The organism is Enterobacter cloacae complex sp. IR5450 (assembly GCF_049238665.1).
Lineage (GTDB): Bacteria > Pseudomonadota > Gammaproteobacteria > Enterobacterales > Enterobacteriaceae > Enterobacter > Enterobacter hormaechei_C.
The window spans coordinates 57,672-115,342 of record NZ_JBMKIC010000001.1 but is presented as its reverse complement, the minus strand read 5'-3'; the positions used below and the strand labels follow the sequence as shown (position 1 = coordinate 115,342).

53 protein-coding genes (2 of these 53 cut by a window edge) are annotated in these 57,671 nt (G+C 54.3%); 20 read left to right on the top strand and 33 right to left on the bottom strand.

The features are described 5' to 3' along the window. From lpxC to mutT, 4 genes are all read left to right on the top strand, one after another. On the top strand, window positions 1–298 hold the 3' end of the coding sequence (gene lpxC / locus ACOTYB_RS00520) for a UDP-3-O-acyl-N-acetylglucosamine deacetylase (RefSeq protein ID WP_003856337.1). Its footprint begins 620 nt before the window's first position; 298 of the gene's 918 nt are visible here — the last part of the coding sequence; its start codon lies beyond the left edge, outside the window; the stop codon is at window positions 296–298. A gap of 280 nt (window positions 299–578) precedes the next feature. Continuing rightward, entirely contained in the window at window positions 579–1,082 is a 504-nt protein-coding gene (gene secM / locus ACOTYB_RS00515; RefSeq protein ID WP_032628081.1) for a secA translation cis-regulator SecM, read from the top strand. A 58-nt stretch (window positions 1,083–1,140) separates the two neighbouring features. Beyond that, a complete protein-coding gene (gene secA, locus ACOTYB_RS00510) occupies window positions 1,141–3,846 on the top strand; it encodes a preprotein translocase subunit SecA (RefSeq protein WP_220153570.1) in 2,706 nt (901 codons plus the stop codon). A gap of 57 nt (window positions 3,847–3,903) precedes the next feature. Beyond that, a complete protein-coding gene (gene mutT / locus ACOTYB_RS00505; protein ID WP_003856333.1) occupies window positions 3,904–4,296 on the top strand; it encodes an 8-oxo-dGTP diphosphatase MutT in 393 nt (130 codons plus the stop codon). A gap of 34 nt (window positions 4,297–4,330) precedes the next feature. Here the strand turns inward: mutT and yacG are convergent, their stop codons facing one another. From yacG to coaE, 3 genes are read right to left on the bottom strand one after another with little or no spacing between them, the layout of a single operon-like run. Then, window positions 4,331–4,525 (bottom strand): DNA gyrase inhibitor YacG, encoded by a 195-nt coding sequence (yacG, locus tag ACOTYB_RS00500; protein ID WP_003856332.1) that lies wholly within the window; start codon window positions 4,523–4,525, stop codon window positions 4,331–4,333. Between the two features lie 9 nt (window positions 4,526–4,534). After that, entirely contained in the window at window positions 4,535–5,278 is a 744-nt protein-coding gene (gene zapD, locus ACOTYB_RS00495) for a cell division protein ZapD (RefSeq protein ID WP_003856329.1), read from the bottom strand. Next, window positions 5,278–5,898, bottom strand: a complete 621-nt coding sequence (gene coaE / locus ACOTYB_RS00490; RefSeq protein ID WP_003856328.1) for a dephospho-CoA kinase — start codon at window positions 5,896–5,898, stop codon at window positions 5,278–5,280. The genes zapD and coaE overlap by 1 nt, the downstream gene beginning before the upstream one ends. Window positions 5,899–6,126: 228 nt before the next feature. Between coaE and ACOTYB_RS00485 the strand changes: the two genes are divergently transcribed. Beyond that, window positions 6,127–7,170 carry a GMP reductase gene (locus ACOTYB_RS00485; protein ID WP_003856327.1) on the top strand — a complete coding sequence of 348 codons (1,044 nt, stop codon included), beginning with the start codon at window positions 6,127–6,129 and terminating at the stop codon, window positions 7,168–7,170. 33 nt (window positions 7,171–7,203) lie between these two features. On the opposite strand, the gene hofC is transcribed toward ACOTYB_RS00485, so the two are convergent. From hofC to nadC, 4 genes are all read right to left on the bottom strand, one after another. Continuing rightward, window positions 7,204–8,388, bottom strand: a complete 1,185-nt coding sequence (gene hofC, locus ACOTYB_RS00480) for a protein transport protein HofC (RefSeq protein ID WP_050871270.1) — start codon at window positions 8,386–8,388, stop codon at window positions 7,204–7,206. Further along, window positions 8,378–9,757: a type II secretion system protein GspE gene (gene gspE / locus ACOTYB_RS00475; RefSeq protein WP_220316737.1), complete on the bottom strand. Its 1,380-nt coding sequence runs from the start codon at window positions 9,755–9,757 to the stop codon at window positions 8,378–8,380. The genes hofC and gspE overlap by 11 nt, the downstream gene beginning before the upstream one ends. A 12-nt stretch (window positions 9,758–9,769) precedes the next feature. Continuing rightward, complete coding sequence (gene ppdD / locus ACOTYB_RS00470) at window positions 9,770–10,207, bottom strand: prepilin peptidase-dependent pilin (protein ID WP_023315399.1); 438 nt, start codon at window positions 10,205–10,207, stop codon at window positions 9,770–9,772. A 173-nt stretch (window positions 10,208–10,380) separates the two neighbouring features. Further along, complete coding sequence (gene nadC / locus ACOTYB_RS00465; RefSeq protein WP_022650401.1) at window positions 10,381–11,274, bottom strand: carboxylating nicotinate-nucleotide diphosphorylase; 894 nt, start codon at window positions 11,272–11,274, stop codon at window positions 10,381–10,383. Between the two features lie 87 nt (window positions 11,275–11,361). Between nadC and ampD the strand changes: the two genes are divergently transcribed. Both ampD and ampE read left to right on the top strand, forming a co-directional pair. Beyond that, entirely contained in the window at window positions 11,362–11,925 is a 564-nt protein-coding gene (gene ampD / locus ACOTYB_RS00460) for a 1,6-anhydro-N-acetylmuramyl-L-alanine amidase AmpD (protein ID WP_003856321.1), read from the top strand. After that, on the top strand, window positions 11,922–12,776 hold the full coding sequence (gene ampE / locus ACOTYB_RS00455) for a beta-lactamase regulator AmpE (RefSeq protein WP_022650402.1): 855 nt from the start codon (window positions 11,922–11,924) through the stop codon (window positions 12,774–12,776). Before ampD ends, ampE begins: the two co-directional genes overlap by 4 nt. An 18-nt stretch (window positions 12,777–12,794) precedes the next feature. On the opposite strand, the gene ACOTYB_RS00450 is transcribed toward ampE, so the two are convergent. The 3 genes from ACOTYB_RS00450 to aroP all read right to left on the bottom strand — a co-directional run bounded on the left by ACOTYB_RS00450 (window position 12,795) and on the right by aroP (window position 16,688). Next, the gene (locus ACOTYB_RS00450; protein WP_220153575.1) at window positions 12,795–13,745 is read right to left on the bottom strand and encodes a family 43 glycosylhydrolase; all 951 of its coding nucleotides are present in this window, start codon (window positions 13,743–13,745) and stop codon (window positions 12,795–12,797) included. Window positions 13,746–13,755: 10 nt separating this feature from the next. Further along, on the bottom strand, window positions 13,756–15,153 hold the full coding sequence (locus ACOTYB_RS00445; RefSeq protein ID WP_023315402.1) for a glycoside-pentoside-hexuronide (GPH):cation symporter: 1,398 nt from the start codon (window positions 15,151–15,153) through the stop codon (window positions 13,756–13,758). 164 nt (window positions 15,154–15,317) lie between these two features. Next, complete coding sequence (gene aroP / locus ACOTYB_RS00440; protein ID WP_003856317.1) at window positions 15,318–16,688, bottom strand: aromatic amino acid transporter AroP; 1,371 nt, start codon at window positions 16,686–16,688, stop codon at window positions 15,318–15,320. 537 nt (window positions 16,689–17,225) lie between these two features. Here aroP and pdhR point away from each other — a divergent pair. The 4 genes from pdhR to lpdA all read left to right on the top strand — a co-directional run bounded on the left by pdhR (window position 17,226) and on the right by lpdA (window position 24,290). Next, entirely contained in the window at window positions 17,226–17,990 is a 765-nt protein-coding gene (gene pdhR / locus ACOTYB_RS00435; RefSeq protein WP_023315403.1) for a pyruvate dehydrogenase complex transcriptional repressor PdhR, read from the top strand. A gap of 123 nt (window positions 17,991–18,113) precedes the next feature. Continuing rightward, the gene (aceE, locus tag ACOTYB_RS00430; RefSeq protein WP_003856315.1) at window positions 18,114–20,777 is read left to right on the top strand and encodes a pyruvate dehydrogenase (acetyl-transferring), homodimeric type; all 2,664 of its coding nucleotides are present in this window, start codon (window positions 18,114–18,116) and stop codon (window positions 20,775–20,777) included. 14 nt (window positions 20,778–20,791) lie between these two features. Next, window positions 20,792–22,690: a pyruvate dehydrogenase complex dihydrolipoyllysine-residue acetyltransferase gene (gene aceF, locus ACOTYB_RS00425; protein WP_023315404.1), complete on the top strand. Its 1,899-nt coding sequence runs from the start codon at window positions 20,792–20,794 to the stop codon at window positions 22,688–22,690. Between the two features lie 175 nt (window positions 22,691–22,865). Beyond that, window positions 22,866–24,290 carry a dihydrolipoyl dehydrogenase gene (gene lpdA / locus ACOTYB_RS00420; RefSeq protein ID WP_003856313.1) on the top strand — a complete coding sequence of 475 codons (1,425 nt, stop codon included), beginning with the start codon at window positions 22,866–22,868 and terminating at the stop codon, window positions 24,288–24,290. A 52-nt stretch (window positions 24,291–24,342) separates the two neighbouring features. On the opposite strand, the gene ACOTYB_RS00415 is transcribed toward lpdA, so the two are convergent. Together ACOTYB_RS00415 and ACOTYB_RS00410 are read right to left on the bottom strand one after the other, a co-directional pair. After that, window positions 24,343–25,134 (bottom strand): DUF2950 family protein, encoded by a 792-nt coding sequence (locus ACOTYB_RS00415; RefSeq protein WP_003856312.1) that lies wholly within the window; start codon window positions 25,132–25,134, stop codon window positions 24,343–24,345. A gap of 10 nt (window positions 25,135–25,144) precedes the next feature. Next, window positions 25,145–26,641 (bottom strand): DUF3300 domain-containing protein, encoded by a 1,497-nt coding sequence (locus ACOTYB_RS00410; RefSeq protein WP_045346599.1) that lies wholly within the window; start codon window positions 26,639–26,641, stop codon window positions 25,145–25,147. Between the two features lie 452 nt (window positions 26,642–27,093). On the opposite strand from ACOTYB_RS00410, the gene acnB reads away from it, so the two are divergent. Together acnB and yacL are read left to right on the top strand one after the other, a co-directional pair. Continuing rightward, complete coding sequence (gene acnB / locus ACOTYB_RS00405) at window positions 27,094–29,691, top strand: bifunctional aconitate hydratase 2/2-methylisocitrate dehydratase (protein ID WP_220153579.1); 2,598 nt, start codon at window positions 27,094–27,096, stop codon at window positions 29,689–29,691. Window positions 29,692–29,881: 190 nt separating this feature from the next. Beyond that, window positions 29,882–30,244, top strand: coding sequence for a protein YacL (gene yacL / locus ACOTYB_RS00400; RefSeq protein ID WP_003856309.1), 363 nt, complete (start codon window positions 29,882–29,884; stop codon window positions 30,242–30,244). 31 nt (window positions 30,245–30,275) lie between these two features. Here yacL and speD read toward each other — a convergent pair whose 3' ends face one another. The 3 genes from speD to ACOTYB_RS00385 form a co-directional block, all read right to left on the bottom strand. Further along, window positions 30,276–31,070, bottom strand: coding sequence for an adenosylmethionine decarboxylase (speD, locus tag ACOTYB_RS00395; RefSeq protein ID WP_003856308.1), 795 nt, complete (start codon window positions 31,068–31,070; stop codon window positions 30,276–30,278). Next, a complete protein-coding gene (gene speE, locus ACOTYB_RS00390) occupies window positions 31,071–31,940 on the bottom strand; it encodes a polyamine aminopropyltransferase (protein WP_003856307.1) in 870 nt (289 codons plus the stop codon). A gap of 101 nt (window positions 31,941–32,041) precedes the next feature. Beyond that, window positions 32,042–32,389: a YacC family pilotin-like protein gene (locus tag ACOTYB_RS00385; RefSeq protein WP_003856306.1), complete on the bottom strand. Its 348-nt coding sequence runs from the start codon at window positions 32,387–32,389 to the stop codon at window positions 32,042–32,044. Window positions 32,390–32,534: 145 nt separating this feature from the next. On the opposite strand from ACOTYB_RS00385, the gene cueO reads away from it, so the two are divergent. Further along, window positions 32,535–34,094: a multicopper oxidase CueO gene (cueO, locus tag ACOTYB_RS00380; RefSeq protein ID WP_220153580.1), complete on the top strand. Its 1,560-nt coding sequence runs from the start codon at window positions 32,535–32,537 to the stop codon at window positions 34,092–34,094. Window positions 34,095–34,180: 86 nt separating this feature from the next. On the opposite strand, the gene ACOTYB_RS00375 is transcribed toward cueO, so the two are convergent. After that, window positions 34,181–36,571 (bottom strand): glucose/quinate/shikimate family membrane-bound PQQ-dependent dehydrogenase, encoded by a 2,391-nt coding sequence (locus ACOTYB_RS00375; RefSeq protein ID WP_003856304.1) that lies wholly within the window; start codon window positions 36,569–36,571, stop codon window positions 34,181–34,183. Window positions 36,572–36,777: 206 nt separating this feature from the next. On the opposite strand from ACOTYB_RS00375, the gene hpt reads away from it, so the two are divergent. Then, complete coding sequence (gene hpt / locus ACOTYB_RS00370; RefSeq protein WP_003856303.1) at window positions 36,778–37,314, top strand: hypoxanthine phosphoribosyltransferase; 537 nt, start codon at window positions 36,778–36,780, stop codon at window positions 37,312–37,314. A gap of 64 nt (window positions 37,315–37,378) precedes the next feature. Here the strand turns inward: hpt and can are convergent, their stop codons facing one another. Continuing rightward, window positions 37,379–38,041, bottom strand: coding sequence for a carbonate dehydratase (gene can, locus ACOTYB_RS00365; protein WP_003856301.1), 663 nt, complete (start codon window positions 38,039–38,041; stop codon window positions 37,379–37,381). A 107-nt stretch (window positions 38,042–38,148) separates the two neighbouring features. Here can and ACOTYB_RS00360 point away from each other — a divergent pair, with 107 nt between their 5' ends. From ACOTYB_RS00360 to ACOTYB_RS00345, 4 genes are all read left to right on the top strand, one after another. Continuing rightward, window positions 38,149–39,075 carry an ABC transporter ATP-binding protein gene (locus ACOTYB_RS00360; RefSeq protein WP_003856300.1) on the top strand — a complete coding sequence of 309 codons (927 nt, stop codon included), beginning with the start codon at window positions 38,149–38,151 and terminating at the stop codon, window positions 39,073–39,075. Further along, on the top strand, window positions 39,072–39,842 hold the full coding sequence (locus ACOTYB_RS00355) for an ABC transporter permease (protein WP_003856297.1): 771 nt from the start codon (window positions 39,072–39,074) through the stop codon (window positions 39,840–39,842). The genes ACOTYB_RS00360 and ACOTYB_RS00355 overlap by 4 nt, the downstream gene beginning before the upstream one ends. A gap of 112 nt (window positions 39,843–39,954) precedes the next feature. After that, window positions 39,955–40,395: a PTS sugar transporter subunit IIA gene (locus ACOTYB_RS00350; RefSeq protein ID WP_003856295.1), complete on the top strand. Its 441-nt coding sequence runs from the start codon at window positions 39,955–39,957 to the stop codon at window positions 40,393–40,395. A 63-nt stretch (window positions 40,396–40,458) separates the two neighbouring features. Beyond that, window positions 40,459–41,706: a polysaccharide deacetylase family protein gene (locus ACOTYB_RS00345; RefSeq protein WP_003856293.1), complete on the top strand. Its 1,248-nt coding sequence runs from the start codon at window positions 40,459–40,461 to the stop codon at window positions 41,704–41,706. A 1-nt stretch (window position 41,707) separates the two neighbouring features. On the opposite strand, the gene ACOTYB_RS00340 is transcribed toward ACOTYB_RS00345, so the two are convergent. The 16 genes from ACOTYB_RS00340 to thpR form a co-directional block, all read right to left on the bottom strand. Then, window positions 41,708–42,781 (bottom strand): fimbrial protein StkG, encoded by a 1,074-nt coding sequence (locus tag ACOTYB_RS00340; RefSeq protein ID WP_045336089.1) that lies wholly within the window; start codon window positions 42,779–42,781, stop codon window positions 41,708–41,710. A gap of 11 nt (window positions 42,782–42,792) precedes the next feature. Next, window positions 42,793–43,401, bottom strand: a complete 609-nt coding sequence (locus ACOTYB_RS00335; RefSeq protein WP_022650406.1) for a fimbrial-like protein — start codon at window positions 43,399–43,401, stop codon at window positions 42,793–42,795. A 14-nt stretch (window positions 43,402–43,415) separates the two neighbouring features. Then, entirely contained in the window at window positions 43,416–43,979 is a 564-nt protein-coding gene (locus tag ACOTYB_RS00330) for a fimbrial protein (protein ID WP_045330980.1), read from the bottom strand. Window positions 43,980–44,005: 26 nt separating this feature from the next. After that, the gene (locus ACOTYB_RS00325; protein WP_220153581.1) at window positions 44,006–44,578 is read right to left on the bottom strand and encodes a fimbrial protein; all 573 of its coding nucleotides are present in this window, start codon (window positions 44,576–44,578) and stop codon (window positions 44,006–44,008) included. A 28-nt stretch (window positions 44,579–44,606) separates the two neighbouring features. Then, window positions 44,607–47,198, bottom strand: coding sequence for an outer membrane usher protein (locus ACOTYB_RS00320; protein WP_058652475.1), 2,592 nt, complete (start codon window positions 47,196–47,198; stop codon window positions 44,607–44,609). A gap of 79 nt (window positions 47,199–47,277) precedes the next feature. After that, on the bottom strand, window positions 47,278–48,021 hold the full coding sequence (locus ACOTYB_RS00315) for a fimbrial chaperone (RefSeq protein WP_003856286.1): 744 nt from the start codon (window positions 48,019–48,021) through the stop codon (window positions 47,278–47,280). 80 nt (window positions 48,022–48,101) lie between these two features. Continuing rightward, window positions 48,102–48,710: a fimbrial protein gene (locus tag ACOTYB_RS00310; RefSeq protein WP_022650409.1), complete on the bottom strand. Its 609-nt coding sequence runs from the start codon at window positions 48,708–48,710 to the stop codon at window positions 48,102–48,104. Window positions 48,711–48,986: 276 nt separating this feature from the next. After that, window positions 48,987–49,367, bottom strand: coding sequence for an aspartate 1-decarboxylase (panD, locus tag ACOTYB_RS00305; protein WP_003856284.1), 381 nt, complete (start codon window positions 49,365–49,367; stop codon window positions 48,987–48,989). A gap of 31 nt (window positions 49,368–49,398) precedes the next feature. Further along, window positions 49,399–50,250 (bottom strand): pantoate--beta-alanine ligase, encoded by an 852-nt coding sequence (panC, locus tag ACOTYB_RS00300; protein WP_003856282.1) that lies wholly within the window; start codon window positions 50,248–50,250, stop codon window positions 49,399–49,401. 11 nt (window positions 50,251–50,261) lie between these two features. Beyond that, window positions 50,262–51,053, bottom strand: coding sequence for a 3-methyl-2-oxobutanoate hydroxymethyltransferase (gene panB / locus ACOTYB_RS00295; RefSeq protein WP_174402287.1), 792 nt, complete (start codon window positions 51,051–51,053; stop codon window positions 50,262–50,264). Window positions 51,054–51,176: 123 nt separating this feature from the next. After that, on the bottom strand, window positions 51,177–51,656 hold the full coding sequence (folK, locus tag ACOTYB_RS00290; RefSeq protein WP_023315424.1) for a 2-amino-4-hydroxy-6-hydroxymethyldihydropteridine diphosphokinase: 480 nt from the start codon (window positions 51,654–51,656) through the stop codon (window positions 51,177–51,179). After that, entirely contained in the window at window positions 51,653–53,050 is a 1,398-nt protein-coding gene (gene pcnB, locus ACOTYB_RS00285) for a polynucleotide adenylyltransferase PcnB (RefSeq protein ID WP_071785222.1), read from the bottom strand. The genes folK and pcnB overlap by 4 nt, the downstream gene beginning before the upstream one ends. 42 nt (window positions 53,051–53,092) lie before the next feature. Beyond that, window positions 53,093–53,983 (bottom strand): tRNA glutamyl-Q(34) synthetase GluQRS, encoded by an 891-nt coding sequence (gluQRS, locus tag ACOTYB_RS00280; RefSeq protein ID WP_023324171.1) that lies wholly within the window; start codon window positions 53,981–53,983, stop codon window positions 53,093–53,095. A 59-nt stretch (window positions 53,984–54,042) separates the two neighbouring features. Further along, the gene (gene dksA, locus ACOTYB_RS00275) at window positions 54,043–54,498 is read right to left on the bottom strand and encodes an RNA polymerase-binding protein DksA (RefSeq protein WP_001155232.1); all 456 of its coding nucleotides are present in this window, start codon (window positions 54,496–54,498) and stop codon (window positions 54,043–54,045) included. A 176-nt stretch (window positions 54,499–54,674) separates the two neighbouring features. Continuing rightward, complete coding sequence (gene sfsA / locus ACOTYB_RS00270) at window positions 54,675–55,379, bottom strand: DNA/RNA nuclease SfsA (protein WP_003856251.1); 705 nt, start codon at window positions 55,377–55,379, stop codon at window positions 54,675–54,677. Next, window positions 55,369–55,923: an RNA 2',3'-cyclic phosphodiesterase gene (gene thpR, locus ACOTYB_RS00265; RefSeq protein WP_003856249.1), complete on the bottom strand. Its 555-nt coding sequence runs from the start codon at window positions 55,921–55,923 to the stop codon at window positions 55,369–55,371. The genes sfsA and thpR overlap by 11 nt, the downstream gene beginning before the upstream one ends. A gap of 73 nt (window positions 55,924–55,996) precedes the next feature. Here thpR and hrpB point away from each other — a divergent pair, with 73 nt between their 5' ends. Then, window positions 55,997–57,671: the 5' portion of an ATP-dependent helicase HrpB gene (gene hrpB / locus ACOTYB_RS00260; RefSeq protein WP_220316740.1), read on the top strand. It continues 755 nt past the right edge of the window; the window shows 1,675 of its 2,430 coding nt (coding positions 1–1,675); its start codon is at window positions 55,997–55,999; its stop codon lies off the right edge, out of view.

Here is a 57,671-nt window from a genome sequence, read left to right as displayed (position 1 = left end):
CCTGGGCGGCAGCTTCGATTGTGCCATCGTTGTTGACGATTATCGCGTACTGAACGAAGACGGCCTGCGTTTTGAAGATGAATTTGTTCGTCACAAAATGCTGGACGCGATCGGCGACCTCTTCATGTGTGGTCACAACATCATTGGTGCCTTTACCGCGTTTAAATCCGGTCATGCACTGAACAACAAACTGTTGCAGGCCGTCCTGGCAAAACAGGAAGCCTGGGAATATGTGACCTTCGAAGACGAAGCTGAACTGCCGCTGGCGTTCAAAGCCCCGACTATGGTCCTGGCGTAACGGTTAAAGCCGTTTCGTAAGAAAAGCGACTGGTTCACATGGTACTCTCTCCGACCAGGGAAGCCAGTCGTTTTTATTTCTGCCCTTCTTTAATTTGTCCCTTTCACCCCTGGCCTGTGTCGGGTGCCGAATAACGGTGTGTTCGCTGCATTATTGACCGTTTTTACCTGCCGCAAGGTGTCATTCCTGCTGCCGTGTATTGGCTTTAGTGGTAATATCTGGGCGCTAAAAAAGAATAACTAAACTCAGCCTGCACTGGCGGGCGAACGTGGTGGAGCAAGTGAGCGGAATACTGACGCGCTGGCGACAATTTGGCAGACGTTACTTCTGGCCGCATCTCTTATTGGGGATGGTCGCGGCGAGTCTCGGCTTGCCTGTGCTCAGCAACAGCGCAGACGCGGCGACGCCAGCACGTTCCACGACGACTAAACACGATCTCACTACACGGGTTAACTTCACTAATCTCGCATGGCTTGAAGCCAGCCGTCGTCCCAATTTCTCCGTTGATTACTGGCAGCAGCACGCGATTCGCACGGTTATCCGCCATCTGTCGTTCGCGATGGCGCCGCAGACGATGCCTGTTGCGGAAGAAACGCTGCCGGTCCAGGCTCAGCATCTTGCCCTGCTCGATACGCTTAATGCGCTTCTGACGCAGGACAACCAGCCGCCAGTGACCGTGAATCAGACGGCGAAAACGGATTTTGTTTCCCCTGCATCCTTCTCTGTTTCGACATGGATTAGCCAGGTTCACGGCATCCGTGCCGGGCCTCAACGCCTCAGCTAAATTAACCTTTTTCAATACCTTAATTTATCTGCCCAACTGGGGCGTTTGAGAATTTATTATGCTAATCAAATTGTTAACCAAAGTTTTTGGTAGTCGTAACGATCGTACCCTGCGCCGCATGCGCAAAGCTGTGAACGTCATCAACGGTATGGAACCGGCGATGGAGAAGCTCACTGATGATGAGCTGAAAGCGAAAACCGCGGAGTTCCGCGCGCGTCTGGAGAAAGGTGAAACCTTAGAAAGCCTGATCCCGGAAGCCTTCGCCGTTGTACGTGAGGCCAGTAAACGCGTTTTCGGCATGCGTCACTTCGACGTACAGCTGCTCGGTGGTATGGTGCTTAACGAGCGCTGCATCGCGGAAATGCGTACCGGTGAAGGTAAAACCCTGACTGCAACGCTGCCGTCTTACCTGAATGCGCTGACGGGTAAGGGCGTTCACGTTGTTACCGTCAACGACTATCTGGCGCAGCGCGACGCCGAAAACAACCGTCCACTGTTCGAATTCCTCGGCATGACCGTGGGCATTAACATGTCCGGCCTGCCGGCACCTGCCAAGCGTGAAGCCTACAACGCGGACATCACTTACGGCACCAACAACGAATACGGCTTCGACTACCTGCGTGACAACATGGCGTTCAGCCCTGAAGAGCGCGTCCAGCGTAAACTGCACTATGCGCTGGTGGATGAGGTTGACTCCATTCTGATCGATGAAGCGCGTACCCCGCTGATCATCTCCGGCCCTGCCGAAGACAGCTCCGAGATGTACCGTAAAGTCGACAAAATCATTCCTCACCTGCTGCGTCAGGAGAAAGAAGACTCCGATACCTTCCAGGGTGAAGGTCACTTCTCCGTGGATGAAAAAGCGCGTCAGGTCAACCTGACCGAACGCGGCCTGGTGAAAATCGAAGAGCTGCTGGTTGCTGAAGGCATTATGGAAGAGGGCGAGTCTCTGTACTCCCCGAGCAACATCATGCTGATGCACCACGTAACGGCTGCACTGCGCGCGCACGCGCTGTTCACCCGCGACGTTGACTACATCGTTAAAGACGGGGAAGTCATCATCGTCGATGAACACACCGGCCGTACTATGCAGGGACGTCGCTGGTCCGATGGCCTGCACCAGGCCGTGGAAGCCAAAGAAGGCGTGGATATTCAGAACGAAAACCAGACGCTGGCATCCATCACCTTCCAGAACTACTTCCGTCTGTACGAGAAGCTGGCGGGGATGACCGGTACCGCAGATACCGAAGCGTTTGAGTTTAGCTCCATCTATAAGCTGGATACCGTGGTAGTACCTACCAACCGTCCGATGATCCGTAAGGATATGCCGGACCTGGTATACATGACTGAAGCGGAAAAAATTCAGGCGATCATCGAAGATATTCGCGAACGTACCGCGAAGGGCCAGCCGGTACTGGTGGGGACCATCTCCATCGAGAAGTCCGAAGTGGTGTCTAACGAGCTGACTAAAGCAGGCATCAAACACAACGTTCTGAACGCCAAGTTCCACGCTAAAGAAGCAGATATCGTTGCGCAGGCGGGTTACCCGGCAGCCGTAACCATCGCCACCAACATGGCGGGTCGTGGTACCGATATTATGCTCGGCGGTAGCTGGCAGGCTGAAGTGGCGGAGCTGGAAAACCCAACCCCAGAGCAAATCGCGCAGATCAAAGCCGACTGGCAAGTGCGTCACGACGCGGTGCTGGCATCCGGTGGTCTGCACATCATTGGTACCGAGCGTCACGAATCTCGTCGTATCGATAACCAGCTGCGCGGTCGTGCGGGTCGTCAGGGTGATGCCGGTTCTTCCCGCTTCTATCTGTCTATGGAAGATGCGCTGATGCGTATTTTCGCCTCTGACCGTGTGTCCGGCATGATGCGTAAACTGGGCATGAAACCTGGCGAAGCGATCGAGCACCCGTGGGTTACCAAAGCGATTGCCAACGCCCAGCGTAAAGTGGAAAGCCGCAACTTCGATATTCGTAAGCAGCTGCTGGAATATGATGACGTTGCCAACGACCAGCGTCGTGCGATCTACACCCAGCGTAACGAACTGCTGGACGTGTCCGACGTGAGCGAAACCATCAACAGCATTCGCGAAGATGTGTTCAAAGCCACTATCGACGCTCATATTCCACCGCAGTCTCTGGAAGAAATGTGGGATATCGAAGGCTTGCAGGAACGTCTGAAAAACGACTTCGATCTCGAACTGCCAATCAAAGAGTGGCTGGACAAAGAGCCTGAACTGCACGAAGAGACCCTGCGCGAGCGTATCTACGAAACCGCGCTGGACGTCTACAAGCGTAAGGAAGAAGTGGTTGGCGCAGAGATGATGCGTCACTTCGAGAAAGGCGTAATGTTGCAGACCCTGGACTCCCTATGGAAAGAGCACCTGGCGGCAATGGACTACCTGCGTCAGGGTATCCACCTGCGAGGTTATGCGCAGAAAGATCCGAAGCAGGAGTACAAGCGTGAATCCTTCTCCATGTTTGCTGCCATGCTGGAGTCGCTGAAGTATGAAGTTATCAGCACTCTGAGCAAAGTTCAGGTGCGTATGCCGGAAGAAGTGGAAGCGATGGAGCAGCAGCGTCGTGAAGAAGCTGAGCGTCTGGCACAGATGCAGCAGTTGAGCCATCAGACCGATGAGAGCGAAGCCGCAGCAGCAATCGCAGCGCAGACGGGCGATCGTAAAGTTGGTCGTAACGATCCGTGCCCATGCGGTTCCGGCAAAAAATACAAGGCGTGCCACGGCCGTCTGAGCTAAGAACATAACAAACTGAAAAGGCGCAGATATCTGCGCCTTTTTTATGGAAGTGACATGATGAAAACACTGCAAATTGCTGTCGGGATCATTCGCAACCCGCAAAACCAGATCTTCATTACCCAACGTGCCGCCGATGCGCACATGGCCAACAAATGGGAATTCCCCGGCGGGAAAATCGAATCAGGTGAAACGCCGGAGCAGGCGCTGGTGCGTGAGCTTCAGGAAGAGGTGGGGATCACCCCGCTTGGCGCAACGCTGTTCGATAAGCTGGAGTACCAGTTTCCGGATCGTCACATCACGCTGTGGTTCTGGCTGGTGGAAAGCTGGGAAGGTGAACCGTGGGGTAAAGAGGGGCAGCCGGGTAACTGGATTGAGCTTCAGGCCAGCGATGCGGAAAAATTCCCGCCCGCCAATGAGCCTGTGATACTCCGGCTGGTTGCACAACCGTAGGCCTGCTAAGCGAAGCGCCAGCAGGCTTTGAACGTTACTGCTGGTTTTCGCTCCAGTCATCGCTATCCGAGAGATCGCCTTCGCTCGGAATGCGTTTCTCTTCCGCCGCCCATTCGCCCAGGTCTATAAGCTGACAGCGCTTGCAGCAGAATGGGCGAAATGGACTCACTTCTCCCCAGACGACAGTTTTCCCACAGGTTGGGCAGTTTACGGTGGTTACGTCAGACATCGGCACTCCTTAACAACAGGCCAGTTCAAAATCGAGGCGTTCCGGCACGGTGCCATGTTCACTGTCCAGCGGCATAAAGCGGATCGCGAAACGGCTTTTATGTCCGGAAATTTGCGGGTAAAGCTGCTCGCTAAGAGACAGATTCAGGCGCAGAAGATCGGCGTCGTCGCCGTTATCCTGATAGAAACCATTGAGACTGGTTTGTTTGCGGAACGGGGCAGAGTTACGCACAAGATCGAGGATCAAGGATAACGTCTGATTCATCGGCTCCAGGCTGCCCAGCCAGCTGTTCACCTGGCGATCGCGCTGTTCCTGCGGCATGTGCAACCACATATGCAGCGTTGGCAGGTCAAAGCTACAGCAACCGCCCGGTATGCTCAGGCGCTGGCGCACCAGCGCAATCAGACGATCCTCTCGTAAAAACTGGCCAACGCGCGGCGCGGCCATCAGCGTCGTGCTGCTGTTTTTCAGCTGCTGGCGTAAAGCGTCAATACGACTTTGATCCACGCCCGGTACTTCGGCCCAGGCCTGTAATTTACGCTGCTGGCGCTCCAGCTCTTTCAACAGCTCAGTGCGGACGTCACCGCGTTCAATCACATCCAGCAGATCGCCCACGTTGCGGAAAAAATGCAGCGCGGTGGCGTGATCGTTGACAGGCAGATGTTGTGAAAGCTGTTGAATAAGAAATTCTATGCGTAGCCAGGTACGCATTTTTTCGTTAAGCGGGTGCTCAAAAAGGATATGAGTCGACATTATGGTTTTTCCTGTGCAACGGCCTGCGCGGCGAAGGTCAGATACTGCGCGTGCAGACGAGCAACATCCGATGCAATGGCATCTGGTGCGCCGTTATTATCAATAACATCATCCGCAACGGCGAGGCGCGCTTCGCGCGTGGCCTGTGCGGCAAGAATTTGTTCAGCATGTTCGCGTGAAACATGGTCACGCGCCATGGTTCTCTGGATTTGCGTTTCGCGGGAAACGTCAATCACCAGCGTTCTGTCTGCTTTATTCTGAAGCTGATTTTCCACCAGTAACGGGACGACCCACAACACATAGGGCGAACGGGCTGCGGCAATTTGACGCTGAGTTTCCTGGTGGATAATGGGGTGGAGCAGGGCATTAAGCCAGGCTTTTTCCGCTGGATCGGAAAATATGCACTCACGCAGCTGCCGACGATTCAGGGTGCCGTCAGCCTGTATCACACGGCGACCAAAATGCGCTTCGATGGCGTTTAAGGCGGGTGTATTGGGTTCTACCACATGACGGGCAATGATATCGGCGTCGATAATCGTGATGCCGAGACGAGCAAACGCGTGCGCAACGGTGCTTTTACCACTACCGATGCCGCCGGTTAATGCGACGATATACCCCATTAAATCAGATCCTGGGAATTATTCAGTTTTAAAATCAGTTGCTTAAAATTCAAACTTACAACAGCCAATGTTTAGCTCTCTTTACCCGCTTTTTACCAGGTAAATTTATAGGATTGTAGCGTAAAAAAAGAGAATTTCGCAGTCTTGCGGAGCAGGTATTAGTGCGTATGATAGCGTCACTGGAGTTGTGCTTTTAATATATTTGCCTCTAACCCCAGGAATCCGCACATGCGTATCGAAGAAGATCTGAAGTTAGGTTTCAAAGACGTTCTTATCCGCCCTAAACGCTCTACACTGAAAAGTCGCTCAGACGTTGAACTCGAACGTCAATTCACCTTTAAGCATTCCGGTCAGACGTGGTCTGGCGTGCCGATTATCGCGGCCAACATGGACACCGTCGGGACCTTCGAGATGGCGACCGCACTGGCGCAATTCGACATCCTTACTGCGGTACACAAACACTACAGCGCTGAAGAGTGGGATGCGTTTGTCGCCTCCGCCTCGGCTGAAGTGGTGAAGCATGTGATGGTCTCGACCGGTACGTCTGATGCAGATTTCGAGAAAACCAAACAGATCCTGAACGCCAATCCGGCGCTGAATTTTGTCTGCATTGACGTGGCAAATGGTTATTCCGAACATTTCGTCCAGTTCGTCAGCAAGGCGCGTGAAGCCTGGCCAACCAAAACCATCATCGCGGGCAACGTGGTGACCGGTGAAATGTGTGAAGAGCTGATCCTCTCCGGAGCCGACATTGTGAAAGTGGGCATTGGCCCGGGCTCCGTTTGCACCACGCGCGTGAAAACCGGTGTGGGTTATCCGCAGCTGTCTGCGGTAATTGAATGCGCTGACGCTGCGCACGGTCTGGGCGGCCAGATCATCAGCGACGGTGGCTGCACCATGCCAGGCGATGTCGCGAAAGCCTTCGGCGGCGGCGCGGATTTCGTGATGCTCGGCGGCATGCTGGCAGGCCACGAAGAGAGCGGCGGTACCGTGGTGGAAGAGAACGGCGAGAAATTCATGCTATTCTACGGAATGAGCTCTGAATCCGCGATGACCCGTCACGTGGGTGGTGTCGCGAAATACCGTGCGGCGGAAGGCAAAACCGTTAAGCTACCACTGCGTGGTCCGGTCGAAAACACGGCGCGCGATATCCTCGGCGGACTGCGTTCTGCCTGCACCTACGTTGGGGCTTCCCGCCTGAAAGAGCTGACTAAACGCACGACGTTTATCCGCGTTCAGGAGCAGGAAAACCGCGTTTTCAATAGCCTCTGACGGCTACGGCTGGCGCGCGTCCGTGCGCCAGCGTTACCCCGCGCTCATTGCATCCCCCAGATGGAAAATCGGCAGATACATTGCCACCACCAGCGTGCCAATAATCAGACCTGTCACGACCAGTAGCAAAGGCTCAAGAAGCGCCGCCAGATTGTCTGCCTGCTGAAATGTCTGTTCCGTATGATGGCGGGCCAGATTTATCAGCATGACATCCAGTGAACCCGACACTTCTCCGGTGCGAATGAGCTGAATACACAGTGGCGTAAAAACAGAGGCCTTCTGAAAGGAGGACCACACGGGCATCCCCTGTTCGATATCGCTGCGTATCTCACGGAGTTTCTCCTGCCAGTAGCCACACTCAACGGTCTCCTCCACACTCTCCAGTCCTTGTAAAAAGGCAATTCCGGCCTGCTGGGTTAATGACAGCACGGTAAAAATTTGCCCCAGTTTTTGCCCGCGCGTCAGCGTGCCCATCACCGGTACATGTAACAAGACATACTGCCAGCGCGGATGCCGCCGCAGCTTACAGGCGATGACAACCATTGCCACGAGCAGGGCCAAAAGGGTGAGGATATGCGCCTGAACTAAGGCCGCCAGCCCCATGACTGCCTGCGTGAGCAAAGGGAGCGGGGTGTTGAACGTTTTGTAGATTGCAGCAAACTCAGGCAAAACCAGCGTGACCATCGCCAGCACCACGAAAACGGCCAGCGTCAGGATGATCAGCGGATAGCGCAGCGCTTTCTTCACCTTTGCACTGAGTTGCTGCTGGGATTTTTGTTGCTGCGCAAGCTGACGGCAGCAGGCTTCGAGCTTACCCGTCAGTTCACCCGTCTTCACCATCGAGACATAAAGGGGGCTAAACACCTCTGGCCATTTCTTCATGGCCTCTGACAGAGCGAAACCTTCGCTCAGGTCATCAGCAAGACTGTGCAGCAGCGCCTGCCAGTGCTGCAAAGGATGCTGTTCCGCCAGCATGTGCAGGCTTTGGGACAGCGTGAGTCCGGCCTGTAGCAGCGTGGCGAGCTGGCGAAAAATATCGTAGCAGTGCTGCACTTGCCATCGGTGGTGCTGCTGGCAGCGTTTTAGCGCCAGCGGGTGCAGCTGTTTAAGCACCAGAGCCGTGTAAGCTGCGTTACGGTCGATGGCCCAGAGGGTGCCGGTTTGCACCTCCCCCTCGGTGGTCAGGGCACGCCAGCGCCAGAGCGAATTAGCAGCCATCTGGCATTCCCAGGACGCGCAACAACTCTTCGAGCGGAGTCAGCCCTTGCTCTACGGCCATGCAGCCATGCTCAAACAATGAGGTCATTCCCGCCTGACGAGCGCTGGACCCAATCACCTCCGTGCTTGCTCCGCTGGCGATGGCCTGCCGCAGCGTGTCGTCGATGACGAGCACTTCAAAAATGGCTACGCGACCATAAAAACCGTGGTAGCAGCGATCGCAGCCGGTGGGTTGCCAGCGAGGAAGCGGCCGGGGCCACAGCGTGCGGGGTAATTCGGTGTGGCGGCTGGCTTCCTGTCGGCAGTACGGGCATAAACGGCGCACCAGCCGTTGGGCAATCACCATCGAGAGCGCCGAAGAGATCATCCAGCGCGCGACGCCCATCTGTTGCAGCCGTACCAGCGTTTCAGTCGTCGAATTAGTATGGAGGGTGGACAGCACCAGATGCCCGGTTTGTGCCGCCTTAATGGCAATTTCTGCCGTTTCGCCGTCACGAATTTCACCTACCATAATGATGTCAGGATCCTGCCTGAGCAGGGCGCGCAGCACGCTCTGGAAGGTCAGCCCCGCACGCGGATTAATCTGCGTCTGGTTTAAGCCTGCAAGCGGGATTTCAACGGGATCTTCCACGCTGCAAATATTAACGTCAGGGGTATTTCGCGCCTGTAACGCGCTGTACAGCGTCACCGTTTTCCCGCTACCGGTCGGGCCGGTGACCAGAATCAACCCCTGAGGGCTGTTAAGCGCCCCGGCAAAACGGGCCTGCTGGTCTGCGCTCATCCCCAGCTGTTCAAGCTCCAGAGCCTGATGTACCTGGTGAAGCAGACGAAGCACGATTTTTTCTCCACCGCTACAGGGAAGGGTTGCGATACGAAAAGAGACGGGGACGCTTGCCAGCTCCACCGTAAACTGACCGTCCTGCGGCAGGCGGCGCTCCGCAATATCCAGTTGACCCAGCACCTTCAGGCGTGCGGCAAGCGTCGTCCCGAGGGCGGCAGAGATCGGCGGTTGAGGGTAGAGAACACCGTCGATTCGCAAACGGATCTGGTAACCGTGCTCCGTCGGTTCAATATGGATGTCAGAAGCCCGCTGGTTTACTGCCTGCTGCAAGGTTGTACTGAGCACGTCAGCGGCTGAGTTTGGCGCGATGCCCGGCAGGTGTGATGATGAGAGGGACTGAAGCCGTTTTTCCATCCGTTCAGCCGTCCAGCACTCAATATCAATACGTTTCTGCGTGGCGAAGCGTAACGCTTCCATCAGCTCAGAGGCAGGATTACCCACCACCGCAATGCTGATCATCTCGGTGTCGCTTGCGAGTAGCAGTGCGTGATGGCGCTGACAGAGCGTCATAAGCTGTTCGGTATTCATTGTCCACTCCTGTCAGTTGTTGTCGAAGCGGAAAACATCTTCACAGGCTTGTCTGAGCGCCGTGTCGGACGCAATTTTGCAGTCACGCGTCCAGCCCGTCATACCGTTACCGTCGCTCCAGATCGGTGTCATGAGCACTTCAAGTCCGTTAAGGCTTTCCTGCCCTGTTAACGATACGATCCCCTTCGCCACGCTCATCGCTGAAACGTAACGTGTGGTTGTCGGGGAGGGGATGCCATTGGTGCCTGCGTCGCAGCGATCCACACCACCACGATCCAGGGCGCAAAGCTCAATGGCGGTGCGGTAGGGGATGAACGTTTGCAGCATATCGGTGAGCGCCGCTTTTCGCAGGTAGTTCTGATAGGCCGGGACGCCAATCGCGCTCAGGATGGCAATAATGCCAATGACTACCATTAGCTCAATCAGGGTAAATCCTTGTTGTCTGTTCATGTCTGCTCCTTATGTTAAGTGGCGCTACTGTGGCAGTGACTGCGCGCAGAAACGAGGGGCAAAAGCGTGAACGTGAAGGGGCTTTCAGGGAAATGATTCAGTGTTGCAGAGAAGGACAGCGTAATTGCGAGCGGTTTCGTATTTCCCCTCTCCGGGCGGAGAGGGGGGATAATTTATTTGAAGCGCATCGAGAGGTCGAGGGCGCGGACGTGCTTGGTCAGGGCGCCTACGGAGATGTAATCGACGCCGGTTTCAGCAAATTCGCGGAGGGTGTCGAACGTCACGTTGCCGGACACCTCAAGCTGCGCCTGGCCGTTTGTGCGTTTGACCGCTTCACGCATCTGCTCCGTGTCGAAGTTATCGAGCATGATGATGTCAGCCCCCGCTTTAATGGCCTCGTCCAGCTCCTCCAGCGTTTCCACTTCCACTTCGACGGGCACATCCGGATGCAGCCAGAAGGCTTTTTCCACGGCCTGACGCACCGAGCCAGAGGCAATAATGTGGTTCTCTTTGATCAGGAAGGCATCGGATAGCCCCAGACGATGGTTGGCGCCGCCACCGCAGAGTACCGCGTATTTCAGCGCGGTGCGCAGGCCCGGCAGGGTTTTACGGGTATCCAGCAGCTGCGTGCGGGTGCCTGCCAGCAGGTCAACGTAGCGGCGTACTTCACTGGCAACGCCAGAGAGCGTTTGCACAAAATTGAGCGCGGTGCGTTCACCAGTCAGCAAGACGCGGGACGGGCCGTCCAGTTCGAACAGTGGCTGATTCGCCGTGACCGCATCGCCGTCCTCAACGTGCCATGTTACCTGCACCTCGTCGCCCGCCAGCTGGGTAAAGACCTCCTCAACCCAGCGTTTGCCGCAGAAAACCCCTGCTTCACGGGTGATAACCACCGCATGCGAGCGTGTCTCTTTTGGCAACAATTGGGCGGTAATATCGTTATCGGCGCTGACGTCACCGCCGAGGTCTTCTCTCAGGGCATGGGCAACGCTTGCCGGGATATCACTATTAATACGTTCCAGAAGCGCGTCACGTCGGTGGTCGGGGTTATAGCGGCGAGGCGGCATGATAAAACTCCAAATTGGTAACGAATCATAATATTGAAACATGCTACTCTGAACCGAGTAACAGCACCATAGATAAGGAGTTCCAGCATGTTGTTAGAAAACGGATGGCTGGTGGACGCGCGGCATGTACCGTCGCCGCACCACGACTGCCGCCCGGAGGATGAAAAGCCCACACTGCTGGTGGTTCACAATATTAGTCTCCCGCCGGGTGAGTTTGGCGGTCCGTGGATCGATGCGTTATTCACTGGAACGATAGATCCCGATGCCCACCCCTTCTTTGCTGAGATTGCGCATCTGCGCGTATCGGCGCACTGTCTGATCCGTCGTGATGGCGAAGTGGTTCAGTATGTTCCTTTTGATAAGCGTGCCTGGCATGCCGGCGTGTCGAAGTATCAGGGGCGCGAGCGGTGCAATGATTTCTCCATTGGAATTGAACTGGAAGGAACGGACACCACGCCTTACACCGATGCGCAATATGAGAAACTGGTTGCTGTAACGCAAACGTTAATCGGGCGCTATCCCGCCATTGCAGACAATATTACAGGGCACAGCGACATCGCCCCCGAAAGAAAAACCGACCCCGGCCCGGCGTTTGACTGGTCCCGGTTTCACGCCATGCTTACCACGTCGTCAGATAAGGAGATAACATGACGTTGTTTACCATGCTGCTGGTTATGATCGCTGAACGCCTGTTTAAGCTCGGCGAGCACTGGCATCTGGATCATCGGCTGGAGGTGTTATTCCGCCGCATCAGGCATTTTTCCATGCTGCGCACGCTGCTGATGGCGGCAGGCGTGATGGTGATTACGTTCCTGTTGCTGCGCTCGCTTTACGGCCTCTTTTTCAACGTGCCGCTGCTGGTGATGTGGATCCTGCTCGGCGTGTTGTGTATTGGCGCGGGCAAGGTGCGTTTGCACTATCACGCGTATCTGAAAGCCGCTTCCCGGGATGATGCCCACGCGCGCGGCGCGATGGCGAGCGAGTTGACGATGATCCACGGCGTACCGCCGGACTGCGATGAACGCGAGTTTCTGCGGGAGCTGCAAAACGCGCTGCTGTGGATTAACTTCCGTTACTACCTGGCGCCGCTGTTCTGGTTCGTGGTGGGCGGACCCTGGGGGCCGGTACTGCTGATGGGTTACGCGTTCCTGCGCGCCTGGCAGACCTGGCTTGCCCGCTATCTTACGCCGCATGAACGTCTACAGTCCGGCATTGATGCCATCCTGCACGTGCTCGACTGGCTTCCGGTGCGTCTGGTAGGCGTGGTCTATGCCCTCATCGGTCACGGTGAAAAGGCGCTGCCCGCGTGGTTTGTCTCCCTTGCTGACCGCCATACCTCGCAGTATCAGGTTTTAACCCGACTGGCACAGTTCTCGCTGGCCCGTGAGCCGCACACGGACAAAGTCGCAACGCCAAAGGCTGCCGTCTCGATGGCGAAGAAAACGTCGTTTGTGGTGGTGGTGATTGTGGCGCTGCTGACGATTTACGGCACGCTGGTTTAAGCCAGCGCGCCGAAGCCGTTACGGTGTATCTGCGGGCGGGATGCCGAATTCAGGCATCCCGTTTTCGTTCCAGCGGATGAGTTTCAGGCGAGTATGGCGATTGGGATCGTAAAGCGGATCGCCTTCAATTTCAGTGTAGTTTCGCGCGTGGTAGACCAGCACATCTTCGCCTTCCGGCGTCTGCGTAAAGCTGTTATGGCCTGGCCCATACTGACGGTTTTCGTAGCTGGTGACGAACACCGGGCGCGGGGATTTATGCCAGTTAGCCGGGTTTTGCGGATCGGCATTCAGGTCTGCCCACAGTAATCCCATGCAGTAGTTCTCGTCGGTGGCGCTGGCGGAATAGCTGATAAACAGCTTATCGCCATGGAACAGCACCGCCGGGCCTTCATTGACCCAGAACCCGCGGCACTCCCAGTCATATTCCGGTTTACTGAGCATCACCGGCTCGCCTTTCAGCGTCCACGGATTTTCCATTTCACACAGGTAAAGATTCGAGTTACCGGAAATATCCAGGGCTTTTTGCGCCCACAAATACCAGCGTTTACCCTGATGAACAAAGGTGGTGGCATCCAGCGCGAAGGTGTCAAACGGGGTTTTGATTTGCCCTTTTTCCACCCACGTACCGGTGAGCGGATCGCGATCTGCGCATTCAATGGCAAACATGCGATGCTGGAACATCCCGAGCTGATCGAGCGCCTGGGTATGCGTGGCGGCAAAATAGATGTACCAACTGCCGTCGATATGATGCAGTTCCGGTGCCCAGATCAGCTGGCTCATCGGGCCGGTGTCGGGCTTGCGCCAGACAACCACCTCTTCGGCATCGCGTAAACCTTCCAGCGAGTCCGCGCGGCGGATCGCCAGCCGATCGTACTCCGGTACGGAGGCGATAAAGTAATATTGCCCATCGTGACGCAGGATATACGGGTCGGCGCGTTGTTCAATAAACGGGTTTGGCCAGGTTTGCATTCGGCTTTCCTTATTTAGTCTCAGCGGCTTTGAGTTCCTGATAATCGTTCAGCTCGCGATAGTTGGTGCGACGCTTTTCCAGATCGGACTGGATCTGCTTCATGGTCTCACGGTCCACTTTCAGCAGACGTACTACGCCCGCGGTAATTAAGTATCCAATGCCAGGAATGACGGTAAAGAGCAGCACGATCCCGTTGATGGCATCCGCGCTCTGCGCTTTTGCGCCCGCATCGTAGCCGTACCAGGAGAGCAGGAAACCGACCATTGCCCCGGCAATCGCCAGACCCAGTTTCAGGAAGAAGATGTTGCCGGAGAAGCTGATCCCGGTGATACGTTTCCCGGTTTTCCATTCACCGTAGTCGTCCACGTCGGCCATCAGGGACCAGTGCAGCGGGGATGGGATCTGGTGCAGGATGTTCAGCAGGACGTAAAGCACGACAATGGTTGTCGTCGCTTTCGGGTCGAAGAAGTAGAAGGCGCAGGAGAAAATCGCCAGCGCGATGTTGGTCCAGAAGAAGACCTTCAGCTTACACCAGCGGTCGGTCAGCACTTTCGCCAGCATACTGCCGAACATCATGCCGATCACGCCCAGGCTGATAAACAGCGTGGCGAAATGGGTGCTTTGCCCCATGACCCAGGTAACGTAATACATGGTGGCCGCCATGCGGATAAAGCCAGGGCAGACGTTGCACAGGGTTAACAGCAGGATTCGCACCCACTGGTCGTTCTTCCACACGTCTTTCAGGTCGTTTTTAAGTTCGTCATGGGTTTGCACCGCCGGACGCACGCGCTCGCGCACCGTGGCGAAGCAGAACAGGAACATGCAGGTACCAATCAGCGCCAGCACGGTCATCGCCATCTGGTAGCCTTTGGCTTTGTTATCCCCACCGAACCAGTCGGCCATTGGCAGGAGCGTTAGCGACAGCAGCAGCGTGGCGATACCAACCATAACAAAACGGTAGGACTGGCAGGCAACGCGCTCTTTCGGGTCGTTGGTGATCACGCCGCCGAGCGAGCAGTACGGAATATTGATGGCGGTATAGGTCAGCGACAGCAGGAAGTAGGTGACAAAGGCATAGATAACTTTGCTGTTATAGCTCCACTCTGGCGTGGTGAACATCAGAATGCTGAACAGCGCATAGGGGAAGGCAATCCACAGCAGCCATGGACGAAACCGGCCATATTTGCTGCGGGTACGGTCAGCAATCGCGCCCATGATCGGGTCCGTTACGGCATCAATGACGCGCACGGACAGGAGTAAAACGCCAACCAGTGCAGGAGCCAGACCAAAAATATCCGTATAAAAATAGTTAACAAATAACATGATGGCGCCAAAGATAATGTTGCATCCGGCGTCACCCATGCCATAGCCGATCTTTTCTTTTACTGACAGTTTGTTGTTATTCATCGACAGCTCTCCGGGTTTCGGTATGGAGAGAATTATTCGCTGGCAAACGAATATATGCGTTGCAATATAAAGGCGGTGATATGGAGGATTTTGCTGTTGGCGCGAATTTGTGAGGAAGGTAACAAGACGCTGTACCCGCAACCGCGAGTACAGCGAGAAAACACTTAGTGCGCTTTCACCGTTTTGGCATTTTTCTGTTTCACCATATAACCCACGCCGAGGATCGCAATCCAGACCGGGATCAGGTAGACGGAAATCGCCATGCCTGGGGTGATGAGCATGATGACCAGTACAGCTGCCATGAACAGCAGGCAAACCCAGTTCCCCAGCGGATAGAGCAGGGCAGGGAAGCGCGTGGTTACGCCCTGCTGCTGCTTGGCGCGGCGGAACTTGATGTGCGCGAGGCTAATCATTGCCCAGTTAATCACCAGGGCGGAAACCACCAGCGCCATCAGCAGACCGAAGGCTGATTCCGGGGCCAGGTAGTTAATCAGCACGCACAGCGCCGTCACGACCGCCGACACGATGATGGTATTAACCGGTACGCCACGCTTATCAACGGTGAGCAGCGCTTTCGGTGCGTTGCCCTGTTGCGCCAGGCCGAACAGCATACGGCTGTTGCAGTAAACGCAGCTGTTATAAACGGAGAGCGCAGCGGTCAGCACCACGACGTTGAGCGCGTTCGCCACGAAGGTATCGCCCAGCTCGTGGAAGATGAGCACAAAGGGGCTGGTATCCGCCGTAACGCGCGTCCATGGCAGCAGCGAGAGCAGCACCGCCAGTGAGCCCACATAGAAGATCAGGATGCGGTAGATAACCTGATTTGTGGCTTTCGGGATGCTCTGTTCCGGGTTGTCGGCTTCCGCGGCGGTGATGCCCACCAGCTCCAGACCGCCGAAGGAGAACATAATGATCGCCATCATCATCACCAGGCCGGTCATGCCGTGAGGCAAGAACCCGCCTTGCTCCCAAAGGTTGCGCACGGTGGCCTGCGGGCCGCCGTTGCCGCTGAACAGCAGCCAGCCGCCGAAGATGATCATCGCTACAACGGCAATCACTTTGATGATGGCAAACCAGAACTCCATCTCACCGAACACTTTTACGTTGGTGAGGTTAATGGCATTAATCAGGACGAAGAAGGCCGCCGCAGACGCCCAGGTAGGGATCTCCGGGTACCAGAACTGAATATATTTCCCGACGGCGGTCAGCTCGGCCATGGCAACCAGAACGTACAGAACCCAATAGTTCCAGCCCGAGGCGAAACCTGCGAAGCTGCCCCAGTATTTATAGGCGAAGTGGCTGAATGAGCCTGCGACCGGCTCCTCAACAACCATTTCCCCTAACTGACGCATAATCAGAAATGCAATGAAACCCGCTATCGCGTACCCCAAAATAATGCCCGGACCGGCCGACTGAATAACCGATGCACTGCCCAGAAACAGGCCAGTACCAATAGCACCGCCCAGGGCGATGAGCTGTATATGGCGGTTTTTAAGGCCGCGCTTTAGCTGATCGCCATGCTGTTGAGCTTCCATTTGAAACCTCGTGTGTGGTTGTTATGTTCACGCTGTGCGTGTGTAATTATGAAAGTCCATATTCTGTATTTATTTCTTTACGGTTAACGATACCGAAAAAAGCGGAGATGGCTTCCGTTAGCGCCAGAATAGTGGTAAGCGCCAGCGAATGCACCTGCTTTATGAAGGGGCGATGACGACTTGAATAAAAAGAAACCAATTGTAAATCGGTACGTTAACCCCTCATACCCCAACCTATAGAATAGAAATGCGTCAGAAGAGGGCGAATTTTCATTTTTTGCCTTGTTGAATCGCTTCAGATTGCAAAAACCCTCGTTTCATTATGGTTAAAACTGCCTCTTTGGTAGTAACCATTTCATTTGTGCAAAGTTACATTCCTGAAACGTTAGTTCTGTAAGGTTGTTAAAATGTGCCGGGTTTACTGATTTCAATCAAAACCAATATGGACAGAAGGTGAATACTTTGTTACTTTAGCGATACGAACATGAAATTGGTAAGACCAATTGACTCCGGGCAAAAAGGCGTAAGACAGGGAATATGGCCTACAGCAAAATTCGCCAACCAAAACTTTCCGATGTGATTGAGCAGCAGCTGGAGTTTTTAATTCTCGAAGGGACACTGCGCCCGGGCGAGAAGCTCCCGCCAGAACGCGAGCTGGCAAAACAGTTCGACGTTTCACGTCCCTCTCTGCGTGAGGCGATTCAACGTCTCGAAGCAAAGGGCCTGTTGCTCCGTCGCCAGGGTGGCGGAACCTTTGTGCAAAACAGCCTGTGGCAGAGCTTCAGCGACCCGCTGGTAGAACTTCTCTCTGACCACCCAGAATCCCAGTTTGATCTGCTTGAGACCCGTCACGCGCTGGAAGGTATCGCGGCCTATTACGCCGCCCTTCGCAGCACTGATGAAGACCGCATACGTATTCGCGAGCTGCATCAGGCCATTGAACGGGCACAGCAGTCCGGCGATTTAGACGCCGAGTCCAGCGCCGTCGTCCAGTATCAAATTGCCGTCACCGAAGCGGCGCACAACGTGGTGCTCCTCCATCTGCTACGCTGCATGGAGCCGATGCTGGCCCAGAACGTTCGTCAGAATTTTGAATTGTTGTATGCCCGTCGGGAGATGCTCCCGCTGGTAAGCAACCATCGCACCCGAGTATTCGAGGCGATAATGGCCGGGGAACCGGAGCAGGCGCGCGAAGCGTCGCACCGCCATCTGGCTTTCATTGAGGAAATCTTGCTGGACCGCAGCCGTGAACAATCGCGTCGCGAACGTTCATTACGCCGCATACAGCAACGAAAGGATTAAGCGCCAGGTACTTTTAGAGCGCGGCAACTAAACGCAGAACCTGTCTTATTGTGTTTTCTGGCGAAAATACAATGGGACAGGTTCCAGACAAATCAACGTATTAGATAGATAAGGAATACCCCCATGTCAGAACGTCTCCAAAATGACGTGGATCCGATCGAAACTCGCGACTGGCTACAGGCGATCGAATCGGTCATCCGTGAAGAAGGTGTTGAGCGCGCTCAGTATCTGATTGATCAGCTGCTTTCTGAAGCACGCAAAGGCGGCGTGAAAGTGGCTTCAGGTGCAGGGGCTAGCAACTACGTAAACACGATTGCCGTCGAAGACGAACCGGAATACCCGGGCAATCTGGATCTGGAACGCCGTATCCGTTCTGCTATCCGCTGGAACGCCATCATGACCGTTCTGCGCGCATCTAAGAAAGACCTGGAACTGGGTGGCCACATGGCGTCCTTCCAGTCTTCTGCGACCATTTACGAAGTGTGCTTCAACCACTTCTTCCGTGCAGCTAACGAGAAAGACGGCGGCGATCTGGTGTACTTCCAGGGCCACATCTCTCCGGGCATCTATGCACGTGCCTTCCTAGAAGGTCGTCTGACTGAAGAGCAGATGAACAACTTCCGTCAGGAAGTTCACGGTAAGGGTCTGTCTTCTTACCCGCACCCTAAACTGATGCCTGAGTTCTGGCAGTTCCCGACCGTATCTATGGGTCTGGGTCCAATCGGTGCGATCTATCAGGCTAAATTCCTGAAGTACCTGGAACACCGTGGTCTGAAAGACACCTCTGAGCAGACCGTTTACGCCTTCCTGGGCGACGGTGAAATGGATGAGCCAGAATCTAAAGGCGCGATCACCATCGCGACCCGTGAGAAGCTGGACAACCTGTGCTTCATCATCAACTGTAACCTGCAACGTCTGGATGGTCCGGTAACCGGTAACGGCAAGATCATCAACGAACTGGAAGGCATCTTCGCAGGTGCTGGCTGGAACGTGATCAAAGTGATGTGGGGCGGTCGTTGGGATGAACTGCTGCGTAAAGACACCAGCGGTAAACTGATCCAGCTGATGAACGAAACCGTTGACGGCGACTACCAGACCTTCAAATCCAAAGACGGTGCCTACGTTCGTGAGCACTTCTTCGGCAAATATCCTGAAACCGCAGCCCTGGTTGCAGACTGGACTGACGAGCAGATCTGGGCGCTGAACCGCGGTGGTCACGATCCGAAGAAAGTTTACGCTGCACTGAAAAAAGCGCGTGAAACCAAAGGTAAAGCGACTGTGATCCTGGCCCACACCATCAAAGGTTACGGCATGGGTGATACCGCAGAAGGTAAGAACATCGCTCACCAGGTTAAGAAAATGAACATGGACGGCGTGCGTTATATCCGCGACCGTTTCAACGTTCCAGTGACCGATGAGCAGGTAGAAAAACTGTCTTACATCACCTTCCCGGAAGGGTCTGAAGAACACAAGTACCTGCACGAACGTCGTCAGGCGCTGAAAGGCTACCTGCCTGCTCGTCAGCCTAACTTCACCGAGAAGCTGGAACTGCCAGCGCTGGAAGATTTCTCTCAGCTGCTGGAAGAGCAGAACAAAGAGATCTCTACCACTATCGCTTTCGTTCGTGCCCTGAACGTGATGCTGAAGAACAAGTCGATCAAAGATCGTTTGGTTCCAATCATCGCCGACGAAGCGCGTACTTTCGGTATGGAAGGTCTGTTCCGTCAGATCGGTATCTACAGCCCGAACGGCCAGCAGTACACCCCGCAGGACCGTGAGCAGGTTGCATACTACAAAGAAGACGAGAAAGGCCAGATCCTTCAGGAAGGTATCAACGAACTGGGTGCAGGCGCATCCTGGCTGGCCGCTGCGACCTCTTACAGCACCAACAACCTGCCGATGATCCCGTTCTACATTTACTACTCCATGTTCGGGTTCCAGCGTATCGGTGACCTGTGCTGGCAGGCAGGCGACCAGCAGGCTCGCGGCTTCCTGATCGGTGGTACTTCCGGTCGTACGACCCTGAACGGTGAAGGTCTACAGCACGAAGATGGTCATAGCCACATTCAGTCTCTGACTATCCCTAACTGTATCTCTTACGATCCGTCTTACGCGTACGAAGTGGCAGTCATCATGCATGACGGCTTGCAGCGCATGTACGGTGAAGCGCAAGAGAATATTTACTACTACATCACCACCCTGAACGAAAACTACCACATGCCGGCAATGCCAGCAGGTGCCGAGGAAGGTATCCGTAAAGGTATCTACAAACTCGAAACCATCGAAGGTAGCAAAGGTAAAGTTCAGCTGCTGGGCTCTGGTTCTATCCTGCGTCACGTTCGTGAAGCAGCGCAGATCCTGGCGAAAGACTACGGTGTGGGTTCCGATGTGTACTCTGTTACCTCCTTCACTGAACTGGCGCGTGATGGCCAGGATTGTGAGCGCTGGAACATGCTGCACCCAATGGAAACCCCACGCGTTCCGTACATCGCTCAGGTGATGAACGACGCGCCAGCGGTGGCGTCTACTGACTATATGAAACTGTTCGCTGAGCAGGTTCGTACTTACGTTCCAGCTGATGATTATCGCGTACTGGGTACTGACGGCTTCGGTCGTTCTGACAGCCGCGAAAACCTGCGTCACCACTTCGAAGTTGATGCTTCCTACGTGGTTGTAGCAGCACTGGGCGAACTGGCTAAACGTGGCGAAATCGATAAGAAAGTGGTTGCAGACGCAATTACTAAATTCAACATCGATGCAGATAAAGTTAACCCGCGTCTGGCGTAAGAGGTAAAAGAATAATGGCTATCGAAATCAATGTACCGGACATCGGGGCTGATGAAGTTGAAATCACCGAAATCCTGGTCAAAGTGGGCGACAAAGTTGAAGCTGAACAGTCGCTGATCACCGTAGAAGGCGACAAAGCTTCTATGGAAGTCCCGTCTCCTCAGGCTGGCATCGTTAAAGAGATCAAAGTCTCTGTTGGCGATAAAACCGAGACTGGCAAACTGATCATGATTTTCGATTCCGCCGACGGTGCAGCAGCAGCTGCACCTGCGCAGGAAGAGAAGAAAGAAGCCGCTCCTGCTGCTGCTCCAGCAGCGGCCGCGGCAGCGAAAGAAGTGAACGTGCCTGACATCGGCGGTGACGAAGTTGAAGTCACTGAAATCCTGGTGAAAGTGGGCGATACCGTTGCGGCTGAGCAGTCACTGATCACCGTAGAAGGCGATAAAGCCTCTATGGAAGTACCAGCGCCATTCGCCGGTACCGTTAAAGAGATCAAGATCAACACCGGTGACAAAGTGTCTACGGGTTCCCTGATCATGATTTTCGAAGTGGCGGGCTCTGAAGGCGCTGCGGCTCCAGCGAAAGCGGAAGCTGCTCCGGCTCCGGCTGCTGCACCAGCGGCTGCTGGCGGCGTGAAAGACGTTAACGTACCAGACATCGGCGGTGATGAAGTTGAAGTGACCGAAGTGATGGTGAAAGTGGGCGACAAAGTTGCCGCTGAACAGTCACTGATCACCGTTGAAGGCGACAAAGCTTCCATGGAAGTGCCTGCGCCGTTCGCGGGTACCGTTAAAGAGATCAAAATCAGCACCGGCGACAAAGTCTCTACCGGCTCTCTGATCATGGTCTTCGAAGTGGAAGGCGCTGCACCTGCCGCCGCTCCTGCTGCTGCGGCTGCTCCGGCACCGGCTGCTGCACCGGCTCAGGCTGCTAAACCGGCTGCTGCCCCTGCTGCTAAAGCAGAAAAATCTGAGTTCGCTGAAAACGACGCTTATGTCCACGCGACTCCGCTGATCCGTCGCCTGGCGCGCGAATTCGGCGTGAACCTGGCGAAAGTGAAGGGCACCGGCCGTAAAGGTCGTATCCTGCGCGAAGACGTTCAGGCTTACGTGAAAGACGCGGTGAAACGCGCCGAAGCTGCACCTGCGGCAGCCGCTGGCGGCGGTATCCCGGGCATGCTGCCATGGCCGAAAGTGGACTTCAGCAAGTTCGGCGAAATCGAAGAAGTGGAACTGGGCCGTATCCAGAAAATCTCCGGTGCTAACCTGAGCCGTAACTGGGTGATGATCCCGCACGTTACCCACTTCGATAAGACCGATATCACCGATCTGGAAGCGTTCCGTAAACAGCAGAACGCCGAAGCTGAGAAGCGTAAGCTGGACGTGAAGTTCACCCCAGTGGTCTTCATCATGAAAGCGGTTGCGGCGGCGCTGGAACAGATGCCACGCTTCAACAGCTCCCTGTCCGAAGACGGCCAGAAGCTGACGCTGAAGAAATACATCAACATCGGTGTTGCGGTTGATACGCCAAATGGTCTGGTTGTTCCGGTCTTCAAAGACGTGAACAAGAAGAGCGTCACAGAGCTGTCCCGTGAACTGACCACCATCTCCAAGAAAGCGCGTGATGGTAAGCTGACTGCCGGCGAAATGCAGGGCGGCTGCTTCACCATCTCCAGCATCGGCGGCCTGGGTACCACCCACTTCGCGCCGATTGTGAACGCGCCGGAAGTGGCTATCCTCGGTGTGTCCAAGTCCGCGATGGAGCCGGTGTGGAATGGCAAAGAGTTCGTACCGCGTCTGATGATGCCAATCTCTCTGTCCTTCGACCACCGCGTGATCGACGGGGCTGATGGTGCGCGTTTCATCACCATCATTAACAACATGCTGAGCGACATTCGCCGCCTGGTGATGTAATCGAAAAGCCGGCCAATCGGCCGGCTTTTTTCTGATAATCTCATGGGGTTTTTGAGGTTATTGGTGAAAGCGATAATTCGTGAGCCGTTTGTTGTTTCAAAATTGTTAACAATTTTGTAAAATACGGGCGGATAGAACGACCCGGTGGACGACGGGTATACATTAAGAGGTCATGATGAGCACAGAAATCAAAACTCAGGTCGTAGTACTTGGGGCAGGCCCGGCAGGTTATTCCGCAGCATTTCGCGCCGCGGATTTAGGTCTGGAAACCGTCATCGTAGAACGTTACAGCACCCTCGGCGGTGTTTGTCTGAACGTCGGCTGTATCCCTTCTAAAGCGCTGCTGCACGTAGCGAAAGTTATCGAAGAAGCCAAAGCGCTGGCTGAACACGGTATCGTCTTCGGCGAGCCGAAGACCGACATCGACAAAATTCGTACCTGGAAAGAGAAAGTTATCACTCAGCTGACCGGCGGTCTGGCGGGTATGGCCAAAGGCCGTAAAGTGAAAGTGGTAAACGGTCTGGGTAAATTCACCGGTGCGAACACCCTGGAAGTGGAAGGTGAAAACGGTAAAACCGTGATTAACTTCGACAACGCGATCATCGCGGCAGGCTCTCGCCCAATCGAACTGCCATTCATTCCACATGAAGATCCACGCGTGTGGGATTCCACCGATGCGCTGGAGCTGAAAACCGTTCCTAAGCGTCTGCTGGTTATGGGCGGCGGTATCATCGGTCTGGAAATGGGTACCGTGTACCATGCGCTGGGTTCAGAGATCGACGTGGTTGAAATGTTCGACCAGGTTATCCCGGCTGCCGACAAAGACATCGTTAAAGTCTTCACCAAACGCATCAGTAAGAAATTCAACCTGATGCTGGAAACCAAAGTGACTGCCGTTGAAGCGAAAGAAGACGGTATTTACGTTTCCATGGAAGGCAAAAAAGCCCCATCCGAACCACAGCGTTACGACGCCGTACTGGTGGCTATCGGCCGTGTGCCGAACGGTAAAAACCTCGACGCGGGCAAAGCTGGCGTGGAAGTGGACGACCGTGGCTTCATCCGCGTTGACAAACAGCTGCGTACCAACGTGCCGCACATCTTTGCTATCGGCGATATCGTCGGTCAGCCAATGCTGGCGCACAAAGGTGTTCACGAAGGTCACGTTGCCGCTGAAGTTATCGCCGGCATGAAGCACTACTTCGATCCGAAAGTGATCCCATCTATCGCCTACACCGAGCCAGAAGTTGCATGGGTTGGTCTGACTGAGAAAGAAGCGAAAGAGAAAGGCATCAGCTACGAAACCGCCACCTTCCCGTGGGCTGCTTCTGGCCGTGCTATCGCGTCCGACTGCGCAGACGGTATGACCAAACTGATCTTCGACAAAGAAACTCACCGTGTAATCGGTGGTGCGATTGTCGGTACCAACGGCGGCGAGCTGCTGGGTGAAATCGGTCTGGCTATCGAAATGGGCTGTGACGCGGAAGACATCGCGCTGACCATCCACGCTCACCCGACTCTGCACGAGTCCGTGGGCCTGGCGGCAGAAGTGTTTGAAGGTAGCATCACCGACCTGCCAAACGCGAAAGCGAAGAAGAAATAAGTTTCTTCAGATGAAAAAAGCGGCCTCAGGCCGCTTTTTTTATGCACTGCGTTCAGGGGGTGACAGGCTGCCAGGTTTTATCCGGGTGGTATGCAGCGAGCGCCTGCGCTTTCTGCGCCGAATCGTTGCCGAGATTTGCCTGATAAACCTTGTCTTCCTGGTTAACGACAAAGCTCATTACCCCCGTCTGACCATAGCTTACGGGCCAGGCAACCATCGCAAAGCCATTTTTATCCGACAGAATGCGGAACCGATAGCCGTGATAGCCCATACCAGGCTCCGGCGGGCTAAAGGCGGGACCCAGCGGGCTTGGCGCTTCGCCCGGCGAGATGGGCCAGTACAGGCCGTCTTTTAGCCCTGGCGTGCTGACAATCTTCTGCGCATAGCGGTGGTTCATGGCGTAGTAGCTCCGCTGTGCGTCGACGTAGGCGTGCAGCGCTTCGATAGCCGCGAGTTCGTTGCGGCCGATTTCGCGGGTCAGGATCTCATCAGCCGCTTTCTGCATATCAAATTGCCAGCCCTCTTTTTTCTTCACTACCGGTATGGGGAGTTGCCAGCCGTTATCGCCAACTGACAGATGGGCAATATCGCCGCTGATTTCGGTACGATGGTTTATCTTCCAGTCACGCAGGAATCGAGCCACCGCCTCCGGATCAACCCCTTCAGGTGGCAGATAGTCGCGCCAGTTATCCCCCAGCAGGTCGGCCATCGCGCTCTCATTCTGCTCGCTGATGGCCTTCGTCAGGGCATTGGCCGCCTGCTCAGGTGTGGAGAAAGATTGCTGGGCGAAGGCGAAGGTGGATACCATCAACAACAGCATTCCACCGATCGGTTTCATGTTCATAGCGGCTCCCTTAACGACGATGGAATTCATGGTGTTCGGTATGGTGTTCGGACAGCTGCTGGCGGAAGCTGGCACGCTGCTCACTGTTCAGCGACGCGTGCTGGCGGCTTTGCAGCCCGCGCTGGTGCTGGGCCTGCCAGCTGGCCGAACGGCTGTCGTTGCCGCTCAGGGCGTTTGCCCGCAGCGGCTGATGCTGAACCTGCGTCGGGCGTCTGGTTTGCGCAAGAGTATTATTCATCTGTTGTGCGTGGGGCCGCGCGCTGTCGTAGCCGCGATAGTTGCTGCGCTGAGAGAGCTGCTTCAGTTGCTGCGCGGACGCTGAATGTTGCGGGAAATGCGCGTCGCCATGCTGTAGCTGTGTGAGCGTTTTGCCCGTCGACTGCTGTACCTGCGCCATCGCGGCCTGCCGCTGGCTATCGCGGTTGACCGGCTGCTGCCGGGTAGCGCTCAACCCGCCCGGCACTGAAGTCTGATGATAGCGGCTGGCAAGCTGGCTATTGGCGTAGGGCACGCCGTTGCGGTAGGCCGGATTATGCTGCCAGACCTGGTGATTATCGGTACGGTGCTCGCCGGTGATCTTATTGAAGTTATTAACATTAATATTAATGTTATCGCCGTTATGCGAATAACCGCCGTGGTGATCGTCATCATGATCGTGATGATGATCGTCGTCATCGTCCCAGTCGATGTTACTGAACAGCGCATAGGTGGTGGCTACGCCGAGGCTATAGCCAAAGCCTCTGACAAAACTATTGGTAAACTGCTGGCCGGGAGACGGAGGCAGATACACCGGCGGATAGCTGGCATTTGGCCACGTGCCGTAAACGGTGGAAGGGTTGTAGGTAGGGACATAAACCACCTGTGGATCGGCTGGCTCAATTTTAATCACCGTCGGACTAGCCGACGTTGACGTCGCGGCTGTACTGGCGGAGGCTGGCGCAGATTTTTTCACGGTGGTGACGGTCTGCTGCGGGGTGGATTGCAATGTGCCTGTCTGCTTCGCCAGCAGGCGCAGACGCTGCACGGAATCCATCACATCCTTTGGCTGGGCCAGAAAGGCGTCGCCGAGGCTTTGTACCCACGACGGGTTTTCCCCCATCAGCGACATTAACTGCGGAAAGGCGACCAGCGATTTCACGCTGGCATCCCATGGCTGCCCGCTGACCGCCTGAATGGCGGCATCGCCCTGCATTTTAGGGTTGTCCTTTGACCACTGGGCGGCCTGAATCACGCTCGCCGGATAGGTTGAGGCCATCAGAATTTGCGACAGCAGCGCGTCGGGGTAGAGCGCAATGGGCGCGGTCCACTGATCGATCTGCGCGGCGGTATAGGCAGGGGTGGCCACCGGGGCAGGCTGTGCTGCCGGGTCGGGGAGCTGCGGGGCTACCGGCGCAGGTGCGGGAGCGGGTTCCGTTGCGCGGCTTTTAACGAACATGACGCCCGAGGCGGCAAACAGCCCCGCACTGCAAAGCAGAACAAGAAGATGTGGTTTAAAAGGCAACTTCATAGATTGACTCCAACGAGACGAGTGCAGTGCCGTGAGGCGTTGCTGTTGCCGCGAGTATCATTCACCCGTGTTTTACAGTTTTGACTTTTGTTGGGAAAAACTCTGAAGCATCCGGATAAAGAGTATGAGTATTTATTACACAATTATATCGGATGGCAGAGCAGGCGACGGAAATTCAGAAGGCCGCTCTTGCGAGCGACCAGCAGCGCGTTGCCAGAGGGGGGACGACAGACTTACGGAACTGCTTCCGGGCCCGGTGACGGGGTGCTACATCATGCTTAACGATTCAGCAAATTTTTTAATGTTGCTTTTTTGTAAACAGATTAACACTGTGCAGAAATCCTGCTATGCTGCCCGACGCGGTATCGGGCATTTACCCTACAAACTGCTGTCTCACAGGAGCGTGAAGAGAACGCCCGCCGCATATGACAATGAGAGCGAGGAGAACCGTCGTGCTAGAAGAATACCGTAAGCACGTAGCAGAACGTGCCGCCGAGGGAATTGTACCCAAACCGTTAGATGCAACCCAAATGGCCGCGCTCGTCGAGCTGCTGAAGAATCCGCCTGAGGGCGAAGAAGAATTCCTGTTAGATCTGCTGATCAACCGTGTACCGCCTGGCGTAGATGAAGCTGCCTACGTAAAAGCCGGATTCCTTGCCGCCGTTGCCAAAGGCGAAGCCACCTCCCCACTGGTTACTCCTGAAAAAGCGATTGAACTGCTCGGCACCATGCAGGGCGGCTATAACATTCATCCGCTGATTGACGCGCTGGATAACGACAAGCTGGCACCGATTGCCGCTAAAGCGCTCTCTTCAACGCTACTGATGTTCGATAACTTCTACGATGTGGAAGAAAAAGCTAAAGCAGGCAACGTCTATGCGAAGCAGGTGATGCAGTCCTGGGCCGATGCCGAATGGTTCCTGAACCGCCCTCAGCTTGCTGAAAAAATTACCGTTACCGTCTTCAAAGTGACCGGTGAAACCAACACCGATGACCTCTCCCCGGCACCGGACGCGTGGTCTCGTCCTGATATCCCTCTGCACGCCCTGGCGATGCTGAAAAACGCCCGTGAAGGCATTGAGCCGGACCAGCCAGGCAGCGTTGGCCCGATCAAACAGATCGAAGCCCTACAACAAAAAGGTTTCCCGCTGGCTTACGTGGGTGACGTTGTGGGTACCGGCTCTTCCCGTAAGTCCGCCACCAACTCCGTGCTGTGGTTCATGGGCGACGACATTCCGCACGTGCCAAACAAGCGCGGCGGCGGCCTGTGCCTCGGCGGCAAAATTGCACCAATCTTCTTTAACACCATGGAAGATGCTGGCGCGCTGCCGATCGAAGTGGATGTCTCTAACCTGAACATGGGCGACGTGATTGACGTTTACCCGTACAAAGGTGAAGTGCGTAATCACGAAACTAACGAGCTGCTGGCGAGCTTTGAGCTGAAAACCGACGTGCTGATCGACGAAGTACGTGCTGGTGGCCGCATTCCGCTGATCATCGGCCGTGGCCTGACCACCAAAGCGCGTGAAGCGCTGGGTCTGCCGCACAGCGACGTGTTCCGTCAGGCGAAAGACGTGGCGGAAAGCAACCGTGGCTTCTCGCTGGCACAAAAAATGGTCGGTCGCGCCTGCGGCGTCGCTGGTATCCGTCCTGGCGCGTACTGCGAGCCGAAGATGACCTCCGTCGGCTCTCAGGACACCACCGGTCCGATGACCCGTGATGAGCTGAAAGACCTGGCGTGCCTGGGCTTCTCTTCCGATCTGGTGATGCAGTCCTTCTGCCACACTGCGGCGTATCCGAAGCCGGTTGACGTGACCACGCACCACACGCTGCCAGATTTCATCATGAACCGCGGTGGCGTGTCTCTGCGTCCGGGCGACGGCGTTATCCACTCCTGGCTGAACCGCATGCTGCTGCCGGATACCGTCGGTACCGGCGGTGACTCCCATACCCGTTTCCCAATCGGTATCTCCTTCCCGGCGGGCTCCGGTCTGGTGGCGTTTGCTGCCGCGACCGGCGTGATGCCGCTGGATATGCCGGAATCGGTGCTGGTGCGCTTCAAAGGTAAAATGCAGCCGGGTATTACCCTGCGCGACCTGGTTCACGCGATCCCGCTGTATGCCATCAAACAGGGTCTGCTGACCGTTGAGAAAAAAGGGAAGAAAAACATCTTCTCTGGCCGCATTCTGGAAATTGAAGGTCTGCCGGATCTGAAAGTGGAGCAGGCGTTCGAGCTGACCGATGCCTCCGCTGAGCGTTCGGCTGCGGGCTGCACCATCAAGCTGAACAAAGAGCCGATTATTGAGTATCTGAACTCTAACATCGTGCTGCTGAAGTGGATGATTGCAGAAGGCTACGGCGACCGTCGTACGCTGGAGCGTCGTATCCAGGGCATGGAAAAATGGCTGGCGGATCCGCAGCTGCTGGAAGCCGATGCTGACGCAGAGTACGCGGCGGTGATCGACATCGATCTGGCGGATATCAAAGAGCCAATCCTGTGTGCACCGAACGATCCGGACGACGCGCGTCCGCTGTCCGAAGTTCAGGGCGAGAAGATCGACGAAGTGTTCATCGGTTCGTGCATGACCAACATCGGCCACTTCCGTGCAGCCGGCAAGCTGCTGGATACCCACAAAGGCCAGCTGCCAACCCGTCTGTGGGTGGCGCCGCCAACCCGTATGGACGCGGCTCAGCTGACCGAAGAGGGCTACTACAGCGTGTTTGGTAAGAGCGGGGCGCGTATCGAAATCCCTGGCTGTTCCCTGTGTATGGGCAACCAGGCGCGCGTAGCGGACGGTGCGACGGTGGTCTCCACCTCAACCCGTAACTTCCCTAACCGTTTAGGAACCGGGGCGAACGTTTACCTGGCCTCTGCGGAGCTGGCGGCGGTTGCGGCGCTGATTGGCAAACTGCCAACGCCGGAAGAGTACCAGACCTTTGTGGCTCAGGTGGATAAGACGGCGGTGGATACCTATCGCTACCTGAACTTCGACCAGCTCTCTCAGTACACCGAGAAGGCAGACGGGGTGATCTTCCAGACGGCGGTATAAACAGCAAAACCGTCTCTACGAGACGGTTTTTAGTGTTTGCACCCTCTCCCGTGGGAGAGGGACGGAGTGAGGGCATCAGGCCGCAGGGTCTTGCTCTCACCTTTTTATTTTCATTCCTCCCACCTCTCCCGCTTTTTTTCTTCCTCGCTGCTGCGATAATTACCTTAATGGCTTTGCAGAGGAAAACACTATGGATTACGAATTTCTGCGCGATATCACCGGCGTGGTGAAAGTGCGAATGTCGATGGGGCACGAAGCCGTTGGACACTGGTTTAACGAAGAGGTGAAAGAGAACCTCGCGCTGCTGGATGAAGTTGAGCAGGCGGCGGAAACGGTGAAAGGCAGTGAACGCTCCTGGCAACGCGCCGGGCACGAATACACCCTGTGGATGGATGGCGAAGAGGTGATGGTGCGCGCCAACCAGCTTGAGTTCTCGGGTGATGAAATGGAAGAGGGGATGAGCTACTACGACGAAGAGAGCCTGTCGCTGTGCGGCGTGGAAGATTTCCTGAGCGTGGTGAACGCCTACCGCGACTTTATGAAACAGAAGTAACTCCCCGAAGCGTCCCTGCTCCGGGTCACGTTTACACGGTCGGAATGTTACGGCCGTAGTAAATTTCGCGCATCTCTTTCCAGAGCAGGTCGGTAATGACCTTTCGCTCTTCTTCACTTAAATCTTCCGGCTTCGTGTGGAACATGTAGTGCTTAAGGTCGAATTCCTTAAGTAACATTTTGGTGTGGAAGATATTCTCCTGATAGACGTTCACATCCATCATGTCGTACAGCGACTTCATGTCCTCGGACATGAAGTTCTGAATGGAGTTGATCTCATGATCAATGAAGTGCTTCATACCGTTGATATCACGGGTAAAACCGCGCACGCGATAATCAATAGTGACGATATCGGATTCCAGCTGGTGGATTAAATAATTCAACGCATTCAGCGGTGAAATCACGCCGCAGGTCGACACTTCAATATCCGCGCGGAAGGTACACAGCCCGCCTTCCGGGTGGCTTTCCGGGTAGGTGTGCACGCAGATATGGCTTTTATCCAGGTGGGCGACAACCACTTCCGGCAGCGGGCCGGGGTGTTCGGTTTTGTCGATAAGCTGTGGGTCAACCGGCTCTTCACTCACCAGAATGGTGACGCTCGCTCCCTGAGGCTCATAATCCTGGCGCGCGATATTGAGGATGTTCGCGCCGATAATCGAGCAGGTCTCTGTCAGGATCTCGGTCAGACGGTTGGCGTTGTAGAGTTCATCGATATAGGCGATGTAACCATCGCGCTCTTCTGCTGTTTTGGCGTAGCAGATATCGTAAATACAAAAACTCAGGCTTTTGGTCAGATTGTTAAAGCCATGCAGTTTAAGCTTTTTCAATTAGTTCACCTCCTTTGAGGACAGCGCGTCTTGCAGATATTGAGGCAACGCAAAGGCTGCGGTATGAATAGCCGGATTGTAGTATCGGCACTGTAGACCTGCCTGATGGAAGCGGGCCTGAATAATTTCGGTGGAAAGATGACGTAATACGTCGTTATCCGTCGCCCAGGCAAAGGTCATGATACCGCCGTAGTACGTCGGAATGGCCGCCTGATAGAAGCTGACGTCAGCAAAATAGGTGCTCAGCTTACGGTGGCTATCAAGCGCTTCATCCTGTTGCAGGAAGCAAACGCCGTTTTGCGCCACAAAAATTCCGCCAGGCTTCAGGCAGCGCTTGCAGCCTTCGTAAAACGACGAGGTAAACAGCGACGCGCCCGGACCGATAGGGTCGGTACAGTCAGAGATAATGACATCAAACGTTTGCGTGGTCTGGTTAACAAAATTGACGCCATCGTCGATAACCAGATTAAACCGCGGATCGTCATAGCTGCCGGCATTATGGTTGGGCAGATACTGGCGGCAGAACGACACGACCCCGGCGTCGATTTCCACCATGGTGATGGTTTCGACATTCTGATGGCGAGAGACTTCACGCAGCATCGCGCCGTCGCCGCCGCCGATAATCAGCACGTCCTTCGCGTGGCCGTGGGCCAGCAGCGGGACGTGGGTCATCATTTCGTGATAGATAAACTCGTCGCGCTCGGTGGTTTGCACCACGCCGTCCAGCGCCATCACGCGGCCAAAAGCGGCGTTTTCGAATATTATCAAATCCTGATGATCGGTTTTCTCATGATAGAGCACGTTATCCACGGCAAAATACTGACCAAACTGGTCGTGCAGCGTTTCTTGCCATACCGTTTTTTCGGTCATGGGGAGCACCTCCTTCGTTAACATCCATTACATCCGGCAGATGGGCGCAACACAACACCGCCGAGAGGCGGTTAGCGGGTCAACAAGGGGCGTCGGGAAGGTTACTTCACGTAGGCGAGCAGGCTGAGTGAATCGCGAGCCAGCGCTTTGCATTTTTTAGCAGTGGGAATGCCAATACCGCTTAAATCACGGTAGCTGTCTTCACCGAGCGCCTTCATGTCGAAGCTGTCGTAGTTGCTGAGGTCCCATTGATTCTGCTGGGCAAAAAAGACCAGTGCGCGACGAATTTGCCCATTGGGTAAATTCTGGTAACCACAATCGTTTTTCAGAAAAACAAAAACTGCCGTCAGATCGGCCATATCTTCCGCTTCGTTTTCACTTAGCGCGTAACTGTTCGCACACATCGCCATCAGGCTGGCGAACAAAATTGTTCTGAAAAACGTCTTCATTGCCTTTACCACTGCATCACGGAAAATTAACGTTAGCATACTTGATGCCAGGCCGACGATCTTTATTATTGCCGCCGTGCTTGACCTTCCGGTAAGGGGAGGGTTTATGCTCAAAAGATCGCCTGCTGGAAATAAGGAAATGCACATGCAACGTCGTGATTTTTTAAAATTTTCTGCCGCGCTGGGGGTTGCGAGCGCATTACCTCTCTGGAGCCGCGCCGTTTTTGCCGCCGACAGACCGGCTTTACCCATTCCTGAATTACTCGCCCCAGATGCCCGCAGCCGCATTCAGCTTGTGGTGCAGGCCGGTAAAACCACTTTCGGTCAGCACGCCGCCACGACGTGGGGCTATAACGGCAATCTGCTCGGCCCGGCGTTGCAGTTACGCAAAGGGAAGGCGGTGACGGTAGACATTCATAACACGCTTGCGGAAGAGACCACGCTGCACTGGCACGGGCTGGAAGTCCCGGGCGAAGTGGATGGGGGGCCTCAGGGCGTCATCAGGCCTGGTGGTAAACGCAGCGTAACCTTTACCCCGGAACAACGCGCGGCGACCTGCTGGTTCCACCCGCATCAGCATGGCAAAACGGGCCATCAGGTGGCGATGGGGCTGGCCGGGCTGGTGCTGATTGAAGACGATGAAAGCCGCCTGCTGCGCCTGCCGAAACAGTGGGGTATCGACGATGTCCCGGTGATTGTGCAGGACAAAAAATTCAGCGCTGACGGGCAAATTGACTATCAGCTGGACGTAATGAGCGCGGCGGTAGGCTGGTTTGGCGATACGCTGCTGACCAACGGCGCGATCTACCCGCAGCATGCCGCGCCAAAAGGCTGGCTGCGCTTACGTCTGCTTAACGGCTGTAACGCCCGCTCCCTGAACTTCGCCACCAGCGATAAACGCCCGCTTTATGTAGTGGCAAGCGACGGCGGCCTGCTGCCGGAGCCGGTGAAGGTGAGCGAGCTGCCGATGCTGATGGGCGAGCGCTTCGAGGTGTTGGTGGATATCAGCGATGGCAAAGCGTTTGACCTGGTGACCCTGCCGGTCAGCCAGATGGGGATGGCCGTCGCGCCGTTTGATAAGCCGCATCCGGTCCTGCGCATTCAGCCGCTACAGATCACCGCCTCCGGTACGCTGCCGGAGACCCTCACCACGCTGCCAGCACTCCCGTCGCTGGACGGGCTTACGCAGCGTAAACTTAAGCTTTCCATGGACCCGATGCTCGACATGATGGGCATGCAGGCGCTGATGAAGAAGTACGGCAATCAGGCCATGGCGGGAATGCATCACGGCCAGATGATGGGCCATATGAATATGGACCACGGCAATATGGGCGGCATGGATCACGGCGGCCATGGTTTCGATTTCCACAATGCCAACCGCATCAACGGCAAAGCGTTCGATATGAATACGCCCATGTTCGCCGCCACGAAAGGGCAGTTTGAACGCTGGATGATTTCAGGCGAAGGGGACATGATGCTGCACCCGTTCCATATCCACGGCACGCAGTTCCGTATCCTGTCTGAAAATGGTAAAGCGCCGGAGCCGCATCGCGCGGGCTGGAAAGATACGGTGAGGGTGGAAGGCGGCGTCAGCGAGGTGCTGGTGAAGTTCGACCACGAGGCACCGAAAGAGTTTGCCTATATGGCCCACTGTCATCTGCTGGAGCATGAAGATACGGGGATGATGCTCGGTTTTACCGTATAAAAAAAGCCGGGTGGCGGCTTCGCCTTACCCGGCCTACATAGGGCACCCGTAGGCCCGGTATGCGTTAGCGCCACCGGGCTTTTTCGTTACTTAGCGTCGTCAGGCAGTGCATACGCGACAATATAGTCGCCCATCTTCGTGCCAAACGAACCGTGACCACCCGCAGAGATGACAACGTACTGCTTGCCATTCACTTCATAGGTCATCGGCGTTGCCTGTCCACCGGCTGGCAGACGGCCTTGCCACAGTTTCTCACCGTTGGTCATGTTGTACGCGCGCAGGTAGTTATCTGCGGTTGCCGCGATGAACAGCACGTTACCGGCGGTGGAGATTGGGCCACCCAGCATTGGCATACCCATATTGAACGGCACTGGAACAGGCATCGGGAACGGCATGCTGTCCTGTGGCGTACCAATACGTTTTTTCCAGACGATCTTATTGGTCTTCAGATCCAGACCGGAGATATAACCCCAGGCAGGCTGTTTACACGGCAGACCGAACGGAGAAAGGAACGGATTCAGGGTCACACCATAAGGAACGCCATACTGCGGCTGGATACCGGCTTCGGTACCGCTGCCTTTCGCATCTTTCGGCTGCTCCATTGGGTTACCCGGACCGCGTGGGATCAGACGGGAAACGAACGGCAGCGCCATTGGGTTAGCGATGGCGACCTGACGGTTAGGGTCAACGGAGATCCCACCCCACTCGAACATCCCCAGGTTACCCGGGAAGACCAGCGTGCCCTGCTCTGAAGGCGGCGTGAAGATGCCTTCATAGCGCAGTTGATGGAACATCACGCGGCACACCAGCTGGTCAAACATGGTGGCACCCCACATGTCTGCACCGCTGAGATCTTTCTTCGGACGGAAGCTCAGGTCAGAGAACGGCTGCGTTTTGGTGACGTAGTCGCCTTTGGCCGCGCCCTGCGGAACCGGTTTTTCTGGCGCAGGAACAACCAGCTTACCGTTGCTGCGATCCAGCACGAAGATGTTGCCGGTTTTGGCCGGGGCGTAAATCACCGGAACGGTTTTACCGTTAACGGTAATGTCCGCCAGCGTCGGCTGGGACGGCATATCCATATCCCACAGATCGTGGTGAACGGTCTGGTAGCTCCATGCCAGTTTACCGGTCGTTGCGTTCAGCGCCACGATGGAGCTGGCGTAACGTTCCTGCTCCGGCGTGCGGTTACCGCCCCAGATATCCGGCGTGGTCACGCCCATCGGCAGGTAAACCAGGTCCAGCTTCGCGTCATACGCTGCCGGTGCCCAGGAGTTCGGTGAGTTAAAGGTAAAGGTGTGTTCATCGGATGGGATCGCGTTAGGATCTTTCGCGCCCGGGTCGAAGGCCCACAGCAGTTTACCGGTGTTCACGTCGAAACCACGGATAACGCCGGAGGTTTCGCGGGTAGAGAAGTTATCCGTTACCGAACCGGCAATCACGATGGTTTTATCGGTGATGATTGGCGGGGAGGTCGGCTCATACAGACCCGGCGTGGTGTCCGGCATGTTGGTCTGAAGATTCAGAATGCCTTTGTTAGCGAAAGTTTCGCACAGCTTACCGGTCTCAGCGTTGATGGCAAACAGGCGGCCATCGTTCACCGGCAGCATAATGCGGCGAGGACAGTCGGCAATGACTTCCGGGCTGGCATTATCTGCGCGCGCTTCGTGGTAAGAGACGCCGCGGCAGGTGATGTGCTGGAACGACGGGTTGGAGTTCAGCTGTGGATCAAAGTGCCATTTCTCTTTACCGGTGGCCGCGTCGAGCGCGAACAGGCGCTGGTGCGCCGTACACAGGTAGAGCATGTTGCCCACTTTAATCGGGGTCACTTCGTTGGTCAGCTCACCCGGATCGTTTGGCATCTTCAGGTCGCCGGTACGGAATACCCAGGCTTCCTTCAGGTTTTTCACGTTGTCCGCGTTGATCTGCTTCAGCGGGGAGTAGCGTTGACCTTCCTGGTTACGACCATAAGCAGGCCAGTCACCGTCCGCCACCTGCGAAATAGCCGCAGCCGGCGTGGATTCCGCGTTCAGCGTGCCATTGATCTCCTGCGGGTCGTTAAAACCGGCCCAGGTCAGGATGCCGCCACTAATCAGCAGAGCAACGACCAGACCGGCCACGGCGCCACTGGAAGGGACAATCAGACGACGCCAGACAAACGGCAGGATCAGCCAGATACCGAAGAAGACCAGAATGTCGCTGCGCGGCGTCAGCGCCCAGAAGTCGAACCCGACTTCCCAGACGCCCCAGATCATGGTTGCGAGCAGTAACGCTGCGTACAACCACAGAGCAGATTGTTTTCTGCGTAAAAGCAGGACGGTTACGCCAACCATAACCAGACCCGCAATCGGGTAGTACCAGGAGCCGCCAATCGCGACCAGCCATACGCCACCGATTAACAAATACAGCGCGCAGAATGCGGCAAACGCGGCTGTTAATGTCACCAGTAGACGCGGCTGTTTAGTTTTTGTTTCAGCCATAGAAAAGTACTCGTCAGTTTTGTTAATTATTTGCTAGCAATTAATTATAGGTATTAACAACTGTGATCGGAATCACAAATATTGCTTTTTATAACTCATACGCCAGGCTTATCCATTTACTGGTATAATGGCTGGCTTGCGTATCGATGCCGGAGCGAGAGTCATCCGCATTGAGAGATTTTCACTAAAATCATTTGGTTAGTAATATGAAACATACTGTTGAAGTGATGATCCCGGAAGCCGAGATCAAAGCGCGTATCGCCGAACTGGGTCGTCAAATCACCGAACATTACAAGGACAGCGGCAGCGAAATGGTGCTGGTCGGTTTGTTGCGTGGCTCTTTCATGTTCATGGCAGACCTGTGTCGTGAAGTGCAGGTGCCGCACGAGGTCGATTTTATGACCGCCTCCAGTTACGGCAGCGGCATGTCCACAACCCGTGATGTGAAAATCCTGAAAGATCTGGATGAAGATATTCGTGGCAAAGATGTGTTGATTGTTGAGGACATCATCGACTCCGGCAACACGCTCTCTAAAGTGCGTGAGATCCTGAGCCTGCGTGAACCAAAATCACTGGCGATTTGTACCCTGCTGGATAAGCCTGAGCGCCGTGAAGTGCAGGTGCCGGTGGAGTTCGTTGGTTTCTCCATCCCGGACGAATTCGTGGTGGGTTACGGCATTGATTACGCACAGCGTTATCGCCATCTGCCGTATGTTGGGAAAGTGGTGATTCTTGACGAATAATTTCGGGCTGATGCCCTCACCCCAGCCCTCTCCCACAGGGAGAGGGTGAAAACCCCCGGCTTTGTTATTTATGGTTAACGTGCTTAAGCTTGAGGTTGGCAATTCCCGAGCGGTAACGCTGTTCCAGCGTTTCGCGGTTGGTGGCGGTCACTTCCAGATTGCGCAGCAGGCCGTCGTGAATACCGTACGCCCAGCCGTGGATGGAGACCTTCTGCCCGCGTTTCCAGGCAGACTGCATAATCGTCGAATGGCCCAGGTTATACACCTGCTCCATCACGTTCAGCTCACACAGCGTGTCGAGACGGCGCTCCTGCGGCATTTCGCCCAGCAGTGAGCTATGTTTGAACCAGATATCACGAATGTGCAGCAGCCAGTTATCGATTAACCCCAGCTCTGTATTTTCGACCGCCGCCTGCACGCCGCCGCAGCCGTAGTGGCCGCAGATAATAATGTGCTCGACCTCCAGAACATCAACGGCATACTGAACAACCGAAAGGCAGTTGAGATCGGTATGAATAACCAGGTTAGCCACATTGCGGTGAACAAACAGTTCGCCAGGTTCAAGACCAGTCAGACGTTCGGCGGGGACGCGGCTGTCAGAACATCCAATCCAGAGAAAGCGTGGGTTCTGCGCTTGCGCGAGTTTTCCAAAAAATCCGGGGTCTTCCTCCACCAGCATTTTTGACCATAGTGCATTGTTGCTGATGAGTGTATCTATGTCGTTCATGGAGGTTAGCGACCTGTAACCAAGTGATTGCGTTGCGCTACTATAGGGTAACCCGACTTTTAATGAAACCACACAACGTGTGTCAGAACTTAAGGTAAGTTGAATTCATGGCGATTGCACTGGAGCTTGAACAGCTCAAAAAAACCTACCCGGGGGGCGTTCAGGCGCTGCGCGGGATAGATCTTAAAGTCGAAGCGGGAGATTTCTACGCGCTTCTGGGGCCGAACGGGGCAGGGAAATCCACCACCATCGGGATCATCAGTTCACTGGTCAATAAAACCTCGGGCCGCGTCAGCGTGTTTGGCTACGATCTGCAAAAAGATGTGGTCAACGCCAAGCGCCAGCTGGGGCTGGTGCCGCAGGAGTTCAACTTTAACCCGTTTGAGACGGTACAGCAGATTGTTGTTAACCAGGCGGGTTACTATGGCGTGGAGCGCAAAGAGGCGCTTGAGCGCAGCGAAAAGTACCTGAAACAGCTTGATCTGTGGGAGAAACGTAACGAGCGCGCGCGGATGTTGTCCGGAGGGATGAAGCGCCGCCTGATGATTGCCCGCGCGCTGATGCACGAGCCAAAGCTGCTTATCCTTGATGAGCCGACCGCTGGTGTGGATATTGAACTGCGTCGCTCCATGTGGGGTTTCCTGAAAGATCTGAACGACAAAGGCACCACCATCATTCTGACCACGCACTACCTGGAAGAGGCGGAAATGCTGTGCCGCAATATCGGCATCATTCAGCACGGCGAGCTGGTGGAAAACACCTCGATGAAGAATCTGCTCTCCAAGCTCAAATCAGAGACCTTTATCCTCGATCTGGCGGCGAAAAGCGCGCTGCCGAAACTGGAGGGCTACAACTATCGCCTGGTCGATACCTCGACGCTGGAGGTAGAAGTGCTGCGCGAGCAGGGTATTAACAGCGTGTTCTCACAGTTGAGCGCGCAGGGCATTCAGGTATTAAGCATGCGTAACAAAGCAAACCGACTGGAAGAGCTGTTTGTCTCTCTGGTGCACGACAAACAAGGAGACAAGGCATGACGCATCTTTACTGGGTCGCGCTGAAAAGCATCTGGGCGAAAGAGATTAACCGCTTTATGCGTATCTGGGTGCAAACCCTGGTGCCGCCGGTGATCACCATGACGCTCTACTTCATCATTTTCGGCAACCTTATTGGCTCCCGCATTGGTGAGATGCACGGCTTCACCTATATGCAGTTTATCGTGCCGGGCCTGATCATGATGGCGGTGATCACCAACGCCTACGCGAACGTGGCGTCCTCATTCTTCAGCGCCAAGTTCCAGCGCAACATTGAAGAGCTGCTGGTGGCGCCGGTGCCAACGCACGTCATCATCGCCGGTTACGTGGGTGGCGGCGTGGCGCGCGGGCTGTGCGTGGGTATCCTGGTAACGGCCATTTCGCTGTTCTTCGTGCCGTTTCAGGTTCACTCCTGGCTTTTCGTGGCGCTGACGCTGCTGCTCACCGCGATTCTGTTCTCGCTGGCCGGCTTGCTGAATGCGGTGTTCGCTAAAACCTTTGACGACATCAGCCTGATCCCGACCTTTGTGCTGACGCCGCTGACCTACCTCGGCGGGGTGTTTTACTCCCTGACGCTGCTGCCGCCGTTCTGGCAGGCACTCTCGCACCTGAACCCGATTGTCTACATGATCAGCGGTTTCCGCTTCGGTTTCCTCGGCATCACCGACGTGCCGCTGTTCACCACCGTCGTCGTGCTGGTGGTGTTTATCGTGGCGTTCTACCTGCTGTGTTGGTATTTGATCCAGCGTGGCCGTGGGCTGCGCAGCTAATCCTCTGCCTTCTGCCCGGCGACGTACCGTCTGCCGGGCGCTTTCTTTGACAGTTATCACCGTAAACTAACCTTCACTTCGGTAAACTACTCGCCTGCTAAGGAGAGACGTTATGCTGGGATGGGTGATCACCTGCCACGATGAAGTGGCGCAGGAAATGCTGCTGAAGCTGGAGGCCCGGTTTGGTCCCCTGGCGCAATGCCGTGCTGTAAATTACTGGCGAGGGCTGAGCACCAACATGCTCAGCCGGATGATGTGCGACGCGCTGCATGAAACCGACACCGGTGATGGCGTGATTTTTCTCACCGACAAATCGGGCGCGGCGCCTTACCGTTCAGCGGCGTTAATGAGCCATAAGCATGATAATTGTGAAGTGATCTCCGGTATCAGCCTGCCTTTACTCGAAGCGATGTATCCGCTGCGCGCAACGTTGAGCAGCGCTGAGTTTCGCCACGCCATTGTGGCGCAGGGCTCCCCGGGCGTGAGCAGCCTGTGGCACCAGCAGCAGAAGAACCCGCCTTTCGTTCTGCTTCACGATCTGTATAAGCATTAAACATTGGTATTGATGTCGCTTTTGCTACAATGGCGACTGATTTTCCGTATCGATTTATATCCCATGCTCATGCGCGTTATCTTTATCCTTCTGCTGCTGGTTTCCGGTGGTGCGTCTGCCAGCCTGACCAGTCAGCAAGGCCTTCCTGCCCAATATATGCAAACCACCGAAGATGCGGCCATCTGGGCGCAGGTGGGAAATGCCGTCGTGAATGTAGGGAATGTTCGCGCCGGGCAGATCCTCGCTGTCTTTCCGGCCGCGGCGGATTACTATGAATTTCGTTTCGGATTCGGTACGGGGTTTATTGATAAAGACCACCTTGAAAAAGTTCAGGGCAAACAACGCGTTGAGGATAGCCTGGGTGACTTGAACAAGCCGCTCAGTAATCAAAACCTCATCACCTGGAAAGACACGCCGGTCTATAACGCCCCCAGCAGCGGAAGCGCGCCTTTTGGCACCTTAAGCGCCAATCTTCGCTATCCGATTCTGAATAAGCTGAAAGATCGCCTGAACCAGACCTGGTTTCAGATCCGCATCGGCAATCGTCTGGCGTGGATCAGCAGCCTCGATGCACAGGAAGATAACGGGCTACCGGTTCTGACTTACCATCATATTTTGCGTGATGAAGAGAACACCCGTTTTCGACATACCTCCACGACGACCAGCGTACGTGCGTTTAATAATCAGATGGCCTGGTTACGCGATCAAGGCTATACCACGCTGACGATGTACCAGCTTGAAGGGTACGTGCGTAACAAGATGAACCTACCCGCGAAAGCAGTGGTGATCACCTTTGATGATGGTCTCAAATCGGTGAGCCGCTACGCGTACCCTGTTCTGAAAGAATATGGCTTCAACGCGACGGCGTTTATAATTTCATCACGTATCAAAGGCCATCCGCAGAAGTGGGATCCAAAATCGCTACAGTTTATGAGCGTTCAGGAAATCAAGGGCATCCAGGATGTGTTCGACATTCAGTCTCACACCCATTTCCTGCATCGCGTGGATGGCTATAAACACCCCATCCTGTTGAGCCGTAGCTATCACGTGATCCTGTTTGATTTTGAACGATCACGTCGTGCACTGGCGCAGTTCAACCCGCGCGTGTTGTATGTGTCGTATCCGTTTGGCGGCTATGACAATAAAGCGATTAAGGCGGCGAACGATGCGGGGTTTCATCTGGCGGTGACCACGGTGAAAGGGAAGGTGAAGCCGGGGGATAATCCGTTCTTACTGAAACGTCTGTATATTTTAAGAACGGATTCGCTGGAGACCATGTCGCGGCTGATCAGTAATCAGCCGCAGGGGTAGGTTATTCGTACGTGGTCTGAATGGTCACGGTGGTGCCGAAAACACCGACGGTTACCGGATCGCTGCCGATCTTAACCAGTTTGGCCCAAATTGATTTGTCTACAATACTCACGGGATCGCCGTACACTTCACCCACCGCGATGACGTGCTTGCTGCCATTCGCTGGCACAGGATAATTATCATTCTGGCTATCCAGAATCATAACGCCAACGCCACCTGCCGCAGTCACACCACCTGAACTCTCCACGGTATTGGTAAAATATTTCTTATCTGCGGTGGTGTGCGTGGAGGATAGCGTATAGTAAACGCCGATGGTATTCACGCATGTACCCGTCACATGGAACTCGACTTTGCTGGTATTCCCGCTTTCGACCTCCGCGGGATACCAGTCACCAAGGTTTACCGTTGTGGGCGCACGTAAGGCACAGGTCGGGCGATTTAATGGAATACTGAACGACATCTGAGACATATTCACCAGAGGGCGAGGGTGATCTTCTACTGTCGTTCCATTTGGATTACCGAGGATAATTTGACCGATTGGACCACTGCTTGCGGTCAGGAAGTCTTCGTCGTTGGGAACACCGGTGAATCCGTTTGTCTGCCAGAACTCCATACGAACGTGCCAGGTTTTTCCTTTTACAGCATCTTCGTTATCATGATCGTTACCCGTGAGATAAAACTCATTTGGATTGGGTGGGAACCAGGCCGTTACACCATTGCCATCAGGATAGAATGCCAGCGTGTAAACAATCCCGGGGATGTTTGTACGAAAAGTGGCTTTGCCATCGATCTCCCCCCAAAGCATTGCATTGTTCGTCATCTGGTAAACATTTTCACCATCGTCACCCACTTCGCAACTTGATGTTAATGCTGGGGTTGTTTCCATAATAATAGTGTTACTGATCTGCACGGGTGTCGTTACCGTACCAACAGGCAGAGGTGTAATGACCGGCTGTGTGCCCGGAGACATAATGAGCAGCGTATCATTACTGTTAAATTTACATTCTAACGCGGAATGCGCTGCGCCAGACAGCCCGAACGCCGCTAACGCTAATATAGTAAGATATTTTTTCATCCTAAATCCCTTTATTCATAGCTTACGTTAACCAGAACATTACTCATCACAGCGCCGCTGGTGATAGTTCCAACGTTCTGATAACGCGCGTAAAATCCATAATCCTTTATATAGTTCTCGCTACTTCCACTGACATCGTAAATAACGTTTGATGTCCCGTCGCTGTTCAGGACGTTAGTTTTGAACGCATCTGAAAAAATAACGATACCCACATTTTCAGCCGCACCGGCTGTGGCATCGTTTTTAAAGACCTGGTTGTGATTACTCCAGAAACCATTTTGCGGAGCAAAACTAAATTTCAGTTTGTTAATCGTTGCGCCTTCTGTACTGCTCGCGTAGCAGTCATCTACGTGGATCGTAAAAGGCGTTCCTGCTTCATCATCGGTTGGCGATAGACGATCGCTCTTGTCGCTGTTATAAAACCAGTCTCGTGTCACGGTCGGCAAAGTGATCTCTCCGCCGTTTTCGACGCTTAGCCGACAGGTATTATTAACAATATTTGCTGTCAGGTTTACATCCACACCTGAACCTGCCTGGCATATGCCAGGCAGAGTGCTACCAGCCAGACCGATAAGCAACACAAGACCGGGCTGGTGTAAATTAAACGGTGATTGTTGCATGATGGTACCTGGAATTATTGATAGGTGACGGTAAACGTTACCGGAGCGGTAACCGCACCTGTGCCAACATCACTAATCGCCATGCCTTGGCCTATGACAATACGAGAGTTCATCGGGAATTCACCCGCGCCGTCAGTAATGGTGACTTCCTGAGCCGCCGGAGGCGTGTTACAGCTCATCAACAAGCCTGTATCGACAGTGCCGGACCAGATTTCAAAGCCCGTTGCTAAGCCGCCAGAGAACGAGTCACCATTTTTGGCTATACCACTACATTCTCCGCCAGCGCCTTTCGCGGCAGCGACCGTTGCCTTCGTTACCCCAGAACAGTTAGTGAAGCTTATTTTGAGCGGCTCGACGCGGGTTTTATTCACCAGATCCGATTTGTATACATCGCCAAATGCAATTTCAGTGGATGCAGTACCTGCGCCGTTGAGCACTTTTGCTGTACAGGTGCCTGAAACTACCTTTGTTTGAATCGTCATACTGACACTATCGGTGCCTGTAATTGCAGCGCTTACCACTCCAGAGAAGAGAAGGGTAGAAACGGACAGGGCGATTAAAGTTGATTTAAATTTCATAATATTGCTCCGTTTTCCTGCGCCAATTACTCGTAGCTAAACTCGAAAGTTGCCACGGCCTGGAAATCACCAACTGTCATGCTGTTAGCTTTGGTTTCACGCAATGTGGCTACCAATTGAACTTCTTTATTTTGGATTTCTGTAGGGGTCCAGACCAGGCGCTCCGAATCGTCTTTGGAGTTAATGATAAACGGGGCATCCGGTGTGCTGGCTCTGGCAATTTCAACAGCAGAGTAGTCTGCGCCTCCGGCGGTTTTTAATATTGAGTTAACAAGGCCGGAGAATAAATAACCAGAGCGTGTTCCCGATACTGTGGTTTTCAATGAGGTCAGAGATGCCGGGCACTCAACGATCACGATTTTGAAATTGGCATTTGCGGTGCCAGCTTTGACATCGTCAAGGCGCACCTGACCGCCACCGATTTTCAGCGTTTGCTGAGTATCGGAACCCTCACCACCAACCAGTTTCATATCAAAAGTGGTTTCACGGATATTAGCCGTGAAGTTAACATCGAGATTCGTGCCCTCGGCGAGCGCTGCACCTGATAACGCCAGCACCGTCATGGCAACGGCTGACAGGCTATAAAGATTTTTTTTCATACAAACTCTCGTCTATTTTCCCGAATAATTACATCTGGCACACTTGATTGCTGAGTACCGTTGTAAGTCCTACTTTTTGAGCATGTGATGAGACGTTATAATGCACGTCACACTTACTGTCTTTATCGCTTCCCCAGACAACATGAAGCGTGCCTTCATCTTCAACGCCGCGGACATAGGCTTGCCCCGCCTGCCCTACGGTGCCAATTGATTCATTTTTTTCATTTAAAACATCAGCGCCTAAAGGAATAAATCCGTTATCGGTGCGCTTAAGTTCTAAAATTAATGAACGACCTTCATCGGTTACAAAATCAACCAGCACAACGGAACCACTGCGGGGAACCGTAATTTCACTGGTGTTTTTAATTTCAACATCGTTTTCCAGCGTGCTGATATCAAGGTATACGCGGTTTTCACGGTAGGCAGACATATAAGGCAGAATGCCATAGCCGGAACTGCCTATTTCACTGTTACCAAAGCCGATACCGGCACCTTTCGCGCCACTCGCTTTGACCAGCGCCAGCGCATCGTTGTCACCAATACTCCCTGGCGCAAATGCGATGCCCCCTGAATGCAATACCATGCCACCGCTATAGGAGGCAGAATATTGTTTACTGTTGTCATCGCCAAAAGAGGCAGATAAACCCAGCGGGCCATATTCACTGTTATAGGACCCGTAGCCGCTTATCTGATTCAGGTCACCATAATTACCGCTGTTTGACGAGGCGCTAACGGAATAACTCACCTTATTATCTTGCGTATTTCCACCCGCGGACGTGTTAAAGCTTGTGCCGCCTTTAAGGTCGGAACGTAATCCCATGTTAATGTTCGAGAATCCACCAGAATTCCCTCTATCTTTTGAGAATACACTTAATGGAATGCTCAGGCTTAAATAAACGCTGTCGTCTTTCTTGCCGTTCTGATCATAGGTTCGCTGTAATGACAGGCTGTAGCTGCCATAGGTGAAGCTATTGTTATAACCAATATTATAATTGGAAGTTGAGCCCGTAGCGTTCCAGTAATCCTGCCAGGTGCCGCTTACATACAGGGAGCCATAATTGTCCTCTCCGGATGTTAGCGGTTGGTTAAGACTAATTTGCACCTGATTTTTGGTGCGCTGATAGTCTGCATATAACGCTTCGTTTGAGTCATAGCTACGGTTTGAGTATTTCTGGTGCTTAATACTGTCCTGAAGTTGCGCCGCATCGTTAAGCGTCAGGTAGTCTTCCGTCGAGAAACGATAAGCCGCAACGTTAAAGGAAGTATTCGTCGACTCAATCATTTTACTGTACGTTAAACGATAACTTTGACCGCTTAATTTATCCAGCCCCTCAATATCTGCATATGATTGCGTAACGTCGAATGCAAACGCACCAACAGGGGTATTCATTGCCACGCCGAGAATACCGGCATAAAAATCCATATCGGTATATTGTGCGCCAATATAACCCGTGAACGTATTATTCAGGCCATAGTAAAGGGTACCGTAACCCACTTTAGGCGCATCAATCAGTGAATCGTCATTTAATTCACCTAAACCGACGTCCCAGCGAGATGCTCCCGGACGGAGCATCTGAGTAACGGATGAAAAGGGTACGGTAAAGGAGCGTTTGCTGCCGTCCGCTTCTTCAATCGTTACCAGTAAATCATTACCGTAACCTGTGGTACTCAGGTCGTTTATTTCAAACGCGCCTGGTGGCACCGAGGTTTCATAGATCTTATTGCCGCTCTGCGTGACGCTGACCTTCGCGTTACTGTTCGCGACACCCCGGATGACAGGAGCGTAGCCTGTGGACCCCATTGGCAACATGCGATCGTCACTGTACATGCGTGCACCGCGAAGGCTCATAGAGTTAAATGCCTCGCCACGCGTGTAAGAGTCGCCGATGACAAACTGGGCGCTCAACGGTGTAATATCGCGCTGCAAATAGACATCCTGACTGGAATATTTTGTGCCACTATCTTTGTCCCAGTTAAAATTGCCACGCGAGCGCAGACGCCATGGCCCCATATTCAGACCATAGCGTAATCCTACATATGCACTTTCTGATGTACTGCCGTTGTTCTCGCTACGCCACCCGTTCATGTCATAAGAGAGCAGAGCGGCAGGGATCCCATTATCCCACAACGATGGATCGACATAGCCTGCCGGGCGTTTCAGCACATAAATCTGCGGAAAATTAAAATCCATTGCCTGCTTGCCACTGTCATAGCTAACCGTAGCGCCAGGGAAGGATTTTTTAATATCGACGCAGGTTTCATCGTCTTCCGGTCCGTCAGGCAATGTGCTGGTGTCGACACCCGATTGTGACAGCAGCAGTTTTGTTATGCACGGTGTCGCACGAGGTGTTCCGTTATCTTTAAACGTGACCTCCACGGTAGACTTCAGTTTACCGTTCAGGTTGATCTTAGTGCGATAGGTCCCCGGTAAAACCGGGTTGCCATGTGAAAAACGATTAATATCAATACTAGCACTGCCATTTAAAAGAAATTGATCGTTAAACTCGACCTCTTCTTCATTATCAGGCAGATCTTTTGCTGGCGTGATATTTTCTGCGCAAGCATAAAAAGGCAATGCTGCGCTTATCGCAAGACATAAAAGAGAACGTTTAAATAACATGGCACATCCACTTAATCAGTGTAGAGAGAACTCTCTACAGAGTTAATGCTATCAATTATTATGTGTATTAAAGCGTGTTCTATTTAAGTCCAGCTTCGTGATGGTCTGTGCCGCCATAATCATTAATGGTATCAAACTCGACTTTACCATTTACGGCAGAAGCTAAGCCTTTCACCGTCATTGTGGTATCACTAAACGGTGGAACGGCCTTATGATCAACGTCGTATGTTTTTTGACTGGCTTTAATGGTGACCGCTGAAACGGAGACGTTATAGGGTGAGTTATTATGGGCAACAAGCTTAACTGCGTTCCCCTCTTTTTTCTGCGTCCATGTCAAATGCTCAGCGGCTTCACCTGCCGAGCCTTTTAACCCGTCTGGTCGGTAAAAGAATTTAATACGCGTTCTGAATGCCAGCTGAAGCTGGTTAAGATTCTCTTTATCCGCAGCTTTTGATTTTGGCGGAATCTCCAGGACATTGAACCAGAAAAGCGATTCACGATCCTGTGGTAAAGGTATACCTGTGTAGGTAATACGTACGGATTGGCCTTTTTTCGGGTCAATGCGGGATACCGGAGGGGTAATGATAAAAGGAAGCTTCAACTCTTCCGGGTTTACGCCATCACGCCCATCATCAAGCCAGGTTTGAACCAAAAGCGGTTTGGTTCCATGGTTATCGAGATTAACGACGACATCCTTCGATGACTGTGGGTAGATAATACGGGTGCCGGAAATAACAATGTCCGCACTTGCATTCGATGCGGCCAAAAAAGCAGTTGCGAGCAATGCGGCTTTAAAATTTTTAATAAAGATTGAATGAGACATTTTTCCACTTCCTTTTGGAATTACACAAGCAATCCCTCATTTATCATGAAGGATTGCTTAATTTAAAGTTTACGAATCTCTTATTCGTAAATCATGGTGAAGGCAACCTGTGCCTGCACGGTACCAGCAGATACTGGGTTGCTTGTTGCATTCCAGCCCTGACCCTGGGTGTATGCTACGCGGTAGTACAGGTTTCCTGCGCCAGAAGTCGCATCAATAGTTGCTTTCTGAGTGTTGTTGGTCTGGTCAATTTTAATCTGATCGGTAGCTGAGTTACCGTCGTTTGACAGCACCAGGTTAACGTTCTTAGCAGAACCCTGTGCATTGCTTGGTGGCACCAGCAGACCGCCTTCTGTAGAAGAAGAACCCGCCCATGAAGAGAACTGGGCAGACGCTTTCTTCGCAGTCTCGGTATCACAACCGGTCAGAGAAAGGGAGAATTTCTTTTCACCCAAGGTGCTGGTGGTACCCAGTGCGGTTGAAAAATCACGTACAAATACAGTGTCCAGGGTTACGTCAAAATCGTTACCGTTTTGATCGATTTTCTGGTCAAGGGAGACCTGGCAAGTATTGTTAGAAACCATGCCGTGGAAAGTAATAGTCCCGGTGTCAGAATCTGCTGCTACCGCTGAACCCGCAGCCAGAACGCTTGCTAGTGCAATTGACAAACCATATTTTTTAGAAATCATTTCAATATCCATATTCGTTGAGTAAATAATAAGTGCCTGTAAAGCTTTTATTTGAAATTAAATTTCGTGGCGAATTATATTGTTAATCTCAATGAAATGTAGATATTGTGCGTGATTTAAACTAAAAGAATAGTTTAGTAAATTTAAAGTTATTTGTTATCAATATGGTGTGTTTGTCTGGTGGGGCGGGAAGAGCTGGATATTAATTCAATAAATGCTTTTTAAAGACCCATTCATTTAATAAATGCACAAGAATGGGTCGTGGGATAAATATTATCAGGCAACCTGCACCGGAATCGCCTTCGCGGTACGTTTCATCTCATTATCGCCTTCAAAGTAGGCCACTTTAGGCTGCCAGCGACGTGCTTCTTCGTCAGACATCATCACAAAGCTGGCAATAATGACGATATCGCCTACGTCCGCGCAGTGCGCTGCTGCCCCATTAACGGAGATGATTTTAGATCCGCGTTCAGCGGCAATCGCGTACGTTGAAAAGCGTTTGCCGTTATTAACGTTCCAGATATCAATAGCTTCGTTTTCGAGAATACCCGCCGCGTCGAGAAAATCCTGGTCAATCGCGCAGGAGCCTTCATAGTGCAGGTCGGCCTGGGTGACTTTCACACGGTGAAGCTTACCTTGTAGCATTTTGCGAATCATTACGTTTACCTTTCACTTCCGGGTAGTAAAACTACGCCAGTTCAACCACTTTGTTATCGATAAGGCGGGCCTGGCCGAGCCATGCCGCCACCAGAATTACCGCACGTTTGCTGGTCTCTGTAAGCGCCAGAAGCGTATCGGCATCCCGAATTTGAACGTCGTCAGCACGAAGACCTTTCTCGTTCAGCGCCTGTTCAGCCAGAGCGATAATTTCTTCTGCGGTTAACTCTTTTGCCAGCAGTTGCTCTGCCATGGTATTCATGACTTTGCTTAAACCCGGCGCAATTTTACGCTGTTCGGCGGTCAGATAGCCGTTACGGGAGCTGAGCGCCAGGCCATCTTTCGCACGCACAATCGGTACGCCGACTATCTCAATGTCGTAGCCCATATCGGCAACCATTTTGCGGATCAGCGCCAGCTGCTGGAAATCTTTCTCGCCAAAACAGGCGATGTCCGGCTGCACCAAGTTAAACAGCTTGCTGACGATGGTAGAAACGCCACGGAAATGGCCCGGGCGGCTGGCGCCCTCCAGCATGGTCGAAATACCCGGCACATCGACGTAGGTCGATTCAGTGGTGCCCTGGGGATATACATCTGCGGGGGCCGGAGCGAAGACGATATCCGCATGACGTTTTTTGAGCTTCTCGCAATCTTCCTGCAAGGTACGTGGGTAGCGCGCCAGATCGTCTTCGCGATCGAACTGCATCGGGTTAACGAAGATACTGACTACCACAATATCTGCACGGGCTCTCGCTTCATCGACCAGCTTCATATGGCCGTCGTGCAGGTTGCCCATGGTTGGAACAAGGGCTATACGTTTACCTTCCTGACGTGCACGGCGGATATGCTGGCGCAGCAGCGGCAGAGTTTCTATGATTAGCACACCTGGACTCCTTAATGGAAACTGTGTTCTTCGCCCGGATAAACGCCGGACTCAACCTCGGCAATATACTGCCGCACAGCAGCACGCATGTCGCCTGCTTCTGTCAGGAAATTTTTAGCAAATTTTGGAATGTGGCCGCCGGTGATCCCGAAGGCGTCGTGCATGACCAGAATCTGGCCATCGGTGACGTTGCCCGCGCCGATGCCGATCACCGGAATTGACAGCGCCTCAGTGATACGCTTAGCCAGCTCAACCGGTACACACTCCAGCACCAGCAGCTGTGCGCCCGCGGCTTCCAGCGCCGCGGCATCATCAAACAGCGTCTGCGCCGCATCGCCTCGGCCCTGCACCTTATATCCGCCAAAGATGTTGACAGACTGCGGCGTCAGCCCCAAATGACCACAAACCGGCACGGCGCGTTCGGTAAGCATTTTTACCGTATCGACCAGCCAGGCGCCGCCTTCGATTTTGACCATATTGGCGCCAGCACGCATCACTGTCGCCGCATTTTCAAAGGCCTGTTCCGGGGTGGCATACGCCATAAATGGCAGATCGGAAAGCAGCAGGCAGGCGGGCGCACCCCGGCGCACGGCGCGGGTATGGTAAGCAATATCCTCGACCGTGACCGGCAGAGTGGAATCATGTCCTTGTACCGTCATCCCTAACGAGTCCCCGACCAGCATGACGTTGATCCCTTCTTCGGCAAACAGTTTTGCGAAGCTGTAATCATACGCGGTGATAGTGGCGAAGCGTTTTTTTTCCTGTTTGCATTTCTGCAATAAGGAGATGGTGGTTGGTTTCATACTGTTTCCTGATGGCCCAATAGCGAATCTTTGCGCATTCTAACAGTAACATTCGAGGGAACAATGATTTTAGGCAATCGATTAACCGCAAATAAGGAATGGTTAATCGATGCAGAGGCGGGATTACCAGCGGGCCGGTTTATCCGCGTTGAGATTTTGCAGAACGGCTTGCAGCGAGGCGCCGTCAGGGAAGGTGAGATCGGGCGCGACTTCAAACAGCGGCCAGAGCATAAACCCGCGGTTTTTCATGTCGTAATGTGGAACGGTGAGGCGTTCGGTGTTAATCACCTCGTGGCCGAAAAGCATAATATCGAGATCGAGGGTGCGCGGTCCCCAGCGTTCGGCTTTGCGGACGCGACCCTGCTGTAGCTCAATACGCTGGGTATTATCCAGCAGCGTTTCTGCGTCAAGGGTCGTTTCCAGCACCACGGCGGCGTTCAGATAATCAGGCTGATCCTGCGGGCCGAGCGGCGGCGTACGGTAAAATGAGGACAGCGCGACGATGCGGCTTTGCGGGATCTCCCCCAGCGCCTGCACGGCAGCGTTAACCTGCTCCAGCGGAGAGGCCAGATTGCTGCCGATGGCGATATACGCAAGGGTCATGCCGTGCCTTCACGACGCGGTGCGCGTTTGCGCGGGCGACGGTGACGACGGCGCGGTGCCGGCTCATCATCGAGATCCGTAAGCATATCTTTCTGCTCTGGTGGTGCAGAGACCTGAAATTCTCCCCACCACTGCGCCAGGCGCTGTAGCTCCTGGTTTCTTTCGACTTCAGCACGCAGAGAGAGCAAATCGAACGCGGCGCGGAACTTAGGATGCTCCATCAGCTTCCAGGCGCGTTTACCCTGACGGCGGGACATACGCAGCTGAAGCTGCCAGATATCACGCACCAGCGTGGTAATACGTTTCGGGATCGCCAGCGTGCGACAGCCTTCGTCCAGCACGTCGTTTGCCGCCAGCGCGAACGCATCATAATAGGCGAGACCACTCTCCTGAGTGATGCGCTGCGCCGTTTCCAGCAGCGGATACCAGAACATGGCCGCGAACAGGAACGCCGGATTCACGCGCATATCGTTATGAATACGGGTATCCGTGTTCTTCAGCACCTGTGCAATCATCCTCTCCATTGCGCTGTCACCGTTTTCGGTGAAGTAGCGGGTAATGGTCGGGAACAGCGGCTGGAACAGGTTGTATTCACGCAGCAAATTGTAGGTTTCAAACCCGTAGCCTGCCTGGAGCAGCTTTAACGACTCCTCAAACAGACGGGCAGGGGGGACGTCGTTAATCAGCGTCGCCAGGCGCGGGATCGGCTCTGCGGTTTCCGGACTGATACGCATGTTCAGCTTGGCGGCGAAACGCACGGCGCGCAGCATTCGGACCGGATCTTCGCGATAGCGCGTTTCCGGCGTACCGATCAGGCGAATCAGGCCGTCTTTCAGATCCTGCATACCGCCGACGTAATCGCGCACGGTAAAATCCGCCACGCTGTAGTAAAGGCTGTTGATGGTGAAATCGCGACGCTGAGCATCTTCTTCAATAGAGCCGAAGATGTTGTCGCGCAGCAGCATGCCGTTTTGGCCGCGCTGGGAAGTCGTGCGATCGTTGACGCCCGCTTCGTGGTGACCGCGGAAGGTCGCCACTTCAATAATTTCCGGTCCAAACATCACGTGCGCCAGACGGAAACGGCGGCCAACCAGACGGCAGTTGCGGAATAATTTACGCACCTGCTCAGGCGTGGCGCTGGTCGTCACGTCGAAATCTTTTGGTTTTTTGCCCAGCAGTAAATCGCGCACCCCGCCGCCGACGAGATAGGCCTCGTAGCCTGCTTTATTCAGACGATAGAGCACCTTGAGGGCATTTTCACTGATATCTTTGCGGGAAATATTGTGCTGCTCACGCGGAATGACCGACATGTGTGGCTGTGCAATAGCGTCGTTCGCCATGCTCTCTTCGCGGCTCAGCACTTTACGGCAAAAATTAGCGACTCGGGTAAAAATAGTACACCTCGTAGTGTGTTTTGTTATCAAAAAAGCGGCTAATCATAGCTCAGCGCAACGCATTTGAGAATGCTGGATTTTTGGCACGGCGATAAGCGCCCAGTCAGCAATGGCCGTTTTCAGCAATTCATCCAGACTCAGATCCTGCCATTCCTGCGTTACATTCTGGTTGAGAAATCGCAGCGCGTCGATCAAAACCGGGCGCGGATCGCCGTCAGGCAGCGCCGGGGCATGATTCTGTTTCGACAGCTTATTTCCCTGATCATTGACTGCCAGCGGCAGATGAATGTAATCCGGCACCGTCCAGCCAAACTGCTGGTAAAGCGATATTTGCCGCACGGTAGGCTCAACCAGATCCGCCCCGCGCACGATTTCCGTAACGCCCTGGAAATGGTCATCAACAACCACCGCCAGGTTATAGGCAAACAAACCATCACGACGGTGAATAATAAAATCTTCACGCGCCAGGCGTTCATCCGCCTGAATGGTTCCTGAGAGAACGTCGGTAAACTGCGTCACCGGAGAACGCTGTATCAGCCGTACGGCAGCATTCTCAGGACCGTTGTGCCGCGTACGACAGTGGCCGTCGTAAACGCCACCCACGCTTTGAATTCGCGCCCGCGTGCAGGTGCAGTTATAGGAAAGGCCCTGTTCAGCAAGCCACGCCAGACGTTCACGGTAGGCATCATGGCGTTGAGACTGCCAGAGTACGTCGCCGTCCCAGTGAAGACCGTAATGTTCCAGCTGACGCAGAATAGTTTCTGCTGCACCGGGAACTTCACGCGGAGGATCGATATCTTCAATGCGGACCAGCCATTGACCCTGACGGGCGCGAGCCTGTAGGTAGCTGCCAAGCGCGGCAATTAATGAGCCGAAGTGTAATTCACCGGAGGGAGATGGCGCAAAGCGCCCGATATAGTGAGATTCAGACATATCAACGGTAACAAGGCGGGAGAGACTCCCGCCTTAGCAGAGTAGTGAGAGGGCAGGCGTTAGCCAGCCATCTGTTTTTCGCGGATTTCTGCCAGCGTTTTACAGTCGATGCACAGATCGGCTGTTGGACGCGCTTCCAGGCGACGAATACCGATTTCAACACCGCAGGATTCGCAGTAGCCAAAATCTTCGTCCTCGACCTTCTTCAGCGTTTTTTCGATCTTTTTGATCAGTTTGCGCTCGCGGTCACGGTTACGCAGTTCGAGGCTGAACTCTTCTTCCTGAGCGGCACGGTCGACCGGGTCCGGGAAGTTAGCAGCTTCGTCCTGCATATGTGTAACGGTGCGATCGACTTCATCCCTGAGTTGATTACGCCATGCTTCAAGAATACGCTTGAAGTGCGACAGCTGGGCTTCGTTCATATACTCTTCGCCCGGCTTCTCTTGATACGGCTCCACCCCAGCGATGGCGAGAATACTCAGGGACGATGTTTTACGGTTTTGCCCTTCTTGCATGTTGCTTCTCCTTAACACGCACTATCGATCCCCGTGTTGGGGGAAAAATCAGGTCGCTATAAATAGCAGATGCTTTTCCGTATGGCAATTATCTAAACGTAACACTTGACAACCCTGTGAGGAAAAGCGTATTTGCGCACGCGGCCAGAACACTTATTAGTCAATCGTCTAATCCCTTATAAGACAATGGGAAGAGAGGATCTCAGAGTCATATTATCGGCAGAAAGTTCCGCTTTATAAGCGAAAATCTCTACCCCCTGCTTTTGTGCCTCATTCAACAATTGCGCGTATTTAGGATCAATATGACGGGCCGGGGAAAACCGTTCAATGGCTGAATGCAGAACCGCAAACAGCAACACGGCGCGCTTGCCCGCCGCCGCTACACTCATTAGCTCTCGCAGATGCTTCTGGCCACGTAGCGTTACCGCATCCGGAAAGAAGCCGTTTTCCTGTTCCGCTAACGTCACTGATTTCACTTCAATATAGCACTCAGGGCGGTCTTCCGCCTGTAACATAAAATCAATTCTGCTGCCTTCATCGCCATATTTCACTTCGCTTTTTTGCGTGCCGTAACCCACCAGTTCAGGAAGCATTCCATTTGTCAGAGCTTCCTTAACCAGCTGATTTGCGCGCAGGGTATTAACGCAAATAAATGCCCCGCTTTGCGTCTCGGTCATTTCCCAGGTATGGGGATATTTGCGTTTAGTATTTTCTGATGTGGAATACCAGACCGTGTCACCCGGCGTGGCGCAACCGGTCATGGCGCCGGTGTTAGGGCAGTGCAGCGTGAGCGTTTCGCCCGCAGGGGTGATCACATCAGCGAGAAAGCGTTTGTAACGTTGGATCAGCGTGGCGGGCTGGAGTGCAGGACTAAACTTCATCAGGATTCCTTAACGTGTCGCCCAGCGTCCAGCGCTGGAGCGGAGTATAGCGGGTGCGTCCTTGTACAAAGGCAGATTCGTACAGCGCAAATTCATTCACCTGAAAGGACCAGTGAAAGCCCGGTGGCGGGATGGCAACGGCCTGACCCGCATCGCGCAGCAGGGTAATGTGGGGATGAAACGGCTGCGGGCTCTGATAACAGCCGCTGCGCGCGGCCTGCGCCCGCAGCATGTTGGCGAGCTGTAGCAGTCCGCGAGGGGGCTGCCGCGTCCCCAGCCAGACCACCCGAGAGCGCAGCCATTGCCCGGCATCGTCAAGATGCAGCGTAAACCCCGGCTGCGAAATGCGTCCGGCCATTGCGCTTAACGCGCGCTGCTTTTCAGCGCTTACTTCACCAAGAAAGGCTAACGTCAGGTGCATATTGGCGGCGACGACGGGGCGGCCCGCTTCCGCGGGGAAGTGGCTGGCGCGCCAGCGAACAATCTGCCGTTGAAGCGTGGTGGGTAATTCAATGGCGAAGAATAGCCGTTTAGACTCAGACATGCGCAAGACTCGGTAATGATATGCGCCGATGCTACAATGTACGCCGATTAATGTTAACCCTCTGGAGCCGTAAGTGTCCTCTTTGCCCGTCGCCGTCGTCCTTCCTGAGCTTCTCGCAGCCTTAGAACATGCGCCACAGGTTTTGCTCAGCGCGCCCACCGGAGCGGGTAAATCCACCTGGCTGCCCCTGCAAATTCTGCGCGATGGGAACATCAGCGGGAAAATTATCCTGCTGGAGCCGCGCAGGCTGGCGGCGCGCAATGTGGCGCAGCGCCTGGCGGAACTGCTGAATGAAAAACCGGGTGAGACGGTAGGGTACCGGATGCGCGCCGAAACCTGCGTTGGACCATCCACGCGGCTGGAAGTGGTCACCGAAGGTATTCTTACCCGTATGTTGCAAAACGATCCGGAGCTGACCGGCGTCGGGCTGGTGATCCTTGATGAATTTCACGAGCGCAGCCTCCAGGCCGATCTGGCCCTTGCGCTGCTGCTCGACGTTCAGCAGGGGCTGCGCGACGACCTTCGGCTGCTGATTATGTCGGCGACGCTGGATAACGAGCGGCTCCGGCAGACGCTCCCTGACGCGCCGATGATCTCCTCTGAAGGGCGTGCGTTCCCGGTCGAGCGCCGCTATCAGCCGCTGCCTGCCCATCAGCGTTTTGACGAAGCGGTTGCCATCGCCACCGCCGAATTGCTCCGCCAGGAGCCCGGCTCGCTGCTGCTGTTTTTACCCGGCGTAGGCGAAATCCAGCGCGTACAGGAGCAGCTGGCATCCCGGGTGAACAGTGACGTTATGCTGTGCCCGCTCTACGGCGCGCTGCCGTTGGCTGACCAGCGCAAGGCGATCCTTCCCGCACCGGCGGGGCAGCGCAAAGTGGTGCTGGCAACCAATATCGCGGAAACCAGTTTGACCATTGAAGGCATTCGCCTGGTGGTGGACAGTACGCTGGAGAGGGTGGCCAGTTTTGATCCGCGTACCGGGCTGACCAGGCTGCTGACGCAGCGCATCAGCCAGGCCTCAATGGTGCAGCGCGCAGGGCGAGCAGGGCGTCTTGAGCCGGGTATTTGCCTGCATTTAACCAGCGCCGAGCAGGCGGAGCGTACGGCATTCCAGAGCACGCCTGAGATTTTACAAAGCGATCTCTCCGGACTGGTGATGGATCTGATGCAGTGGGGTTGCCCGGACCCTGACCAGCTCACCTGGCTTAATCCTCCGCCTGTCGTCAACCTTTCCGCCGCGCGCAGTCTGCTGACCCAGCTTGGCGCGCTGGAAGGCGAGCGACTGACGGCGCGCGGCCAGAAAATGGCGGCGCTGGGCAACGATCCACGTCTGGCGGCAATGCTGGTGGCAGCACAGGGCGACGATGAAATTGCCACGGCGGCAAAACTGGCGGCTATTCTTGAGGAGCCGCCGCGCGGTGGCGGCAGCGATCTGGGACAGGCCTTTTCACGCCATCAGGGAAACTGGCAACAGCGGGCGCAGCAGCTGTGTAAACGCCTGAATTGCCGGGGCGGTTCGCCTGACAGCGATAAAGTTATCCCTCTGCTGGCCCAGGCCTTCCCGGACAGAATCGCGCGCCGTCGCGGGCTGGATGGTCGCTATCAGCTGGCAAATGGGATGGGCGCGATGCTGGACAGCGATGACGCCCAGACGCGTCATGAATGGCTGATCGCGCCGCTCTTACTCCAGGGGAGCCACTCCCCGGACGCGCGTATTTTACAGGCGGTTGCCGTGGATATTGACCTCC

Coding starts and splice junctions, on each gene's coding strand:
- secA (WP_220153570.1), top strand. CDS start 1,141: ATGCTAATCAAATTGTTAACCAAAGTTTTTGGTAGTCGTAACGATCGT.
- mutT (WP_003856333.1), top strand. CDS start 3,904: ATGAAAACACTGCAAATTGCTGTCGGGATCATTCGCAACCCGCAAAAC.
- yacG (WP_003856332.1), bottom strand. CDS start 4,525: ATGTCTGACGTAACCACCGTAAACTGCCCAACCTGTGGGAAAACTGTC.
- zapD (WP_003856329.1), bottom strand. CDS start 5,278: ATGTCGACTCATATCCTTTTTGAGCACCCGCTTAACGAAAAAATGCGT.
- coaE (WP_003856328.1), bottom strand. CDS start 5,898: ATGGGGTATATCGTCGCATTAACCGGCGGCATCGGTAGTGGTAAAAGC.
- ACOTYB_RS00485 (WP_003856327.1), top strand. CDS start 6,127: ATGCGTATCGAAGAAGATCTGAAGTTAGGTTTCAAAGACGTTCTTATC.
- hofC (WP_050871270.1), bottom strand. CDS start 8,388: ATGGCTGCTAATTCGCTCTGGCGCTGGCGTGCCCTGACCACCGAGGGG.
- gspE (WP_220316737.1), bottom strand. CDS start 9,757: ATGAATACCGAACAGCTTATGACGCTCTGTCAGCGCCATCACGCACTG.
- ppdD (WP_023315399.1), bottom strand. CDS start 10,207: ATGAACAGACAACAAGGATTTACCCTGATTGAGCTAATGGTAGTCATT.
- nadC (WP_022650401.1), bottom strand. CDS start 11,274: ATGCCGCCTCGCCGCTATAACCCCGACCACCGACGTGACGCGCTTCTG.
- ampD (WP_003856321.1), top strand. CDS start 11,362: ATGTTGTTAGAAAACGGATGGCTGGTGGACGCGCGGCATGTACCGTCG.
- ampE (WP_022650402.1), top strand. CDS start 11,922: ATGACGTTGTTTACCATGCTGCTGGTTATGATCGCTGAACGCCTGTTT.
- ACOTYB_RS00450 (WP_220153575.1), bottom strand. CDS start 13,745: ATGCAAACCTGGCCAAACCCGTTTATTGAACAACGCGCCGACCCGTAT.
- ACOTYB_RS00445 (WP_023315402.1), bottom strand. CDS start 15,153: ATGAATAACAACAAACTGTCAGTAAAAGAAAAGATCGGCTATGGCATG.
- aroP (WP_003856317.1), bottom strand. CDS start 16,688: ATGGAAGCTCAACAGCATGGCGATCAGCTAAAGCGCGGCCTTAAAAAC.
- pdhR (WP_023315403.1), top strand. CDS start 17,226: ATGGCCTACAGCAAAATTCGCCAACCAAAACTTTCCGATGTGATTGAG.
- aceE (WP_003856315.1), top strand. CDS start 18,114: ATGTCAGAACGTCTCCAAAATGACGTGGATCCGATCGAAACTCGCGAC.
- aceF (WP_023315404.1), top strand. CDS start 20,792: ATGGCTATCGAAATCAATGTACCGGACATCGGGGCTGATGAAGTTGAA.
- lpdA (WP_003856313.1), top strand. CDS start 22,866: ATGAGCACAGAAATCAAAACTCAGGTCGTAGTACTTGGGGCAGGCCCG.
- ACOTYB_RS00415 (WP_003856312.1), bottom strand. CDS start 25,134: ATGAACATGAAACCGATCGGTGGAATGCTGTTGTTGATGGTATCCACC.
- ACOTYB_RS00410 (WP_045346599.1), bottom strand. CDS start 26,641: ATGAAGTTGCCTTTTAAACCACATCTTCTTGTTCTGCTTTGCAGTGCG.
- yacL (WP_003856309.1), top strand. CDS start 29,882: ATGGATTACGAATTTCTGCGCGATATCACCGGCGTGGTGAAAGTGCGA.
- speE (WP_003856307.1), bottom strand. CDS start 31,940: ATGACCGAAAAAACGGTATGGCAAGAAACGCTGCACGACCAGTTTGGT.
- ACOTYB_RS00385 (WP_003856306.1), bottom strand. CDS start 32,389: ATGAAGACGTTTTTCAGAACAATTTTGTTCGCCAGCCTGATGGCGATG.
- cueO (WP_220153580.1), top strand. CDS start 32,535: ATGCAACGTCGTGATTTTTTAAAATTTTCTGCCGCGCTGGGGGTTGCG.
- ACOTYB_RS00375 (WP_003856304.1), bottom strand. CDS start 36,571: ATGGCTGAAACAAAAACTAAACAGCCGCGTCTACTGGTGACATTAACA.
- hpt (WP_003856303.1), top strand. CDS start 36,778: ATGAAACATACTGTTGAAGTGATGATCCCGGAAGCCGAGATCAAAGCG.
- can (WP_003856301.1), bottom strand. CDS start 38,041: ATGAACGACATAGATACACTCATCAGCAACAATGCACTATGGTCAAAA.
- ACOTYB_RS00360 (WP_003856300.1), top strand. CDS start 38,149: ATGGCGATTGCACTGGAGCTTGAACAGCTCAAAAAAACCTACCCGGGG.
- ACOTYB_RS00355 (WP_003856297.1), top strand. CDS start 39,072: ATGACGCATCTTTACTGGGTCGCGCTGAAAAGCATCTGGGCGAAAGAG.
- ACOTYB_RS00350 (WP_003856295.1), top strand. CDS start 39,955: ATGCTGGGATGGGTGATCACCTGCCACGATGAAGTGGCGCAGGAAATG.
- ACOTYB_RS00345 (WP_003856293.1), top strand. CDS start 40,459: ATGCTCATGCGCGTTATCTTTATCCTTCTGCTGCTGGTTTCCGGTGGT.
- ACOTYB_RS00340 (WP_045336089.1), bottom strand. CDS start 42,781: ATGAAAAAATATCTTACTATATTAGCGTTAGCGGCGTTCGGGCTGTCT.
- ACOTYB_RS00335 (WP_022650406.1), bottom strand. CDS start 43,401: ATGCAACAATCACCGTTTAATTTACACCAGCCCGGTCTTGTGTTGCTT.
- ACOTYB_RS00330 (WP_045330980.1), bottom strand. CDS start 43,979: ATGAAATTTAAATCAACTTTAATCGCCCTGTCCGTTTCTACCCTTCTC.
- ACOTYB_RS00325 (WP_220153581.1), bottom strand. CDS start 44,578: ATGAAAAAAAATCTTTATAGCCTGTCAGCCGTTGCCATGACGGTGCTG.
- ACOTYB_RS00320 (WP_058652475.1), bottom strand. CDS start 47,198: ATGTTATTTAAACGTTCTCTTTTATGTCTTGCGATAAGCGCAGCATTG.
- ACOTYB_RS00315 (WP_003856286.1), bottom strand. CDS start 48,021: ATGTCTCATTCAATCTTTATTAAAAATTTTAAAGCCGCATTGCTCGCA.
- ACOTYB_RS00310 (WP_022650409.1), bottom strand. CDS start 48,710: ATGATTTCTAAAAAATATGGTTTGTCAATTGCACTAGCAAGCGTTCTG.
- panD (WP_003856284.1), bottom strand. CDS start 49,367: ATGATTCGCAAAATGCTACAAGGTAAGCTTCACCGTGTGAAAGTCACC.
- panB (WP_174402287.1), bottom strand. CDS start 51,053: ATGAAACCAACCACCATCTCCTTATTGCAGAAATGCAAACAGGAAAAA.
- folK (WP_023315424.1), bottom strand. CDS start 51,656: ATGACCCTTGCGTATATCGCCATCGGCAGCAATCTGGCCTCTCCGCTG.
- gluQRS (WP_023324171.1), bottom strand. CDS start 53,983: ATGTCTGAATCTCACTATATCGGGCGCTTTGCGCCATCTCCCTCCGGT.
- dksA (WP_001155232.1), bottom strand. CDS start 54,498: ATGCAAGAAGGGCAAAACCGTAAAACATCGTCCCTGAGTATTCTCGCC.
- sfsA (WP_003856251.1), bottom strand. CDS start 55,379: ATGAAGTTTAGTCCTGCACTCCAGCCCGCCACGCTGATCCAACGTTAC.
- thpR (WP_003856249.1), bottom strand. CDS start 55,923: ATGTCTGAGTCTAAACGGCTATTCTTCGCCATTGAATTACCCACCACG.